61 protein-coding genes (2 of these 61 running past the window's edge) are annotated in these 56,714 nt (G+C 49.2%); 55 read left to right on the forward strand and 6 right to left on the reverse strand.

What is annotated here, in order from left to right; all coding sequences use genetic code 11:
• The 3 genes from BUQ98_RS01080 to flgA all read right to left on the reverse strand — a co-directional run.
• A protein-coding gene (locus BUQ98_RS01080; RefSeq protein ID WP_074212100.1) for a flagella synthesis protein FlgN crosses the window boundary here: on the reverse strand, positions 1–367 show its 5' portion. The gene continues 68 nt to the left of window position 1, outside the view; the window shows 367 of its 435 coding nt (coding positions 1–367); the start codon lies at positions 365–367; its stop codon lies beyond the left edge, outside the window.
• Positions 368–383: 16 nt separating this feature from the next.
• Positions 384–707, reverse strand: a complete 324-nt coding sequence (flgM, locus tag BUQ98_RS01085) for a flagellar biosynthesis anti-sigma factor FlgM (protein ID WP_074212101.1) — start codon at positions 705–707, stop codon at positions 384–386.
• 88 nt (positions 708–795) lie between these two features.
• Positions 796–1,488 carry a flagellar basal body P-ring formation chaperone FlgA gene (gene flgA / locus BUQ98_RS01090; protein ID WP_074212102.1) on the reverse strand — a complete coding sequence of 231 codons (693 nt, stop codon included), beginning with the start codon at positions 1,486–1,488 and terminating at the stop codon, positions 796–798.
• A 124-nt stretch (positions 1,489–1,612) separates the two neighbouring features.
• Here flgA and BUQ98_RS01095 point away from each other — a divergent pair, with 124 nt between their 5' ends.
• The 13 genes from BUQ98_RS01095 to flgL all read left to right on the forward strand — a co-directional run bounded on the left by BUQ98_RS01095 (position 1,613) and on the right by flgL (position 14,357).
• A complete protein-coding gene (locus tag BUQ98_RS01095; protein ID WP_074212103.1) occupies positions 1,613–2,536 on the forward strand; it encodes a chemotaxis protein CheV in 924 nt (307 codons plus the stop codon).
• Between the two features lie 26 nt (positions 2,537–2,562).
• Positions 2,563–3,390: a CheR family methyltransferase gene (locus BUQ98_RS01100; RefSeq protein WP_074212104.1), complete on the forward strand. Its 828-nt coding sequence runs from the start codon at positions 2,563–2,565 to the stop codon at positions 3,388–3,390.
• 186 nt (positions 3,391–3,576) lie between these two features.
• Positions 3,577–3,972, forward strand: a complete 396-nt coding sequence (flgB, locus tag BUQ98_RS01105; RefSeq protein ID WP_074212105.1) for a flagellar basal body rod protein FlgB — start codon at positions 3,577–3,579, stop codon at positions 3,970–3,972.
• 3 nt (positions 3,973–3,975) lie between these two features.
• Entirely contained in the window at positions 3,976–4,389 is a 414-nt protein-coding gene (flgC, locus tag BUQ98_RS01110; RefSeq protein WP_046074967.1) for a flagellar basal body rod protein FlgC, read from the forward strand.
• 14 nt (positions 4,390–4,403) lie between these two features.
• Entirely contained in the window at positions 4,404–5,147 is a 744-nt protein-coding gene (gene flgD / locus BUQ98_RS01115) for a flagellar hook assembly protein FlgD (protein WP_074212106.1), read from the forward strand.
• Positions 5,148–5,171: 24 nt separating this feature from the next.
• Complete coding sequence (gene flgE, locus BUQ98_RS01120) at positions 5,172–6,485, forward strand: flagellar hook protein FlgE (protein WP_074212107.1); 1,314 nt, start codon at positions 5,172–5,174, stop codon at positions 6,483–6,485.
• A gap of 170 nt (positions 6,486–6,655) precedes the next feature.
• Positions 6,656–7,405: a flagellar basal-body rod protein FlgF gene (flgF, locus tag BUQ98_RS01125; RefSeq protein WP_074212108.1), complete on the forward strand. Its 750-nt coding sequence runs from the start codon at positions 6,656–6,658 to the stop codon at positions 7,403–7,405.
• A 22-nt stretch (positions 7,406–7,427) separates the two neighbouring features.
• Positions 7,428–8,216, forward strand: a complete 789-nt coding sequence (gene flgG / locus BUQ98_RS01130) for a flagellar basal-body rod protein FlgG (RefSeq protein ID WP_074212109.1) — start codon at positions 7,428–7,430, stop codon at positions 8,214–8,216.
• 16 nt (positions 8,217–8,232) lie between these two features.
• A complete protein-coding gene (locus BUQ98_RS01135) occupies positions 8,233–9,030 on the forward strand; it encodes a flagellar basal body L-ring protein FlgH (RefSeq protein WP_175566270.1) in 798 nt (265 codons plus the stop codon).
• Between the two features lie 61 nt (positions 9,031–9,091).
• Positions 9,092–10,144: a flagellar basal body P-ring protein FlgI gene (locus BUQ98_RS01140; protein WP_371515109.1), complete on the forward strand. Its 1,053-nt coding sequence runs from the start codon at positions 9,092–9,094 to the stop codon at positions 10,142–10,144.
• Between the two features lie 9 nt (positions 10,145–10,153).
• A complete protein-coding gene (gene flgJ / locus BUQ98_RS01145) occupies positions 10,154–11,104 on the forward strand; it encodes a flagellar assembly peptidoglycan hydrolase FlgJ (protein WP_074212111.1) in 951 nt (316 codons plus the stop codon).
• A 169-nt stretch (positions 11,105–11,273) separates the two neighbouring features.
• A complete protein-coding gene (gene flgK / locus BUQ98_RS01150; protein ID WP_074212112.1) occupies positions 11,274–13,151 on the forward strand; it encodes a flagellar hook-associated protein FlgK in 1,878 nt (625 codons plus the stop codon).
• Between the two features lie 12 nt (positions 13,152–13,163).
• Positions 13,164–14,357, forward strand: coding sequence for a flagellar hook-associated protein FlgL (flgL, locus tag BUQ98_RS01155; RefSeq protein ID WP_074212113.1), 1,194 nt, complete (start codon positions 13,164–13,166; stop codon positions 14,355–14,357).
• A 98-nt stretch (positions 14,358–14,455) separates the two neighbouring features.
• Here the strand turns inward: flgL and BUQ98_RS01160 are convergent, their stop codons facing one another.
• Positions 14,456–16,558 carry a tetratricopeptide repeat protein gene (locus tag BUQ98_RS01160; RefSeq protein ID WP_074212114.1) on the reverse strand — a complete coding sequence of 701 codons (2,103 nt, stop codon included), beginning with the start codon at positions 16,556–16,558 and terminating at the stop codon, positions 14,456–14,458.
• Between the two features lie 447 nt (positions 16,559–17,005).
• On the opposite strand from BUQ98_RS01160, the gene BUQ98_RS01165 reads away from it, so the two are divergent.
• The 36 genes from BUQ98_RS01165 (at position 17,006) to BUQ98_RS01340 (ending at position 52,352) form a co-directional block, all read left to right on the forward strand.
• Entirely contained in the window at positions 17,006–18,148 is a 1,143-nt protein-coding gene (locus BUQ98_RS01165) for a flagellin (protein WP_074212115.1), read from the forward strand.
• 267 nt (positions 18,149–18,415) lie between these two features.
• Complete coding sequence (locus tag BUQ98_RS01170; RefSeq protein WP_074212116.1) at positions 18,416–19,540, forward strand: flagellin; 1,125 nt, start codon at positions 18,416–18,418, stop codon at positions 19,538–19,540.
• A gap of 54 nt (positions 19,541–19,594) precedes the next feature.
• A complete protein-coding gene (locus BUQ98_RS01175) occupies positions 19,595–20,023 on the forward strand; it encodes a flagellar protein FlaG (protein WP_074212117.1) in 429 nt (142 codons plus the stop codon).
• Between the two features lie 18 nt (positions 20,024–20,041).
• Entirely contained in the window at positions 20,042–21,400 is a 1,359-nt protein-coding gene (fliD, locus tag BUQ98_RS01180) for a flagellar filament capping protein FliD (RefSeq protein ID WP_074212118.1), read from the forward strand.
• Between the two features lie 2 nt (positions 21,401–21,402).
• Positions 21,403–21,705: a hypothetical protein gene (locus BUQ98_RS01185; protein WP_074212119.1), complete on the forward strand. Its 303-nt coding sequence runs from the start codon at positions 21,403–21,405 to the stop codon at positions 21,703–21,705.
• Positions 21,706–21,717: 12 nt separating this feature from the next.
• Positions 21,718–22,122 carry a flagellar export chaperone FliS gene (gene fliS, locus BUQ98_RS01190; protein WP_074212120.1) on the forward strand — a complete coding sequence of 135 codons (405 nt, stop codon included), beginning with the start codon at positions 21,718–21,720 and terminating at the stop codon, positions 22,120–22,122.
• Between the two features lie 163 nt (positions 22,123–22,285).
• The gene (locus BUQ98_RS01195; RefSeq protein WP_074212121.1) at positions 22,286–23,770 is read left to right on the forward strand and encodes a sigma-54 dependent transcriptional regulator; all 1,485 of its coding nucleotides are present in this window, start codon (positions 22,286–22,288) and stop codon (positions 23,768–23,770) included.
• Between the two features lie 138 nt (positions 23,771–23,908).
• Entirely contained in the window at positions 23,909–24,958 is a 1,050-nt protein-coding gene (locus tag BUQ98_RS01200; RefSeq protein ID WP_074212122.1) for a sensor histidine kinase, read from the forward strand.
• Positions 24,955–26,364 carry a sigma-54-dependent transcriptional regulator gene (locus BUQ98_RS01205; RefSeq protein ID WP_074212123.1) on the forward strand — a complete coding sequence of 470 codons (1,410 nt, stop codon included), beginning with the start codon at positions 24,955–24,957 and terminating at the stop codon, positions 26,362–26,364. Before BUQ98_RS01200 ends, BUQ98_RS01205 begins: the two co-directional genes overlap by 4 nt.
• A gap of 110 nt (positions 26,365–26,474) precedes the next feature.
• The gene (gene fliE, locus BUQ98_RS01210) at positions 26,475–26,786 is read left to right on the forward strand and encodes a flagellar hook-basal body complex protein FliE (RefSeq protein WP_074212124.1); all 312 of its coding nucleotides are present in this window, start codon (positions 26,475–26,477) and stop codon (positions 26,784–26,786) included.
• Between the two features lie 15 nt (positions 26,787–26,801).
• Positions 26,802–28,580 carry a flagellar basal-body MS-ring/collar protein FliF gene (fliF, locus tag BUQ98_RS01215; protein WP_074212125.1) on the forward strand — a complete coding sequence of 593 codons (1,779 nt, stop codon included), beginning with the start codon at positions 26,802–26,804 and terminating at the stop codon, positions 28,578–28,580.
• Entirely contained in the window at positions 28,570–29,625 is a 1,056-nt protein-coding gene (fliG, locus tag BUQ98_RS01220; RefSeq protein WP_074212126.1) for a flagellar motor switch protein FliG, read from the forward strand. Before fliF ends, fliG begins: the two co-directional genes overlap by 11 nt.
• Positions 29,626–29,657: 32 nt before the next feature.
• A complete protein-coding gene (locus BUQ98_RS01225; RefSeq protein WP_074212127.1) occupies positions 29,658–30,611 on the forward strand; it encodes a flagellar assembly protein FliH in 954 nt (317 codons plus the stop codon).
• Positions 30,608–31,927: a flagellar protein export ATPase FliI gene (gene fliI / locus BUQ98_RS01230; protein ID WP_074212128.1), complete on the forward strand. Its 1,320-nt coding sequence runs from the start codon at positions 30,608–30,610 to the stop codon at positions 31,925–31,927. The genes BUQ98_RS01225 and fliI overlap by 4 nt, the downstream gene beginning before the upstream one ends.
• A 3-nt stretch (positions 31,928–31,930) precedes the next feature.
• A complete protein-coding gene (fliJ, locus tag BUQ98_RS01235) occupies positions 31,931–32,380 on the forward strand; it encodes a flagellar export protein FliJ (protein WP_074212129.1) in 450 nt (149 codons plus the stop codon).
• A 97-nt stretch (positions 32,381–32,477) separates the two neighbouring features.
• Positions 32,478–34,061 carry a flagellar hook-length control protein FliK gene (locus BUQ98_RS01240; protein WP_074212130.1) on the forward strand — a complete coding sequence of 528 codons (1,584 nt, stop codon included), beginning with the start codon at positions 32,478–32,480 and terminating at the stop codon, positions 34,059–34,061.
• Positions 34,062–34,095: 34 nt separating this feature from the next.
• Positions 34,096–34,587 carry a flagellar basal body-associated protein FliL gene (gene fliL / locus BUQ98_RS01245; protein ID WP_074212131.1) on the forward strand — a complete coding sequence of 164 codons (492 nt, stop codon included), beginning with the start codon at positions 34,096–34,098 and terminating at the stop codon, positions 34,585–34,587.
• 8 nt (positions 34,588–34,595) lie between these two features.
• Positions 34,596–35,663 carry a flagellar motor switch protein FliM gene (gene fliM, locus BUQ98_RS01250; protein WP_074212132.1) on the forward strand — a complete coding sequence of 356 codons (1,068 nt, stop codon included), beginning with the start codon at positions 34,596–34,598 and terminating at the stop codon, positions 35,661–35,663.
• 29 nt (positions 35,664–35,692) lie between these two features.
• The gene (gene fliN / locus BUQ98_RS01255; RefSeq protein ID WP_074212133.1) at positions 35,693–36,091 is read left to right on the forward strand and encodes a flagellar motor switch protein FliN; all 399 of its coding nucleotides are present in this window, start codon (positions 35,693–35,695) and stop codon (positions 36,089–36,091) included.
• 8 nt (positions 36,092–36,099) lie between these two features.
• Positions 36,100–36,483: a flagellar biosynthetic protein FliO gene (gene fliO, locus BUQ98_RS01260; RefSeq protein ID WP_175566271.1), complete on the forward strand. Its 384-nt coding sequence runs from the start codon at positions 36,100–36,102 to the stop codon at positions 36,481–36,483.
• Positions 36,480–37,319, forward strand: a complete 840-nt coding sequence (gene fliP / locus BUQ98_RS01265) for a flagellar type III secretion system pore protein FliP (RefSeq protein WP_074212135.1) — start codon at positions 36,480–36,482, stop codon at positions 37,317–37,319. The genes fliO and fliP overlap by 4 nt, the downstream gene beginning before the upstream one ends.
• Positions 37,320–37,330: 11 nt before the next feature.
• On the forward strand, positions 37,331–37,600 hold the full coding sequence (gene fliQ, locus BUQ98_RS01270) for a flagellar biosynthesis protein FliQ (protein WP_021023068.1): 270 nt from the start codon (positions 37,331–37,333) through the stop codon (positions 37,598–37,600).
• Between the two features lie 11 nt (positions 37,601–37,611).
• A complete protein-coding gene (fliR, locus tag BUQ98_RS01275; protein WP_074212136.1) occupies positions 37,612–38,400 on the forward strand; it encodes a flagellar biosynthetic protein FliR in 789 nt (262 codons plus the stop codon).
• The gene (gene flhB / locus BUQ98_RS01280; RefSeq protein ID WP_074212137.1) at positions 38,400–39,536 is read left to right on the forward strand and encodes a flagellar biosynthesis protein FlhB; all 1,137 of its coding nucleotides are present in this window, start codon (positions 38,400–38,402) and stop codon (positions 39,534–39,536) included. Before fliR ends, flhB begins: the two co-directional genes overlap by 1 nt.
• A 138-nt stretch (positions 39,537–39,674) precedes the next feature.
• Positions 39,675–41,780, forward strand: a complete 2,106-nt coding sequence (gene flhA / locus BUQ98_RS01285) for a flagellar biosynthesis protein FlhA (RefSeq protein ID WP_074212138.1) — start codon at positions 39,675–39,677, stop codon at positions 41,778–41,780.
• 55 nt (positions 41,781–41,835) lie between these two features.
• Entirely contained in the window at positions 41,836–43,341 is a 1,506-nt protein-coding gene (gene flhF, locus BUQ98_RS01290) for a flagellar biosynthesis protein FlhF (RefSeq protein ID WP_371515102.1), read from the forward strand.
• Positions 43,334–44,221, forward strand: coding sequence for a MinD/ParA family protein (locus BUQ98_RS01295; RefSeq protein WP_074212140.1), 888 nt, complete (start codon positions 43,334–43,336; stop codon positions 44,219–44,221). Before flhF ends, BUQ98_RS01295 begins: the two co-directional genes overlap by 8 nt.
• On the forward strand, positions 44,214–44,939 hold the full coding sequence (locus BUQ98_RS01300; RefSeq protein WP_074212141.1) for an RNA polymerase sigma factor FliA: 726 nt from the start codon (positions 44,214–44,216) through the stop codon (positions 44,937–44,939). Before BUQ98_RS01295 ends, BUQ98_RS01300 begins: the two co-directional genes overlap by 8 nt.
• A 55-nt stretch (positions 44,940–44,994) precedes the next feature.
• Positions 44,995–45,363: a chemotaxis response regulator CheY gene (gene cheY, locus BUQ98_RS01305; protein WP_046074931.1), complete on the forward strand. Its 369-nt coding sequence runs from the start codon at positions 44,995–44,997 to the stop codon at positions 45,361–45,363.
• 30 nt (positions 45,364–45,393) lie between these two features.
• Complete coding sequence (locus BUQ98_RS01310) at positions 45,394–46,128, forward strand: protein phosphatase CheZ (RefSeq protein ID WP_074212142.1); 735 nt, start codon at positions 45,394–45,396, stop codon at positions 46,126–46,128.
• Between the two features lie 9 nt (positions 46,129–46,137).
• A complete protein-coding gene (locus BUQ98_RS01315; RefSeq protein ID WP_074212143.1) occupies positions 46,138–48,360 on the forward strand; it encodes a chemotaxis protein CheA in 2,223 nt (740 codons plus the stop codon).
• A gap of 18 nt (positions 48,361–48,378) precedes the next feature.
• On the forward strand, positions 48,379–49,515 hold the full coding sequence (locus tag BUQ98_RS01320) for a protein-glutamate methylesterase/protein-glutamine glutaminase (RefSeq protein ID WP_074212144.1): 1,137 nt from the start codon (positions 48,379–48,381) through the stop codon (positions 49,513–49,515).
• Between the two features lie 10 nt (positions 49,516–49,525).
• Positions 49,526–50,308, forward strand: coding sequence for a ParA family protein (locus BUQ98_RS01325; protein WP_074212145.1), 783 nt, complete (start codon positions 49,526–49,528; stop codon positions 50,306–50,308).
• On the forward strand, positions 50,295–51,395 hold the full coding sequence (locus BUQ98_RS01330) for a chemotaxis protein CheW (protein ID WP_074212146.1): 1,101 nt from the start codon (positions 50,295–50,297) through the stop codon (positions 51,393–51,395). Before BUQ98_RS01325 ends, BUQ98_RS01330 begins: the two co-directional genes overlap by 14 nt.
• A gap of 34 nt (positions 51,396–51,429) precedes the next feature.
• Positions 51,430–51,918, forward strand: a complete 489-nt coding sequence (locus BUQ98_RS01335) for a chemotaxis protein CheW (RefSeq protein WP_074212147.1) — start codon at positions 51,430–51,432, stop codon at positions 51,916–51,918.
• On the forward strand, positions 51,918–52,352 hold the full coding sequence (locus BUQ98_RS01340) for a DUF2802 domain-containing protein (RefSeq protein ID WP_074212148.1): 435 nt from the start codon (positions 51,918–51,920) through the stop codon (positions 52,350–52,352). The genes BUQ98_RS01335 and BUQ98_RS01340 overlap by 1 nt, the downstream gene beginning before the upstream one ends.
• Before the next feature lie 2 nt (positions 52,353–52,354).
• Here BUQ98_RS01340 and BUQ98_RS01345 read toward each other — a convergent pair whose 3' ends face one another.
• Together BUQ98_RS01345 and BUQ98_RS01350 are read right to left on the reverse strand one after the other, a co-directional pair.
• Positions 52,355–52,651, reverse strand: a complete 297-nt coding sequence (locus BUQ98_RS01345) for an EscU/YscU/HrcU family type III secretion system export apparatus switch protein (protein WP_074212149.1) — start codon at positions 52,649–52,651, stop codon at positions 52,355–52,357.
• 2 nt (positions 52,652–52,653) lie between these two features.
• Positions 52,654–53,463 carry a hypothetical protein gene (locus tag BUQ98_RS01350; RefSeq protein WP_074212150.1) on the reverse strand — a complete coding sequence of 270 codons (810 nt, stop codon included), beginning with the start codon at positions 53,461–53,463 and terminating at the stop codon, positions 52,654–52,656.
• A gap of 121 nt (positions 53,464–53,584) precedes the next feature.
• Here BUQ98_RS01350 and ccmA point away from each other — a divergent pair, with 121 nt between their 5' ends.
• The 6 genes in view from ccmA to BUQ98_RS01380 are tightly spaced (at most 28 nt apart) and all read left to right on the forward strand, a layout consistent with a single transcriptional unit that may run on beyond the window.
• Entirely contained in the window at positions 53,585–54,202 is a 618-nt protein-coding gene (gene ccmA / locus BUQ98_RS01355) for a cytochrome c biogenesis heme-transporting ATPase CcmA (protein ID WP_074212151.1), read from the forward strand.
• Positions 54,199–54,867 carry a heme exporter protein CcmB gene (gene ccmB / locus BUQ98_RS01360; RefSeq protein ID WP_074212152.1) on the forward strand — a complete coding sequence of 223 codons (669 nt, stop codon included), beginning with the start codon at positions 54,199–54,201 and terminating at the stop codon, positions 54,865–54,867. The genes ccmA and ccmB overlap by 4 nt, the downstream gene beginning before the upstream one ends.
• 28 nt (positions 54,868–54,895) lie before the next feature.
• Complete coding sequence (locus BUQ98_RS01365) at positions 54,896–55,633, forward strand: heme ABC transporter permease (RefSeq protein WP_074212153.1); 738 nt, start codon at positions 54,896–54,898, stop codon at positions 55,631–55,633.
• A complete protein-coding gene (ccmD, locus tag BUQ98_RS01370) occupies positions 55,633–55,839 on the forward strand; it encodes a heme exporter protein CcmD (RefSeq protein WP_074212154.1) in 207 nt (68 codons plus the stop codon). The genes BUQ98_RS01365 and ccmD overlap by 1 nt, the downstream gene beginning before the upstream one ends.
• A complete protein-coding gene (ccmE, locus tag BUQ98_RS01375) occupies positions 55,836–56,321 on the forward strand; it encodes a cytochrome c maturation protein CcmE (protein ID WP_074212155.1) in 486 nt (161 codons plus the stop codon). Before ccmD ends, ccmE begins: the two co-directional genes overlap by 4 nt.
• Positions 56,318–56,714: the beginning of a heme lyase CcmF/NrfE family subunit gene (locus BUQ98_RS01380; RefSeq protein ID WP_074212156.1), read on the forward strand. 1,577 nt of this gene lie beyond the right edge of the window; the window shows 397 of its 1,974 coding nt (coding positions 1–397); the start codon lies at positions 56,318–56,320; its stop codon lies beyond the right edge, outside the window. Before ccmE ends, BUQ98_RS01380 begins: the two co-directional genes overlap by 4 nt.

A 56,714-nucleotide genomic window follows, 5' to 3' on the forward strand; every position in this document is an offset into this window, starting at 1 on the left:
CTGATTTTCCGCCGCTTTCTTGGAATAAATTGCGCAAGCGGTGGATACTCAAACTGGCTCGCTGTAAAATAATCCCATTGGTTTCATTTTGCTGTTTACACGCAGACAAACAACGTTGGATCGCGCTGACGTGTTCGCGCAAGCTTTCGTCATGGTTGAGTGAGTCACGTTCTGGGTGGCGACTAATTTGCGCATCGTTGCGCTGAATTTCATTGATTAAAGTCTGTTTTTGTTTTGCCATGGCATCAATATCATCTGAGGCACGGCTCGCAATCACGTTGGCTTCTTGCTCAAGGAGGGTTTGGAGAGCCTGGACACACTCCCGCTGTTGCTCAATAAGCGTGGTTAAAGGTGCAGTAGGACTCATAACTACTCCTGTCAGCTTAGCTTTCGTTTAGATCGTTCTCAAAACGCATCATATTGGCAGCGAGTTTATCGGCATCCACTTTATAAGAGCCATTAGATATCGCTTGTTTAATTTGATCCACTTTAGCGCTATCAAAATACGGCTCAGCGGCCATTTTTTGATTCATCTTATCGATCACCTGGCTTTGTTGGCTCAGCGAGACAGCATCGTCTTGAGACTTAACGCTTTGCTGCTCACGTACTGTGCCGCTTTGTGTCTCTTGTGTTTTGGTTTGATTACTCGTATTTCGAGTTGTGGTCAGTGCTTGCTGATTACCACGTAATTGGTCAATACTCGCCATAACATCGCCTTACTGTCAGTCGCTTTTGAGTCCGTTGCTCAGCATATCGGCACACATAGGTGTTACTTTAGCCCTGAGACGTAAAAAGTCAGAAATTAACCGTTACTTCACCGACCGCTGAGATTGTAGCATCGACAATACGATTAGATTTATTGTTCTTTACTTTTATTTGCTCACCAAGAGCACCGTCACTTAATGCCGTACCTTTTGCAACAATGTTGAGTCCGTTTCCTTGCGCAGTGATCAAAACGTCATCATTTCGACACACGGCACAGACATCGTTACTGCTGATCGGCTCGCCAATCCCTACTGTCCGTTTGACTTTAGAGCCAATCAACCGAGCAGGTTGGGTATAGGTTTGGCCGCGTTGAAACCGACTATTTACCATTTGAATGGTTAGATCACTTGAAGCAAGAGCCATGCCACGATTTAGCGGTCGTCGCGCAACAACCGAGGGTGTCATGAGCTCAATTTTAACCGGAATATACACTTGCCAGTTGTCTCGATCACAAGACACCATAACCGTGACGGAGGTATTAACCTGTTGTCGACCTGGTACCTTTGTATCCAGCGCTATTGGACAGTCTGTTAAACGCATTCGAGAATCAAGGTTACCCGCAGCGATATTGAGTTCGCCGTTTTTTGGCACGGAAATAATTCCTGCAACATGTTGTTCCGCGGCATCTTGCACCGCTTCAATTTGACTTACTGTTGCAGCGGCTATACTTACGCTAAAGCCAGAAAGCAAAGTGACGATAAATAAACGCAATATCTTGGACATAGTTCCAAACCATCAGTAGCGGACAAAGAAGAAATTTTCCCTTCTTTCTCGAGAGTCATGTGATTAACCACTATGATTACCATGCTACTCTACAAAAAAAATGGGGCAATATGGAGTTTATCTTATGACAGGTGGTGTTCTTGATTCGGTCAACCAGCGCACGCAGTTGGTGGGGCAAAACCGTTTAGAGCTGTTGACTTTCCGCCTGATGAGAAAACAGCGCTTTGGCATTAATGTTTTTAAAGTCAAGGAAGTGTTGCAGTGCCCTCGACTCACAGCAATGGCGAATTTGCATCCTCTCGTTAAAGGGGTGGCCCATATCCGCGGTCAAACCGTCTCTGTCATTGATATGAGTCTAGCAACAGGCGGGCCAGCTATACCTGATCCAGAGAATCGCTTTGTGATCATTGCAGAGTTCAACCGTTCCATGCAGGGCTTTTTAGTTGGCTCGGTAGAGCGGATCGTCAATATGAACTGGGAAAAAATTCTGCCGCCGCCGCAAGGGACCGGACGGTCACATTACCTCACGGCAGTGACCGAAATTGATAATGAGCTGGTAGAAGTCCTCGATGTTGAGAAGATTCTCAATGAAATCGCGCCAGTGAATGAAGATGTCAGTGAAGAAGTCTTATCGAAACGTCAAGAAAGGGAAGAAAGTGCGCCGAGCCAAGTATTGGTGGCGGATGACTCCAGTGTCGCTCGACGTCAGGTTAAACGCGCGGTTGAAAGTGTCGGTTATGACGTTATTTTGGTGCAAGATGGTAAAGAAGCACTCGAAAAATTGAAAGAAATGGCCGCCGAAGGAAATATCTACAGCCAACTAGCCTTGGTGATCTCAGATATCGAAATGCCTGAAATGGACGGGTATACGCTTACCACAGAGATTAGAAAAGATTCGAGTCTTAAAGATCTTCATGTAGTATTACACTCATCCCTAAGTGGCGTATTTAACGAGGCCATGGTTCAACGTGTAGGAGCCAACTCGTTCATTGCTAAGTTCGATCCAGATGAATTGGGCTCTGCCGTCATTGAGGCGGTTAAGTCGTAACGCAACCAGAGCGATTGAGTTAATTAATGACAAATGTAGCAATCAGTGACCAAGAGTATCGGGATTTCTGTAAACACCTTGAAGCCAAGTGTGGGATCGTGCTCGGAGACAGTAAACAGTATTTGGTGCGTAGCCGTTTAAGTCCGCTCGTGAATAAATTTGGCTTGGCGTCATTGTCAGAATTGGTCAAGTCGGTGATCACTGGGCGAAATCGTGAACTGGCTGTCGCCGCCATTGATGCGATGACGACGAATGAAACCTTGTGGTTTCGTGATACCTATCCATATGAGGTATTAGCACACCGTCTGTTACCGGAGCTGGCGAAGTCACGAAAACCTATCAAAATATGGTCGTCAGCCAGTTCATCTGGACAAGAACCTTATTCGATTGCCATGACGGTCGCGGAGACACAGCAGCGTAAACCAGGGATGCTCGGAAGCGTGAGCATTACCGCGACCGATATTTCAACGTCGATGCTAGAGGCCTGCCGTCAGGGAATTTACGACAATTTGGCTCTCGGCCGTGGCTTGTCCCCTGAACGGCGACGTACCTTTTTTGAAGAGGCGGACGACGGGAAAATGCGGATAAAAGAGAACATCAAGCGGATGGTCACTTTCCGTCCGCAAAACTTGATGGAAAGTTACAGTTTGTTGGGGAAATTTGACATCATTTTTTGTCGTAATGTATTGATTTATTTCTCACCTGACATGAAAGCAAAAGTGCTCAACCAAATGGCGGGTGCGCTCAATCCGGGCGGTTACTTGATTCTCGGAGCATCAGAATCACTCACTGGCTTGACCGATAAATTTGAGATGATCCGCTGTAATCCGGGCATTATCTATAAGCTGAAGTGATCCTTTCTAAAGCGGCACATTGTTTGCCGCTTTTTTATAGGTAGGCATCGCGATCCATGTCGACTCACTATTCATGGTTACACTCGAACCCCGCATCCCACCTGACTCCAACATAAAAAACAGACCAAAATTGAAACTTGGCACCCTGTTTGCTTTATTTCATGTAGTAGAACTCGGAGGTTGTCCATGGCGATCACATTTGACAATGCATTAGGCGTGCATCAGCACACCGTCGGCGTAAGAGGTAAGCGGGCAGAAACGTTGTCTAGCAATATCGCTAATGCCAATACGCCAGGCTATAAGGCGCAAGACATTGACTTTCAGCGTGCCCTTAAGGCGGCAACATCCGGGGCAAATATTGGCCTAAGTCGCACCAATGAGCGGCACATTGCTGCCTCTACCCACGTGATGGGAGAGAAGAAGTACCGTATCCCAACACAGCCGGATACGGGAGATGGCAATACGGTTGATGAGCAACTAGAAAAGAATTTATTCATGCAGAATGCATTGGAATACCAAGCCTCACTTGATTTTCTTGGCTCTAAGTTCAAGAACATGAAGAAGGCATTGAATGGGAAATAATCGATGAGTTTGTTTAATATTTTTAACGTGTCGGGATCGGCGATGAGTGCCGAATCAGTACGATTGAACACCACATCAAGCAACCTGGCCAATGCCAATTCGGTGAGCAGCTCTGCTGAAGAAACTTATCGAGCCCGGCATCCGATTTTCTCTGCGGAGCTTAACCGCTTCAAGCAGCAGGGCGAGAGTGTGCCGGTTAATATTGACGGTATTGTGGAAAGCCAAAAACCATTACGTGCGGAATATAACCCAGATCATCCGATGTCGAATGAAGAGGGTTATATCTTTAAACCGAACGTCAATGTAATGGAAGAAATGGCGAACATGATTTCTGCATCGCGGGCCTACCAAACCAATGTACAGGTGGCCGATGCGAGTAAACAAATGCTGATGCGTACGCTTCAGATGGGGCAGTAATGTAGGAGGCGAAGATGGCCGGAATCGACGGTACAGGTTCGAGTAACGGACTGTCCTACATTGACCAGCTAAAGGCGCAGCAAGAGAAAAAACTGCAAGAGAGCCAGGATACAACAACGGGTAAACAGGCACTCGAACAGGAAGATTTCCTCTCTCTGCTCACCAAGCAGCTGTCACAACAGGATCCGTTCAAGCCTGTCGATAATGACAAGATGATCTCACAGATGGCGTCTTTTGCCACGGTAGAAGGGATCGGCAAGATGAACAATCAGTTTGATTCGTTCAATGAGTCGATTACGTCTAACCAAGCATTGCAAGCGTCATCCTTGGTCGGACGTGATGTCCTTGTGCCTGGCTCTACAGGTGTTAAAGGAGAGGCGGGTGGCGTCGCGGGGATGGTGAAATTACCGCGTGCGCTCGATAACGTCAGTGTTCGGGTTGAAAACGAGCAAGGACAACTGCTGAGAACATTCAGTATGGGCGCCAAGCCACCCGGTGATCACCGCGTGGAATGGGATGGGCTAGATGATAGTGGCAATCCCATGCCGGAAGGCACCTATAAGCTCAAAGTCAGCGGTATGGTTGATGGCAAAACACAAGAGTTCGATGTGTCGACCTATGCCAATGTAAACAGTGTCTTGCTGGGGAATGGCGATGGCAACGTGATGCTCAATCTTGCCGGCTTCTCCTCACCGTTTAAGCTTGCTGAAGTGCTAGAGGTCGGTAACGCCGACGTCGGAAATGTGACGAAAGGCTAACCGATTTATTAGGAGTGAAAAGCCATGGGTTTTAATATTGCGTTAAGTGGCCTTGGTGCGGCCCAGAAAGACATGAACACCACCAGTAACAACATCTCTAACGCCAATACGTATGGCTTTAAGGAATCACGTGCTGAGTTTGGTGATGTCTACTCAACCTCAATCTTCTCCAATTCGAAGACCACTAACGGTACCGGTGTACAGACGTCGACCGTGGCGCAGCAGTTCCACGAAGGCTCGAGTATCTACACCAATAACCCGCTCGATTTGCGGATTAGCGGTAATGGCTTTTTCGGTGTGTCAAATGACAAGCTGCAAACCAATGATTATCACCTAACGCGAAACGGTGCCTTCCACCTTGATAAAAATAACGACATTATCAACTCTGAAGGCCAGTACTTACTGGGTTATAATGTCGACCCTGATACCCAGCAGGTTTCTTCTTATGAGCCCCAATCTCTGAATGTGCCGGATCAATTTGGTCAGCCTCGTGCGTCACAAAATGTGGATATTGGTTTGAACTTGCCAGCTGGTGGAGCAGAGAAAGATCCCGCGCAGTTTAATTTTGAAGACCCAGAAACCTACAACAAGCAAACCTCTGCAACGGTGTATGACTCGCTCGGTCAGCCTTACAAGCTATCGACCTATTATGTCAAGGGCAACGATCCTGCCACCCCAAACAGTTGGTCGGTTTACTACACCATGACAGATCCTGAAGGTGAGAAGCCGGTGAATATCCAAGGGGGGAATTCAACCAATGCAGCGGGGCAGGTGGGTCACACTGTCGACTTTAACTCTGATGGCTCGGTGAACAGTATCAATGGCGGTAACCCGATAGTGACCGATGCACTGGGGCCAGCAGGCGCTGGATTGGAAATGAATGGTGCTAACGGTGACCAGCAGCTCACGCTCAATTTTGATAATCCGACCCAGTATGCGGCCCCTTTTGAGATGCGTAAATTCACCGATGATGGTGCAACCACCGGCTATCTCACTAAGGTCGATATTGATCCTAAAGGCACCATCATGGCGACATACAGTAATGGTGAAAATGTAGCATTAGGACGGGTTGGTATGGTGCGTGTTGCCAACCAGCAAGGCTTGGCACAGGTTGGTAATACTCAGTGGGATATCACCCAAGATTCAGGTGACCCCATCTTTGGTGAAGCGATGCAAGGGGCATTTGGCCAAGTCAAAAGCGGGACGATTGAGCAATCAAACATTGATATGACCCAGGAACTCGTCGACTTGATCACGGCGCAGCGTAACTTCCAGGCGAACTCGCGCGCCTTGGAAGTGAGCAACCAGATGCAACAAAACATCCTACAGATCCGTTAGAGACGATAGGTCTTGCCGCCGGCTGAGATGGCGGCAAGGCTTTTCCATTTTTTTACCATCCTCTTTTCTTCCTTGGCTTTTTTATTCCTATCCTTTTGAAAAATAACGCACTAAATTAGTGGCACGCTCTTTGCTTTGTTCTATGTAGAACGATTGTGGAGGCAACCAATATGGATCGCGCGTTATACCTCGCCATGAGTGGCGCAAAGCAAGATATGCAGGCAATGCAGTTGCGCGCCAACAATCTGGCTAATGTCAGCACCACGGGATTCCGAGCTGATCTCGAGCAGTCTCGATCGATGCAAGCATACGGAGAGGGCTTGCCAAGCCGAGTCTTTAACATGACCGAGCGACCCGGGTATAGCTTCCAACAAGGTTCAACAATCACGACGGGCCGTAATCTCGATGTTGCCGTTCAAGGCGACGGTTGGATGTCTGTGTTGGATAGTCAAGGGCAAGAAGGTTACACCCGAGCGGGCCACCTTAAAGTGGACCAAACCGGGTTACTGCAAAATAGTAACGGTAACCTCATACTTGGCGAAAACGGCGGGCCGATCTTTATCCCATTACCGGCCGCGAAGATAGAAGTGGGTAAAGACGGGGGGGTCTCTGTACTCCCCCAAGGTGCGCCAGCTGACGCGATGGAAGTGGTAGATAGAATCAAACTGGTTCGCCCAGATAACCAAGATCTCTTCAAAGACAAAGACGGCGTGTTTAAACCGAAAGAACTAGGCACCGTATTTCCGGCTGATGCAGGGGTGACACTACAAACGGGTGCGTTAGAAGGCAGTAATGTCAATGCTGTCGGTGAGATGACAGGGCTAATTGACTTGCAACGTCATTTTGAAATGCAAGTGAAGTTAATGAAAACCGCAGAAAAAATGGACGAGTCGTCAGCATCGCTATTACGGCTTGGCTAAGGTTTATTAAGAGGAAGTAATTATGCATCCAGCATTATGGGTCAGTAAAACCGGACTTGATGCGCAGCAGACCAATATTTCGACCATTTCGAATAACTTAGCCAACGCATCAACCATCGGCTTTAAAAAATCGCGTGCGGTGTTCGAAGATCTTTTCTATCAAAACATTAATCAGCCGGGTGGTCAGTCTTCTCAGAATACGGAGTTGCCGAGTGGTTTGATGCTGGGGGCCGGCTCAAAGGTGGTTGCCACGCAACGCGTACATACCAACGGTAATGTACAAACCACAGACAACGCGCTCGATATGATGATCGAAGGGGATGGCTTTTTCCAAGTACTGCTCCCCGATGGCAACATTGGTTATCAGCGTAATGGTCAATTTACCTTGAATGACGAAGGGACGATCGTTACCTCGGGCTCAGGGTATACGTTAGAGCCTGAGATCACGGTGCCTGAGGACGCAGTACAAATAACCGTGGGGACCGATGGTGAAGTCTCTGTACGGTTACGTGGCCAGCAAGAAAACCAAGTGCTGGGCCAACTCACGACGGTTGATTTTATTAACCCAGGCGGCTTGGAGCCTGTTGGCCAGAATATTTACTTGCCAACAGGAGCAAGTGGCGACCCGCAAGAAGGGGTGCCAGGACTCGATGGGTTTGGTGAAGTGAAACAATCCATGCTTGAGACCTCGAACGTGAACGTCACTGAAGAGCTGGTTAACATGATTGAGGCACAACGTGTTTATGAGATGAACTCTAAAGTGATCTCATCCGTTGACCAAATGCTCAGCTATGTGAATCAACAGCTGTAAGTCAGGTAAGGAGGCAATGATGGCGATACAACGCGTATTAATTTCGAGCCTTTTCCTTGCGACCTTGCTGGGGCTGGGCGGCTGTTCATTGCCGGGGCAACAAGACACTGGCAGTGATCTTGACCAAGCCACCTCGACCACTGATGCGGTAGAAGGGGATACCACGCCGGACAGTGAAGGGTTGATTGGTTTATTACGTCAACGTGAAGACCCAAAAGCAGACGATCCGGCTTGGTCACCGATTCAGCCGCAACAACCGCCCGAGCATTACGCCACGGCGACAGGCTCCTTATTCAACGTTAATGACCAGCGCGACCTGTACGATGGCTCAAAACCACGTGGTTTAGGTGACATTGTTACCGTGATGCTGGAAGAAAACACCCAAGCGCAAAAGAGTGCGAGCTCTGATCTGGCCAAATCGAATGATCTGAGTATGGATCCCTTATCGCTAGGCGGAGAGGAGATCACCATTGGTGAGCGTACGCTATCGTACGAAGTAAGCAACGATAACTCGGTCACCGGTTCCACCTCTGCGGATCAAAGCAATAGCTTACAAGGCTCTATTTCTGTTCAGGTGGTGGATGTGCTCGCGAATGGCAACCTGATGGTACGTGGCGAAAAGTGGTTAACCTTGAACTCAGGGGATGAATATATCCGCCTAAGTGGCACGATCCGTCCCGCTGATATTGGTTCGGACAACACCATTGCCTCGACACGCATTTCCAACGCAAGAATTCAGTATTCAGGTACGGGCGAGCGACAAGATACCCAAGAGCAAGGCTGGTTGGCACGATTCTTTAATGTCACCTTGTAGCCCTATAATGTGACGGAGAGTTGACGTGAAAAAGTGGTTATTATCGATAGTCTTGCTGGTTATGGCCACGCCAAGTCTCGCGGCTCGAATAAAAGATGTTTCGGAAGTGGCTGGGGTGCGCAGTAACACCTTAACAGGATATGGCTTGGTCGTCGGTTTGCCAGGCACAGGGGAGAGCACGCCCTTTACTGATCAAAGCTTTAAATCGATGCTAGAGAACTTTGGCATACAACTTCCTCCCGATATCAACCCGCAAGCGGCAAACATTGCCGCGGTAGCCGTGACGGCTGATCTACCGGCGTTTGCTAAACAAGGTCAAAAACTTGACGTTACCGTTTCTTCGATTGGTTCTGCTGAGAGCTTACGGGGAGGAACGTTACTTCAAACCTTTCTGAAAGGGTTGGACGGTAACGTGTATGCAACCGCACAAGGTAATTTGATTGTAGGTGGCTTTAGCGCCACGGGGGCCGACGGCTCTCAGTTGGTCGGGAACACGCCCACAGTGGGTCGAATTACCAATGGCGCATCGGTCGAACGTGAAGTCCCTAACCCTTTTGGGCGTGGCGACCACTTAACATTTAACCTTTTCCAGTCCGACTTTACGACGGCTCAGCGCATGGCAGATGCAATTAATCGCTTTTTAGGGCCATCGACGGCCTCAGCTATGGATGCCACTTCTATCCGTGTCAGAGCACCGCGTGATGTGAGTCAGCGTGTAGCATTTTTATCGACAGTCGAGAATATTGAATTCCAACCGGGTGATGCAGCAGCCAAAATTATCGTTAATTCTCGTACAGGAACGATCGTCGTTGGGCAAAATGTGCGCCTTCGCCCCGCGGCTATCACACATGGCGGAATGACAGTGTCGATCCAAGAGGATTTTAATGTCGATCAACCTAACCCATTTGGCGGTGGCGAAGCCGTGGTCACGCCAGATACCGAGATCAATGTTGAAGAAGAAGAGGGACGAATGTTTCACTTCAAACCCGGCGTGACATTAGATGACTTGGTGCGTGCGGTTAATGGGGTTGGCGCTGCGCCGTCCGATCTGATGGCGATTCTACAAGCGCTGAAACAAGCCGGGGCCATCGATGGCCAACTGATAGTGATATAGGTCAACGCAATGAAATCTCCTGTTGATAGCCAATTTGTACACGATATAAGTCAGCTTGATTCGTTACGTCGCCAAGCGGTAAAAGGCGGAGAAGGCGATGAGAAAGCGGCATTACGTTCCGCGGCAGAACAATTTGAATCGTTATTTACGCAGATGCTGTTTAAGTCGATGCGGGATGCTAATGAAGCGTTCGAATCTGATTTGATCGATGATCGAACCTCCAAGTTCTACGAGCAAATGGCAGACGAGCAGATGGCGAGTGAACTCAGCCGAGAGGGATCACTTGGCTTGGCGGATATGATTGTTGAACAACTAGGCCGTGCACAAGGTGATAATAAATCTGATTTAGAAAATGCGGCCCGGGCGTCAGCGCAATCACTTCCCCTTGATCAAATCCGAAGTAGAGAGGCGGCAGAAAAAGCAATTGCGGCATTGGACAGTCAGTCTATCGCTCCCCCGAGAGTGGATCGCTCTCCTGTACAGCGTGGTGAAAACTTTGACTCTCCCGCATCATTTGTCGATACCTTAGCCCCACATGCACGTCGTGCGGCCCGTGCGTTGGGCACCGATCCGGCAATTATTCTTGCCCAAGCGGCGCTAGAAACGGGATGGGGACAAAAGGTTATCGCCAATGCCCGTGACAACAGTCACAACTTGTTTAATATTAAGGCTGATCAACGTTGGGGGGGCGATAAAGTTGCCACACAAACGCTTGAAGTGTATGACGGGATCCCGGTTAAAGAAACGGCAAGCTTTCGCTCTTACCCCTCCTATCAAGACAGTTTTGATGATTTCGTCTCATTTTTGCGTGATAACCCGCGCTATGAGCAAGCCTTATCGCAATCAGCCCAACCTGAACGGTTCATTCGTGAGCTTCATCAGGCGGGGTATGCCACCGATCCGGAATACGCTGATAAAGTGATCCGCGTCCTTGACCAAGTGCGTGGCATGATGGATTAAGATAGCGGCAGGCAAGGGCTTGCCGTTTTGCTTTTTTATCTCCTTGAAGATTGTTTTTTATCTTTTAAGTATATGATTTAATTTAATATTAAACTAAAACCCCTCCTTGGCTTAATTTTTGCTTAATTCCTAATATCTCGTTTTAATTGCCGGGTTATTTGGAGGCACAATGGGCTTGGACCTGCTTTCCCTTGGGTCGCAAGGCGTACTGACTGCGCAGCGACAGCTGAATACAACAGGTCACAATATCTCAAACGTGAATACGGAGGGGTATAGCCGCCAGTCGGTTGAGCAAAAAACCAATGATGCCCAATTCTGGGGTGGCAATAATTACGGCACCGGTGTCCATGCTGCCGCCATCCGCCGCAACTACGATAAGTTTGCCGTAAATGAGCTTAACGTCTCGACCTCTAACCTCTCTCATGCCGCTGCTCGTAACGATCAGCTTGGACGGCTTGACGATATGATGGCGCATTCCGCCAAAAAAATTCCCGAGAATATGAACGAGTTCTACGGTGCGGTTAAAGGCCTGGCAGATAGCCCGAGTGATATGGGCGCACGTAAAGTCGTATTAGAAAAAGCGGGGATGGTCGCTGCAGGCATGAATGATGTCTATGGTGTGCTGCAGCAGCAGTCGATTGACACGTCTTCGCAAATTGATGCGACGGTTAAGCGTATGAATGATATCGGTCAAGAGCTGGTGGATGTGCATAAAGCGATACTGAAAACGCCCGCTGAAGCGAATGACCTGCTCGATCGCCATGACAAGCTAATCCGTGAGTTATCAGAATACACCCAGGTGAGTGTGAATGCCCGTGAGGACGGGTTGTTTAATGTCATCATCGGCAGTGGTCATATGCTCGTCTCGGGCATGAACAGCAGTGAGCTGACGACATTGCCGGGAAATCCGGATCACCAAGAACGCCAATTGGCACTCGTTGAAGGTAAGAGTGTAAAAGCCATCTCGAACAGCGATATTCGCGGTAAGTTAGGGGCTCTATTCGAATACCGAGACGATACCCTGGGCCAAGCCCGTGATGAGTTAGGCCGCATGGCGATTGGTTTTTCTGGTGCGTTAAATGACTTACAAGAGCAAGGTTTTGATCTTAATGGTGAAGTCGGAAAAAATATTTTTACCGACTTTAACAATGAACGAATTGCTCGTTCACGAGTGATCAAAAGCGGGGAGTCCGGTGCCGATCTCAAGGTCTATATTGATGATCTGCAGCAGCTTAAACGTGGTGATTACCAACTCAAGTTTGATGGTGCTCAATATACGCTGACATCGCCGGATGGAAAGCAATCTACCGTAACGCCGAGTGGCACGCCTCCGAGTTTTAATGTCGACGGTATGCGCGTGCAAGTGGACGCAGGGCTCGCTGCCAATGAGCGCGTATTAATCCGTCCCGCGCGTTCAGCTGCTGGGCAAATGCGAGCCATCATGGATGATCCCGCCGACATCGCGGCACAAAGCTATGTCAGTGCCAGCTCGGTGAGCAATGGTGAGGGAGATGTCCGTGTGCTGCAAAGCGGTGCGCAAAAAGAGTTTCAAGTTCGTCTCTCGCCCGATGGCAGCCAATTTGCAGTAACTGATCCTCAGGGGCAAGTCTTGGTGGCGCCGCAAGCTTACCCACCGGGTGGGCCTGTTGATGTTAATGGCACCATCATTGATATCAATGATAAAGCAGTCTCCGATGATGTGCTGGCCATTAGCCTTATCCCCGCTGACGGTGACAATAGTAACCTAATCCGCATGCAAGAGTTGCAAACCAAGAAATTAATGGATAATGGCCGTTCCACGGTGCTTGATGTTTATGAAGGTCTGAGTACCGATCTTGGGGTTCAAAAAGCCTCTTATGAACGGTTACAAGATGTGAGTATGGTTGAACATGATGCAGCGGAAAGCCGCGTCGCGGAAGTCTCAGGGGTTAACTTGGATGAAGAGGCAGCAAACATGATGAAATTCCAACGTGCGTATATGGCGGCTTCACGTATCATGACCGCGGCCAATGAAACCTTTGATTCACTGCTCAACGCAACGCGATAAGGGTCGTTCAGTATGATTAGTCGTATTGCCAGTTTCCATAATTATCAATCCGTCTCAAATGACATCATGCGCCAAAATGTCAAGGTGCAGGATAACCAAGAGCAGATGGCAACCGGAAAACGTGTGATAACGTCCGGCGATGATCCTGTCTCTTCGATCTATATTCAAAACTTTCGCCAGCAAGATGAACAGATTGACCAATTTATAGACTCAATCACCTTGGCGCGAAACCGGCAAACGCGCGAAGAGATCGCGATCGATGAATCAGAGCAGATCATGGATGGTGCAAAGCGCAAAGTGATGGCGATGATTAATGGTTCATTGTCAGTGGACGATCGCACTGCACACCGTCAAGATTTGCAAGGTATGTTCGATAATTTTATGAATTTGGTGAATACCAAAGATGAATCGGGCAATTTTTTATTTTCGGGGACTCAAACCAGTACACAGCCTTTTTACCGTGATAGCCAGGGTAATGTCCGTTATGCCGGCGACAGTTACTATCGCACCTCACGGGTCGCGCCAGCGGTTGAAGTGCCGACTTCCGATCCGGGCGATAAGATGTTTATGGAAATAGATAACCCCTTTGGTGATTATCAGCCGGAATATGACTTAGAAGACGGCTCACTCCTTTTGCTGGCCAAAGCGGAAAATAGCAATGATGCGGATAATGCGAGCTACTCGGTGTCGTTTGATGTCAATGCCAGTGGCGATACCACGTACTCATTGACTCAAGATGGTACAGAGGTCAGTGCCGGTCTATACGATCCGCAAACGGGCATTGAATGGAATACACTGAAAATGACCTTTGAAGGGGAGATGGAGCCAGGCGATACCATTACGCTCGCGAGGCAAGACTCCTTCAGTATTTTTGATTCATTTAAAAATGGTGCCGCTTTATCTTATGCGGATATCGACGATGCTTCAGCCACCGCTGAGCTTCATCAAGTGACAGAACAGTTTTCTGCTGCTTTTAAGCACTTGAACAAGGCGCGGTCAGAGGTGGGGACTCGCTTAACGACGCTCGACCGACAAGAGAGTATGCACAAAGACTTTAAGCTAGTGCTTAATCGCTCACTGGGCACCATGGAAGATTTGGATTATACCCAGGCAGCGATAGATATGAACGAAGACATGCTCGCACTACAAGCTTCCCAGCAGGCATTTGCTAAGACCAAAGATCTCTCACTGTTTAATTATATCTAACCCAAAGGTTAGGTGTTGGGTGACGGCAAGATGCCTGAGATAAATAAAAACGGGGCCGTGTCAGCGGCCCCGTTTTTATTGCTCTGGCCCATTCTTTTTTATCGGCAGAGATCGTCAACCATACGGTGTGCCATAGCCTCAAGCAGTGGCTGCTTGTCTTTGAGCATGGGCGGATAACTAAATGCATATTCGGCGTAACCCGGCATTGCATCGGGCGTTTGCATATTACTATTCTGATGGCCGGCAAAGAACACATAGCATGGGGTACCGACAGCAACGGTCAGTCTGTGTACTGCTGTGCCCGCGGTAAACACACCAGACAATTGTTTGATCGCATGCGCAGTACCCATAAAATCATTTTTTAGATCAAGTCCGGGTAAGGATACAATTTCAACGCCCGTCTGTTTCTTGATTTTGCTGAGTTCTTTCTCACTCTCACCATATTGCAAATTGACAAACTGGGCTCCAGGGCAAAGCTGGCGCACGGTATTTATCCAACCAGCCAACTCATCGCCCACCAAGTAGTGAATATTACGGGTGGCCGCGGCGAGGCCACTTCGCCAGCACACACCGAACACGGGACCTTGCTGATGTAGTTTGGCTAACGATGCTGTCCAAGGCGCATCGGTGGCGGTATTAGGGGCAATGTAGGTTTGCTGATAAAGATGGCGCTTAAAGTGTTGGAAGCACAAACCTGCCAACGATCCGCCGGCAATCCAACTATCAATATCAGCAAGGACATGCTCAGGCACTAAAATGTCTTTTCCGTCGGCGCGAGAAATCGGCACAATGTCCGTACTCGGAAAAGCGTGGCGCAATACAGGCTCCAGACGAGGGTCACAGCCTACATATACCTTACGAGCACGCTCAACGACCATGGCGACGTTGTGAAAATAGGAGAGCTCATCCCCCACACCTTGTTCAGGCATGATTAGCACGGCATCGGTCTGCGGTCGAGATAAGTCCCAGCGAGGCAAGTTGCCGTGATATTTGAGGCGTCGGCCGCATTCAATACCTGCTTCATTCGCGTGATAGAATTTCTCCCATGCCATTTGCGTGCGATAGACAAACGCCAGATTAAACTGCAGCGCCTGATCATCCGGCTGAGCGGCTAATAACGCCTCTAAACGGTGCTGTGCTTGGTCAATATTCCCCATATACCAATCAAGCTCGCCCAGTTGCGCATTTAACGTATTGGCTTGCTTGTCACTGACATGATCGAGGGCCTGTAAGTGGATCTGGTAGCAATCGGTTAATTTATCTTGGGTAAATTGATGGTGCTGCTTGAGCAGTTCGAAGGTGGCACGGGCATAAGCATAATGTAACTCACCGCGCTCAGGCTCATCACGCAAACACTGTTTGGCCAATTTGCTTGCTTCTAACCAGTTTGCTTCATTGAGGTATACCACCAGTAGCTGACGCAAAAATGCCGTGTCTTGTGTTTGCTTGTAAGTGGTTAAACAGCGCTGGCGCGCGCTAGCATACTCACCCAGTCCGGCTTCTGCGCGGATGAGTAACAGTTGCCAAACAGGATGCGCCTGTGCTTTGTCACTGCCACGTAGTAGCAGTTGTTGTGCTTTGCCGAACGCTTTCTGATCCAATGCTTGTTGTGCCAATGCCATCAGCGCAGGTGGGTAATCCGGCTCCAGCGTGAGTATGGTTTGGTAAAGTTGTTCCGCCTGCTCTGTGTGCCCGTCGGCGACCAAATTGGCTGCGACTGAGAGGGTTTTGTTTATTTCCTCGGCGAGCCCTTGATTTTTTAGCTGGTGGAGCTCGTCGCGTAGAGCATGTGTTCGGCGGCTTTCACCTTGCAGGCCCAGTTTGGCCGTCAACTGCTCTCGTAGATTAAGAATGTCTTGATTGGTGGGGGCTGCGGCAAATAATGATTCGACAATCTCTAATGCGGCTTTGTTGTGCCCTTGCTGCGTGAGCAATTGTGCTTTGTCAAATAAGAGGGAGAGATCATCGGGGGCGTGTTCAAGAGCATGTTCAAGGTGACGCATCGCTTGAGGATATAGACCCTCTTCAGCATCCAGTACCGCGAGAACCTGCCGGACTTGAACCGTGTTTGGCGCATGGTTCAGTATTTCTTCAAAGACTTGCCGTGCATCTGCCTTGTTTCCTTCCTGGTAAAGACGAATGCCAAGCTGGAACGCGTCATCCAGCGTCATATTTGTTTGACCGTCATTGTCGTGCGTCATCAGTTACATCGTCCTGTTTTTCGTGATTGCCTCGCTGTGATGTCAGGGACTGGCGAGCCTCTATGATCTCAAACATTAGCAAAAAATATGCCTCTCGTCCGAATGTTCACGAGGTTGGCCGCTTATTTGCAAGTCTCCTTGTGTACAAGAGAGGCAAACCTAAAGGCGAGGCGTTGCCGCCACCTTGCCGCTTGGTACAGAAAAACGGCAGCCTTTATGGTCTAAATGGCTTCTCCTATTCGACGAATTACAATTAAAGCTGTTGATTTTAAAGTAATTATAAAAGTTGGCATGCATATTGTATTTGATGAATCAAGCGGCCAGATTTTGAACGGGCTGATACTGAAACTGATTAACAAGCTGTTCCCGCAGCACCGCCATTTATACAGTGCAACACGTCGCGGGTAGGCTGTTTCGCAAAGCAAGCGAAAGTCAAAGGAGAGCAAAATGGGTGTAACAGTTAACACCAACGTGTCTGCGATGACTGCGCAGCGTTACCTGAATAAAGCGACCGATGAGTTGAATAATTCAATGGAACGTCTGTCGTCAGGTAGCCGAATTAACAGTGCTAAAGACGACGCGGCGGGTTTGCAGATTTCTAATCGATTGGTTGCCCAGACACGAGGCTTGGATGTGGCAATGCGAAATGCCAATGATGGTATTTCGATTGCGCAAACTGCTGAAGGGGCAATGCAAGAATCGACTAATATTTTGCAGCGTATGCGAGATCTTTCCTTGCAGTCTGCAAATGGTGCCAACGGTAAATCTGAGCGTGTGGCTATCCAAGAAGAGGTAGAAGCCCTTAAGGATGAGCTTAACCGGATTGCTGAAACCACGGCTTTCGGTGGACGTCGACTCCTTAACGGTTCGTTTGGCGAAGCATCTTTCCAAATTGGTGCCGATGCCGGTGAAGCGATCATCATGGGACTCTCGAGTATCCGTGCTGATGATTTCCGTATGGGCGGGGTCGAATTTACAGGCACCCAACCCAAATCGGCAGGATGGCAGGTTGACCCAGCGGCAGCAACGTTGCAGCTACAGTTCACGACCAAAGATGGACAAAATGTGAGCATGGCGATCGCAGCGAAAGCGGGTGATGATGTCGAAGAATTGGCCAGTTACATCAATGGTCAGTCTGGCGAAATGTTAACCGCATCGGTTGACGAAGAAGGCCAACTTCAAGTCTTTATGGAAGAAAATAAAGTTGAAGGTGCGGTTACCTTTGGGGGCGGGCTGGCAACATCATTGGGCTTGGTCTCTGGCAACGGTGACTTAGTGACGGCCGCAGATCTGGATGTATCGGATGTCGGCGGTGCACAAATGGCGATAGGGGTGATTGACTCAGCGATGCGTTATATCGATAGTCAACGGGCTGATTTGGGTGCGAAGCAAAACCGCCTCAGCCACACCATTAGCAACCTGTCGAACATTCAGGAAAACGTTTCTGCTTCGAATAGCCGGATCCGAGATACAGATTTTGCTCGTGAAACTACAGCAATGACTAAAGGACAGATCCTGCAGCAGGCTGGCACTTCAATGCTGGCGCAAGCGAAACAGATGCCGCAAGCGGCATTGAATCTTCTACAATAATTCTCGCCATCTCAGCACACGAAAAGCGGCAATCAATTGCCGCTTTTTTTATGCCATTTTTTCTCAAAATCCCGCTAAAGATATTTCTCCTTTGGGCGTTAACCTTCATAGCGCCTTACAGCACTGGTGTGAAAACACCGACAAGCACAGGTAAAAAAAAGCTAAAGCTTTCCTATCGTGCGCCGCTAAATGGGTTGTGAATAATTTTACACTGGTTTTCCCTGGTCAGCTGGGCGAAGCCGGACCTAGAACCAAAGGAGAATAGTTATGGCTATTACTGTTAACACTAACGTCCCTGCGATGACTGCTCAGCGCTTTTTGAATAACTCAACAGATGCGCTGAACAATTCAATGGAGCGTTTATCATCCGGTTCTCGCATCAACAGTGCTAAAGATGACGCGGCAGGCCTTCAGATTTCTAACCGTTTGATGGCTCAAAGCAGTGGCTTAGGTGTCGCAGTACGAAACGCGAATGACGGCATCTCAATGGCGCAAACCGCTGAAGGTGCGATGGAAGAGTCAAGCAACATCTTGCAACGTATGCGTGACTTGTCACTGCAATCGGCTAACGGTGCTAACGGTGACTCTGAGCGTGGCGCAATCCAAGAAGAGGTTGTCGCGTTGCAAGATGAGTTGAACCGTATTGCAGAAACCACCTCGTTCGGTGGCGCGAAGCTACTTAACGGCTCATTTGGTACGCGTTCATTCCAAGTCGGTTCGGATGCCGGTGAAGCGGTGATGATGGAGTTTAAAAACATCCGTGCTGACCACAGTGAAATGGGTGGCGCAAGCTTTACGGCTGCCAATGGTAAATCAGCAGGGTGGACAGCCACTGCAGGTGCAACCATGGCAATTAACATCACCAATGCGGATGGCACCTCAACGTCGATCAACGTAGCGGCGAAAGGCGGTGATGACATTGAGGAAATTGCGACCTACATTAATGGTCAGTCGCAAGACAAATTGAGTGCCTCTGTCACTGAAGACGGTGAGTTACAAATTGTCACAGCCTCTGGTTCTGATGCCACCTTTACAGGGGCGTTGGCTACATCGCTAGCCATGGGTACCAAAGTCGATGAAACCATTAAAGATGTGGATGTATCTTCGATGGGTGGCGCTCAAAAAGCGGTAGGTATGATTGATAATGCGATGCAGTTTATTGATTCTCACCGTGCTGAACTGGGTGCTAAGCAAAACCGCTTGAGTCATACGATTGCGAACTTGGATAACGTTAACGAGAATGTGTCGGCCTCTAACAGCCGGATCCGTGATGTTGACTTTGCCAAGGAAACCACCAACTTGACCAAGTCGCAGATTCTGCAGCAATCTGGTACGTCTATCCTGGCGCAAGCCAAGCAGGCACCGCAAGCCGCATTGAGCTTGCTCGGTTAACCATTCACGAGCGGCGGTTAAACACCGCCGCTACGTTATGGGAGGTGAATAGCAATGGACATTTCATCCGTTTCAAATTCATCCCTGCTGCACTCAACCCACTCTGATGGCACAAAGATTGCTAAAGATGTAAGAGTTGGAAGAACCCAACCCGATCCGGTTAGCCAGCACCAGCAGGCAGAGCGTCGAGAGGCGAGAGAATCAATGCAGCAACGGCGTGTTGAACAGTCACAGCGCATTGAGGACAATCGTCAGCTACAACGTAAGCAACTGGAAAGATTGGTCGAGCGGCTGGATGAGTTTATGTCCGACTTTAATAAAGGGCTCGCATTTCGTTTGGATGAAGACACAGGACGTAGCATCGTTACCGTTTATGAGATGAACAGTGGCGACATTATCCGTCAAATTCCAGAACAAGAGATGTTAGAACTTGCTAAGCAATTGTCGCAACACGCGCGAGGGCTTGTCAGAGAACAGGTATAACGAGGTGAGAGAGTCGTTATGAGTGTAAAACCAGCAGGCATGGGCGGTGGCATGGATATCAATGCCATGGTCACCAAAATCGTGGATGCTGAACGTGCACCCAAGCAAGAGCGGATTATTAAACGCACTAATGACGTTGAAACCGACATTAGTGCGTTTGGTCGCTTAAAAGATTCTCTCGCGACACTTAAAACCCAAATGTATGATTTTCGTCGTAACGAAGGCTTTTCGGCGAGAACGACCTCAGTGAGTCACCCCGACGTACTCAGTGCGACAGCAACACCGGACGCCATCCCTGGACGTTATCAGATTGATGTACAGCAACTTGCGGGGGCTCATAAGCTCGTATCGCCAGGCGTTGATCCTGATGCCTCGTTAGGGACGGGCAAACTGACGATTACCATGGGCAATCGTACCAGTGTGATCGATGTCCCTCAGGGCAAAGATAGCCTAGCCGATATTGTCCGAGCGATAAACAGCGATCCGAAAAACCCCGGCGTACAAGCTTCTCTCATACAAGATGATAGTGGCGCACGCATGGTGCTTAATGGCAACCAAACGGGGGCAGATAACCGCGTTGAGGTTAATGTCGATGCGCAAGTAGGTAGTGCGCTCCATCAGTTAGGCTTCAAAGCAGGGCAAGCTAATAACGGCATGACCCAAATGCAGGCAGCACAAGACGCTAAAATACTGATTGATGGTATTGCGTCGGTGTCCAGTACAACCAATACATTTGATAATGCCATCGAAGGTGTCTCGTTAGAAGTAGACCAAACCAGCAATAAGCCACTTTCACTGGCGGTGGAGCACGACCGAGAATCGGTACGCTCAACGATTACGTCATTTGTTGATAATTACAATGCGTTCTTCCGTGTCTCTCAAGCAGTTAGCCAATATGATCCCGAAACGCAACAAGGTGGTCCTTTGGCGGGCGAAAGTGTGATACGTACCGCAACCAGTCGGTTACGTAACTTATTTTCATCCCCGATAGAGAAAGCGCCTGAAGGGATGAAAACACTGAGTGAGCTCGGGGTAACGACCACCATGGATGGTCGTTTAGAAATCGATAATAAAGTGTTAGATCGCCAGCTGCGTCAAAACTTTAACGCACTGGAAGGGTTTTTTGGTGGCAATGATGGCTTTGCGCGTCAATTAGAGCAGGTGGTCAATGGGTTCACCGGCGCGGGTGGGGCGATCAGTAACCGTGAAAGCTCACTGTCAGAGCAAAAGCTGAGATTACGTGATGATCAGCGTGAATTAGATAGACGTATGGAAAGCTTAGAGTCGCGTACTATGCAACGTTTTTCTGCGATGGAAGAGGCGACATCGCAAATGCGTTCTCAGTTACAAGCCATGCAAAATATGATGCCAGGTTAATTATGGCAATAATGTCTGAATGGCTAACGGCATTGGAAGATATTGATGCGCTGATCGCGCAATATTTGACCGATGGTGATGTTGATTCAGAAAAATTGGCTCAACAATTGCATGACAGACAAGCGTTACTTGACCAGATTGCTGCATCGCCACAAAGGCCAAATAATCAGCAATGGTCAGAGGCGCTAGCACGAACAGAAACGCTCATTGATGCCCTTGAAGGGCATAAAGCCGATGCTGCCAAGCGCTTATTACAGCAGCGCAAGGGTAAGCAATCTGTGCAGCTGTATAAGAAATTTCAATAGGTGAGGAAGACTATGAGAGGCTCACTACAGGCCTATAAGAAGGTCTCTGTTGACAGTCAGTTAAGCGCCGCGTCGCCTCATAAGGTTATTCAGATGCTGATGGCCGGGGCTATTGAACGTTTAATTCAGGGCAAAGCCGCCATGGCACAAGGCGACTTATCCGTCAAAGGTGAGCGGTTAGGTAAAGCGCTAGATATCATTATTAATCTGCGTGCATGTCTATCAATGGATGATGGCGGTGATATTGCTGATAACCTAGACGCCATTTATGACTTTATGATTCGCCAGGTGAGTACCGCGAATTTGGAAAACAAACCGGAACCCATCGATGATGTGATTGAGTTATTACGAGAGATAAAATCCGCTTGGGACCAGATTCCAACCGAATACCATAATATGACCCAAGCGACCAGCTAAACTGCCTACCAAACCACTGACATGGCACAGGAGTCACAGGTTTACTGTGTCTCCGGTTGCCTTATGCGCGTTCTCTATTACAATGTCTTGATTAAAATTGAGATTGTTGTTGCTTACGAGCGACACAATAATAAAAAGTTATCAGGGCAGACGTATCTCACACATGCAAGATTTAGCAAAGATCCTTGTTATCGATGACGATGACCAGTTTCGTCACGATCTCGGCGTGATACTCGACTTTATCGGCGAGCGTTACGCGCTTCACGCGACGACGGATGTCAGTGATGCACTTTGGGAGCAAAACTGGGGCGCATGTTTTCTCGGCCACGTCCGCTCGACAGCACGACTTGAAAAAGTCCTTGAGCAGCTTGCGACCTATCATCACGTCCCTGTGATTGCGATTCGACGCCACGACCGTGAATTGTCTGGGTTGCCTAATTATGTGGGTGAGCTGGGCTTGCCCTTGAATTACCCGCAACTGTTTGATGCCTTGCATCATTGTCGCGAATTTTCAGGGAAGCAGGTTTTTAGTATTCCTCAGTTGTCCGGAGACAACACCGCCTTCCACAACATGGTTGGGAAGAGTGATGCTATAGAGCATGTACGTCATTTAATTGATCAGGTGGCGACAACTGAAGCCAGTGTCCTTATTTTAGGTGAATCCGGAACCGGTAAGGAAGTGGTCGCGCGCCATATTCATCATGCCTCGTCACGCACGTCTGGGCCCTTTGTACCCGTTAACTGCGGGGCTATCCCTGGTGAGTTACTAGAAAGTGAACTGTTCGGCCATGAAAAAGGGGCATTCACAGGCGCCATTTCAGCAAGAAAAGGGCGATTTGAGCTAGCGGAAGGTGGCACGCTGTTTTTGGATGAAATCGGTGATATGCCGATGCCCATGCAGGTCAAACTGTTACGCGTGCTGCAAGAGCGTACATTTGAACGCGTGGGAGGTAACAAAAGTATTCGTGCTAATGTTCGTGTTGTCGCAGCGACCCACCGTACGCTAGAAACCATGATCAAAGAAGGCGAGTTCCGAGAAGACTTGTATTATCGACTCAATGTCTTTCCCATCGAAATGCCAGCGTTACGTGAGCGCATTGACGATATCCCCTTACTGATCCACGAACTGATGTCTCGCCTTGACAGTGAGAGTTGTGGCCGAATTCATATATCACCACGTGCAATTAACTCACTGATGGAGCATGAATGGCCGGGTAATGTCCGTGAATTGGCCAACCTTATCGAGCGCTTGGTGATCCTTTATCCTGGGCAAATGGTGGACGTCAATCATCTTCCGGGGAAGTACCGCTACAGTGATATTCCTGAATTTCAACCGGAAGCTTACGCGGTAGAAGACACCGAGATGGCAGAGCGCGACGCCCTCACCGCGATGTTTAATGAGCCTGATGAGCCCATATTTGAAGAAAGCATGCCTGGTTTTGCCGATATGCCGAGCTTTTCGAGTTTGCCACCTGAAGGAGTCAACCTTAAAGAGACCCTTGCAGAGGTTGAAGTTGATCTGATCAAGCAGGCTCTTGAGGCACAATCAGGGGTAGTTGCTAGAGCGGCAGACATGCTCAGTATGCGACGTACGACCTTGGTGGAAAAGATGCGAAAGTACGGATTGAATAAGGAAGAGTTGATATAAATCCCCGAGGCGTCAAAAAGCGGAGTCAAAAAAATGACTTCGCTTTTTTATCTTCAACCTTCTGATAATACTGGCTATTTTTATGGCATAATCCCTGCTTAAGTGAGTGAAACCTTGATTGAAGCGTGTGTTACCTAAATGGAAACCCAATCCTCGCCACTGGGATCAGTGGATCAACAAGTTACTCGGTATAAGCAAGTCCTTGATGTCATGCCGGCAGGCGTTATCTTGCTTGATGCCAACGGGCGTGTTGCTGAGGCAAATCCTGAGGCGCATCGATTACTGGGAGAGCCGCTGACGCAACAGCGTTGGTTTGATGTGATACAGCGTGACTTTTCGCCGCGCGATGATGATGGGCACGAAGTATCACTGAAAGATGGTCGTCGAGTGAAGCTTGCGACCTCCGCATCTGACTCCGGGCAGCTTATTTTGATCACCGACATGACCGAAACCCGGCTATTGCAGTCTCGGGTCAGTGATTTACAGCGGTTATCGTCGTTAGGGAAAATGGTGGCATCACTGGCGCACCAAGTACGCACCCCCTTATCCAGTGCGATTCTGTATGCCTCTAATCTCGGTGCTCCCAATCTGAATAATACGACAAGACAACGTTTTCAATTTAAATTATTAGACCGTTTGCATGATTTAGAAAAACAAGTCAATGACATGCTGTTATTCGCCAAAGGCGGTGATAATAAAGTGGTTAAAGTATTCAGTGTCGAGCAATTATTCAATGAATTTGAACCGATGGTCGATGCGGTCATTCAAGGTCACGATGTTGATTTTGCCATTAATAGCGATAATGAGGGATTGACCTTACTGGGGAACCCGAATGCACTGGCCAGTGCGTTGAGTAATCTCGTTGTTAATGCCGTTCAGGTGGCGGGGAAAGGTTGCCAAGTGGTCGTCGACTCGCGTCGGCAAGGCGATAACCTCTTGCTCTCGGTGGCCGATAATGGACCAGGTATTGCCCCTGAATTACAAGCTAAAGTCCTAGAGCCTTTTTTTACCACGCGACAGCAAGGGACAGGCCTTGGCCTCGCCGTTGTTCAAATGGTGTGTCATGCCCATGAAGGGAAACTCACCTTACAATCTGAGCCTGGAAAAGGGGCCTGTTTTACACTGTGTTTGCCGCTCGCTAATAGCTCCTCGGCAGATCATGGTGAGTGCGTAGGAGAAACACAATGAGCCAAACAACAGTGCTAATTGTTGAAGATGATGAAGGGTTGCGCGAAGCACTTGTCGATACTTTAGCATTAGCTGGATATCATTGGCGGGAAGCAGACAGTGCTGAGCAAGCCTTGATCACGCTTAAATCGGAGGCGATCGATATTGTCGTCTCAGATGTGCAAATGGCAGGTATGGACGGGCTTGCACTCTTGCGTTCGATTAAAACGCATTTGCCGAATTTACCTGTGTTGTTAATGACAGCATACGCCAATATTGAGGATGCGGTTGCAGCGATGAAAGAAGGCGCTATTGACTACATGGCAAAGCCCTTTGCGCCTGAAGTGCTACTCAATATGGTTAGCCGATACGCACCAGTAAAAACGGACGATTCTGATGCCATCGCTGAAGACCCTAAAAGTATTGCATTATTAGCCCTAGCAGATAAAGTCGCGAATACTGACGCTAATGTGATGATCTTGGGCCCGTCGGGGTCGGGGAAAGAGGTGATGGCGCGCTATATCCATGACCACTCATCACGCGCCAATGCGACGTTTGTCGCGATTAATTGTGCTGCGATACCGGAAAACATGCTGGAAGCGACCTTGTTCGGTTATGAAAAAGGCGCGTTCACCGGGGCTGTGCAGGCCTGTCCCGGGAAATTTGAGCAGGCGCAAGGCGGCACTATTTTGCTCGATGAAATTAGCGAGATGGATTTAGGCTTACAAGCCAAGCTCTTGCGCGTGTTACAAGAGCGTGAAGTTGAGCGTTTAGGGGGCAGAAAAAGCATCCAGCTTGATCTGCGGGTACTCGCGACCAGTAACCGTGATTTAAAAGATTACGTTGCTCAAGGGCATTTTCGGGAAGATCTCTATTACCGTTTAAATGTATTCCCCATTATATGGCCAGCGCTCAGTGATCGACCCGGTGATATTATTCCACTGGCGCATTACTTGTTGTCACGGCATTGTCAAAAGCAAGGTTTGCCTTGCCCAACGTTGCAGGCCAATGCGGAGCAAAAACTATTAGCTTACGCTTGGCCGGGGAATGTGAGAGAGCTAGACAACGTGATGCAACGTGCGTTGATCTTGGCAACGCAATCGCATATTCAAGCCAATGATATTTTGCTTGAAGGGCAAGATTGGCAAGATGCGTCTAGCTTGCAACATAAAGTGATGAATACCGATGTTAACGAGCAGACGTCTGCTGATACATCAGTGCTACCGACTGAGGTTATTGATCAGCAGGGCAACGGTGCCGGATTGGGCCATGAATTACGAGACCAAGAGTTTTCAATCATTCTAGACACGATTCGTGCCTGTGAAGGACGGCGTAAAGATGTGGCTGAGCGGCTGGGGATCAGCCCCAGAACGTTGCGTTATAAACTGGCGAAAATGCGTGATGCAGGTATCGACATCCCCCAGTAAGCGATCAGGTTTGCAGGCCTTTGCTAAAGTGGTCTCAAAGTTGCAAACATAAAGATGTCTGATAAAAATCTGACTCAATTGACAAAATTTTGACACAGGAAGGACCGACGATGAAAGCCAACGCCCTAACGCAAGAGATGCAAGCCATGGCGGTTGCCGCGAAAAATGTGTCTCAACCCGCCACAGGACAGCAAGTCAGCCAAGAATTTGGCGATATGCTCTCCAGTGCGATCAATCATGTTAATGGGTTACAAAAGGCATCGGGTGAACTCGCGACGCGCTTTGATGAAGGCGATCGTAACGTGAGCTTATCGGATGTGATGATCGCTCGTAACAAATCCAGTGTGGCATTTGATGCTACGGTTCAAACGCGCAACAAGTTAGTTGAAGCGTATAAAGAATTAATGAACATGCCTGTTTAATTTAGGAATTAATCAGTGGCTGATGAAGAGAATCAAAATACCGATCTAGCGGTCTCAGATGGCGCAGCAGCATTGCCATCGGCCGATGCAGCGTTAGACGCAGAGCAAAACGCGCAAGATCTGGATGCATCAGAGCAGTCGGCGTCGTCTAATTCGATATTTGGCGATCTCGATATGGCACGTCAGCTTATCTTGGTGTTAGCGGTCGCGATCTGTGTCGCGCTGATCATGATGCTTTTTTTCTGGGTTCAAGAGCCTGAAATGCGGCCACTGGGAACGTATGAAACAGAAGAGCTGATCCCCGTTCTGGACCATCTTGATCAAAGCAAGGTTGATTACCAGCTGGATGGCAATACCGTCCGTGTCCCCTCAAGTGACTACTCCTCCATCCGTCTCGGGCTGACGCGAGCGGGCTTAAATACTGCCACGGCTGAGGGCGATGACATCTTGCTCAATGATATGGGTTTTGGCGTGTCGCAAAAGCTGGAGACAGAACGCTTAAAACTGAGCCGAGAGCGCCAGCTGGCAGCAGCGATTGAAGAAGTACGGCAAGTACGAAAAGCCAGAGTGCTGCTAGCTATGCCCAAGCAGAGTGTTTTTGTCCGTCATAATCAAGAAGCATCCGCGACTGTCTTTTTGACCCTCGGCGGCAGTAATACCCTAGGGCAAGAGGAAGTCGATTCGATTGTTGATATGGTCGCCTCTGCGGTGCCATCACTGAAACCGACTCGAGTCACCGTGACTGATCAACATGGGCGTTTGCTTAATTCGGGGAGTGAAGACCCTGCCTCTGCGGCGCGACGCAAAGAGTATGAATTAGAGCGTAAGCAAGAGCGCCAACTGCGTGAAAAAATCGATTCTATTTTGATCCCAGTATTGGGGTTAGGCAACTACACCTCTCAAGTGGATGTTGCACTTGATTTCAGCTCATTAGAAGAAACGCAAAGACAGTATAACCCGAACACACCCGCCACACGGAGTGAGTATACCCGTGAAGATTACAATGGCTCAGATCGTGTGGCGGGGATCCCCGGGGCACTGAGTAACCAACCGCCTGCAGATGCCTCCATCCCTGAAGATATTCAGGACCTAAAAAATGGTGCCGATGGCACAGGCTCGGTGAGCCGAGAAGCAACGCGCAACTTTGAATTAGATACCACCATTCGCCACCGACGTGCACAGTCCGGGGTCATTGATCGCCAAACTGTTTCGGTGGCGGTAAATTTCAAGCAAAGTATCGACCCTGAAAGCGGCGATGTGGTTAAACAGCCTTTATCAGACGATGAACTGACAAAAATCCGTCGTCTATTGATGGGCGGGGTGGGTTTTAGCGAGCAGCGTGGCGATGTGCTTGAAGTGATTGCGGTTCCCTTTGTGGAGCCAGAGCAAGAAATGGCGCAAGATATCCCTATCTGGGAGCATCCAAACTTTAATGACTGGGTACGTTGGTTAGCGGCAGCCTTAGTCATCATCGTTATTATAGTGGTCTTGGTTCGCCCAGCGATGAAAAAACTGTTGTATCCAAATATCGATGAAGATGGCAACACTGTTGGCCCCAATGGTGAAATTCTTGGTCCAGACGGTTTACCTATCACCCCAGAAGGGGACGATGTTGGCTTAATCGGCTCTGAGCTTGATGGCTCGAGTAATTTTGCAATGTCTGCATCGGATGTGGAGTTGCCGAATTTACACAAAGACGCAGATTTATTGAAAGCGGTACGGGCATTGGTCGCGAACGAGCCAGACTTGGCCGCACAAGCAGTGAAAAATTGGGTGACCGAAGATGGCAAATGAAGTCGCAACCACCGGCGGTGAAGAGCAGGCAGGCTCAAATTTTGATATCAACTCTTTAAGTGGAATTGAGAAAGCAGCCATTTTGCTACTCAGTTTAAGTGAACAAGATGCGGCGAGTATTATTCGTCATCTTGAGCCTAAGCAGGTGCAGAGGGTGGGATCGGCGATGACATCAATGACCGATCTCAACTCCGATAAGGTCGCCGCGGTGCATCGCGCTTTCTTGGAGGAGATTCAAAAATATACTTCCATCGGCATGGGTAGTGAAGACTTTGTACGTAATGCCTTGGTCGCAGCATTGGGTGAGGATAAAGCGACTAACCTCGTCGATCAGATCCTGATGGGAAGTGGTTCGAAAGGTCTAGACTCACTGAAATGGATGGATCCTCGTCAAGTCGCCAGTATCATTATTAATGAGCACCCTCAGATTCAAACTATTGTATTGTCGTATTTAGATCCTGAGCACTCGGCTGAGATTCTTTCCCAGTTTGTTGAACGAGATCGACTTGATTTGATGATGCGGATTGCCAATCTTGAAGAAGTTCAACCTGCCGCCTTGCACGAACTCAATGAGATCATGGAGAAGCAATTTGCGGGTCAAGCGGGCGCTCAAGCTGCCAAGATTGGTGGCTTGAAAGCGGCAGCCGAAATCATGAACTATATGGACAACAGTGTTGAAGGCGTGTTGATGGACTCCATTCGCGATCAAGACGAAGAGATGGCATCGCAAATCCAAGATCTGATGTTCGTATTTGACAACTTGATCGATGTGGATGATCGAGGTATTCAGACGCTACTGCGTGATGTGCCACAAGAAGTGTTACAAAAAGCCCTCAAGGGGGCAGAAGACAATCTGCGCGAGAAAATTTATCGCAATATGTCCAAACGTGCGGCGGAAATGCTGCAAGATGATATTGAAGCCATGGGTCCCGTTCGAGTCTCAGATGTGGAGGGGGCTCAAAAAGAAATCCTCTCTGTTGCGCGTCGCCTTGCTGATGCTGGAGAGCTTATGCTCACCGGTGGTGGTGGTGATGAATTCGTGTAAGCCGTTCCCTTTAGGGTAGAGGTCATCCATCAATGAGTCTAGATAAACGCCGTGGCTATATTCGTGCAGATCAAGCTGACGCAGAAGCTATTGATCGTTGGGCACTGCCGCCCTATGACGAGCGAGAAAACCTGCCCAGAGACACCGCGCTTAATTATGATCCTAGCTGGGAGCCAGAGGCAGACGTCGAGCCGGAAGAGAGTGAACCGGCACCAGAGCCGCTCACCGCTGATGCTTTAGAGGCCATTCGTCAACAAGGCTATGACGAAGGTTACGAGGAAGGTAAACAACTGGGTCACCGTGAAGGGCTGGACGCTGGTCTCGAAGAAGGGCACGAAAAGGGCCATGAAGAGGGGAAAAAGGCGGGCTTTGAGCAAGGTGTTGCAGAAGGCAAAGCCTTGATTGAAGAGCGTTGTCAGCACCTTGATACGATTCTTAACCAGTTGAGCCACCCTCTTGAAAAGCTGGACTTAGATGTAGAGCAGCAATTATTGATCATGGTACAAGCGCTGACCAAATCGTTGACGGGGGTTGAGTTAGAAACCAACCCTCAGGTGATTTTACAGACATTACGAGCATCGATTGCAGCGTTGCCAGTGGCCGATCATCCGGTGACTGCGGCATTGCACCCCGACGACTATGCCATTGTTAGCGATGCTTATGATGAGGAGATGTTGTCATCGCGTGATTGGACATTGCAATCTGAACCTGCGTTATCCCGGGGTGATGTGCATGTCAAAGCGAAAGATTCGGTGGTTGATTATCAATATAATGAGCGAGTCGATGCCTTACTACGCGATTTCCAAGGGCAGAACCAGTCACGTCAATCCACGTCAAAGGGGCAATCAGGACCAGAGCCCGTTGATCCTGGCTCTCACTTCACGCCAAGCGCTGATGACAAGAAAACATCGGCCGAGCAGCTAAATACCGATGAACAGGGCGATAATCGCTCCCCGTCATCAACGGATGACGAAGAATCATCATGAGCCAGCTTGCTGAGCGTCTAAAGCAGTGTCAACTAGACAACTTGGCCCCCAAACCAGTTGCGTCTGGTAAGCTGGTGCGCATGGTTGGCTTAACGCTTGAAGCCATTGGCTGCCGCGCACCGATAGGCTCGGTCTGCTCCGTTGAGACGTTAAGCGGCACTATCGAAGCTGAGGTAGTGGGATTTTCCGGGGAATTATTATACTTGATGCCGAATGAGCAGGTCTCTGGTGTTTTACCGGGAGCCCGAGTTACCCCATTATCAGAGCGCAGCCAACTCTCCGTGGGCATGGAACTTCTTGGGCGTGTTATCGACGGTATGGGCAACCCTTTAGATGGTAAAGGGGCGATTTATACCGATAAACAAGCCAGTTTAGAGGGAACACCGATTAACCCATTATCAAGACAGCCGATTAGAGAGCCGCTCGATGTGGGGATTAAAGCCATTAATGGTCTATTAACGGTCGGTAAAGGGCAGCGGATAGGTTTGTTTGCTGGCTCTGGTGTGGGTAAATCAGTGACTCTCGGCATGATGACACGTGGTACGACCGCTCAAGTCGTGGTTGTAGGGTTGATCGGCGAGCGTGGTCGTGAGGTAAAAGAGTTTATCGATGACATATTGGGAGACGAAGGGCGAGCGCGTGCCGTTGTCGTGGCTGCTCCTGCCGATTCTTCGCCACTCGTGCGGCTCAAAGGTTGCCAGACTGCCCTGACTATCGCAGAGTACTTTCGAGACTTGGGGCTGGATGTACTTTTGTTAATGGACTCGTTAACACGCTTTGCTCAAGCGCAGCGTGAAATTGCGTTATCAGTGGGCGAACCACCTGCCACAAAAGGCTATCCTCCTTCGGTATTTGCACGCCTACCATCTCTTGTCGAGCGGGCAGGTAATGGCGCCGCGGGGCAAGGTTCGATTACCGCCTTTTTTACCGTATTGACAGAAGGTGACGATTTACAAGATCCGATCGCGGATGCTGCGCGGGCTATTCTTGATGGGCACATCGTACTGTCTCGTGAATTGGCCGATGGTGGGCATTATCCAGCAATCGATGTTGAGCGCTCTGTGAGCCGTGTCATGCCGAACATTACCAGTGATGAGCAAATTCTAATGTCTAAGGCGGTGCGGCAAGTCTTGTCCGTTTGTCGGAAAAACCAAGACTTGGTATCGATTGGCGCGTATAAGCCAGGCAGTGATGCTGCGGTTGATCAGGCTTTTAGTTTGAAGCCTAAGTTGGAGAATTATTTACAACAGGGCATGAAGGAAGTCGTTCCTTTTGATATGTGTATCAATATGTTGCGTTCCACGTTGCAGGGATAATTTATGGCTGATCATGCACTTCGCTTATTGTTAGAGAAAGCCCAAGATGATGAGAAGCAGGCGCAGCTTACCGTCAGTGCCGCTCAGCAATCACTGGATGATTATTACCGCCAACTTCAGCAAATTGAGCAATATCGGCTTGAATATTGCCGACAAATGTCAGAACGCGGGCAGTCAGGTCTCTCCGCAAGTGCCTTTGGTCACTTAAATAAGTTTATTGTTCAACTGGACGAAACACTCGCCAAACAACGCGATGCAGAACAGCAATTTAAAGATCACTTAGCGCAATGCCGCGAAACCTGGCAACAAACGCGTCAACATCGGCAATCCCTTGAGTGGTTAATTGAAAAGCGAGATCGTGAAGAAGCAGAGCGTGCTCGCTACCAAGAACAGCGACAAATGGATGAAATGGCAGCGATTATCGCACGTCGTCGTCCCTCTCCTTTCTCGTAACGCTAAAATGGCGCGATAATTGCTTTGTCATTACCGACATGCCAGCTCACTGAGGCTCGGCTCAAGGGGATAACCATAAGGTAATGATGAGAATCGTATGACGCAGTCTACTCTGACGCTTTCCAACCTCTCGACCCAAACTCCCCCCGCGCCCAATGAGGGAACGCCAGGGGAAGTTAAAGGTGAAAAAAACACAGGTTTTTTAGCTGCTTTGCGCCAGTCAATGGATGGTAAAGGTGAGCAAGGTGACGTGCCGATTAAACTGACCCAAGATGGTAAAACATTACTGGTAGATGGTCAGGCGATTGATGCGGAGGCAATGCTCGCTGACGGTATGTTTAGTGAAGCTGAAATGGCAAAAATTGCCGATATGACGGCAATGGAAGAAAGTCAGTCACTCCTCATGCGCTTGAACCAGGCGGCAGAGATGTTAAAAGGCAAATCCTTGCCTGCCGATGCGGAGTCAACAGCGTTATCCGCTGCTGGATTAACAATGTTGCAAGCGGACAGAGAGGAAAAGGGACGTGCTGATACGTCGATTGATCACGATGCATTGCTTGCTGAGTTGTCTAAGTCATTGCCTGATGAGGTGTCCGCAGAGAAAGTCTTAGAACAGCTGTCGCCGGAGCAACTTGCTGCCCTTGTCGCCCAAGTGAAAGCTGAGCAATCAAGTCATCCCAGTCAGGGGAGTGGGGGGGCTTTAGAACAACGCCCTGGCCATGCTATCGCGCTAGAAACAAACGGTGAAGGACAGGCAAAAAACAAAGCGTTAGAGTCGGAGGGAGCCGCGATAAAATGGGCGACCACTAAGGCCCAACAAGACAACGATAATGCCGCCGCTATCAGTAAAGACAAAGATATCATGGCTAAAGACATGCTCTCAAAGGAAGGCGCAACAACGTTAAAAGGCAGTGAGCTTACTGATAAACTGCGCCATACTGCTATTCACTCTGATGCCAAACAAGGTGCAAATGCTAACCCTAATGCGGCTTCACTCCTGGCTGAACAACGAGGTCAGCCGAACAGTCTTAATAAAGCCGCACTAAAAGCGATGGCCGAGCAAGCGACCCAAGCAGACGCACTGGCGGGCAGTAGTGCATCTAGCGCGGGAGAAGGCGGGACAAGAACTGAAAGTTTAGTACAGCAATTAGCCAGCCGTTTAGGTGGTGCATCGGCACAAGCAACGACGTCACGACAAGACACTCAAGCGGCACAGAACGCACAAGCGCCTCTCCCTTTAGGACAAACACCGACAGAAGCCGGCGCTGCACTGAATGAGCGTATCAATGTCATGTTGTCAAAAAACCTCAAGCAGGTTGATATTCGACTTGATCCGCCAGAGTTGGGGCGAATGCAGATAAAACTGGGAATGAATAATGATCAAGCTACAGTGCACATTACGGTGGCTAACCAGCAGGCTCGTGATGCCGTTGAACAGGCCATGCCACGTCTTCGTGATATGCTGCAGCAGCAAGGTTTACAGTTAGCCCAAGGTTCGGTTCAACAGCAAGATAGCGGTGCTCAGCAAATGGCATCAGGTCAGCAAAACGATGCTGGATCAGGACACACGGGAGGCTCATCATTAGGCTCTAAGGCTGGGGATGATACCGATGAGGCTATGTTAGCCAGTCAAACGTTACACGTTTCACATAGTGATCGCGCGGTTGATTACTATGCTTAAACTGACGAATCAATGATGAGGAGTATGAACAGCTATGGCAGATGATAACGCAACCTCAGATCAAGGTGGGAGCAAGAAAAAGCTCATCATTATCATTGTGGCCGCTGTGATATTGCTTTTAGTGGCGGGCGGGGCTGCATTCTTTTTTCTCTCTGGTGATGATAATAGCCAAGACGACATCGTCTTGCAGGAGGAGAATAATTCGCTTCCGGCTATCTATGTCACCTTGCCTCAGCCGTTTGTGTTTAACGTGACCAGTGATGATCAGCAGCGTCTGGTACAGGTGAACACACAATTACTCGTGCGTGGCAACGAAATGGAAACGCTGGCCAAAGAAAACTTACCACTCATTGAGCATGCGCTGCTCAATACGTTTGGCGCTGCCACTGTTGAGCAATTGCGAACACCGCAAGGTCAGCTCGAAATTCGGCGTCAATCAGCAGAGAATGTGCGAGCGGCCTTAATTAAAGTAACGGGTGAACCTGTGATAGAGCGGGTTCTCTTCACTGGGTTTGTGATGCAATAGGTGATGACGTGACCGACTTACTCAGCCAAGACGAAATTGATGCGCTTTTACACGGTGTTGACGACGTTGAAGATGATAACGAACCGGAGGTTTCAGAAGACGGTACGGTCTCTTTTGATTTCTCGTCACAAGATAGGATTGTGCGTGGGCGTATGCCGACGCTTGAGCTTATCAACGAGCGCTTTGCCCGGCATATGCGTATTAGTTTGTTTAATATGCTACGTAAAACCGCTGAAGTGTCGATAAACGGCGTGCAAATGATGAAATTCGGCGAGTATCAAAACACCTTGTATGTACCGACGAGTTTGAACATGGTGCGATTTCGTCCCCTGAAAGGAACCAGTCTTATCACCATGGAAGCCCGGCTGGTCTTTATTTTGGTTGAAAACTTCTTTGGCGGAGATGGTCGGTTTCACGCTCGTATCGAAGGGCGTGAATTCACACCGACCGAGCGGCGTGTTATCCAGATGCTCCTCAAGCTGATGTTTGAGGATTACAAAGATGCTTGGGCCCCGGTGATGGAAGTGGCCTTTGAATACCTTGATTCAGAAGTTAACCCTGCGATGGCAAACATCGTCAGTCCCTCCGAGGTGATTGTTGTGAGCTCATTCCACATTGAGTTGGATGGGGGGGGCGGCGACATTCATATGGTCATGCCGTATTCGATGCTCGAGCCCATTCGCGAGCTGCTCGATGCTGGTGTACAAAGTGATAAAATGGATACCGATGTGCGCTGGAGTAAAGCGCTACGGGATGAAATATTGGATGTGAATGTTGAATTAGGTGCAAAGTTATTGGATGTTACCCTGTCTCTGCGTGACCTTATGGAGTTGCAAAAAGGGGATGTTATTCCTGTGGATATGCCAGATGCGTGTACGGTTTTTATTGAAGACTTACCGACTTATCGGGCTAAAATGGGGCAGTCTAATGATAAGCTTGCATTGAAAATTGTTGAGAAACTTAAACGGCCGGATATGGCGAAGTCCGATATTTCGCTATTGCAGGATAAACCTGAGCTACTCGATGATCTCGAGGAAGACTTGCCTATCGACGGCAAACAAGGCAGAGCTCAGTGATCACGATCAGTAAACAAGGGTGAAACGTCATGGATCAAAATGATGTAGATGATGATTGGGCGGCAGCCCTAGCTGAACAAACCGATGCCGAGGGCTCAGATGATGTACAAGCTGCGCCATTGGAAGAGCTAAACGACGACAGTGAGCAGCAGATCGGTGCGGATGAACAGCGTAAACTGGATGCAATTCTAGATATACCGGTGACCATTTCGATGGAAGTGGGACACACCCAAATCAATATCCGTAACTTGCTGCAACTTAACCAAGGCTCGGTAGTCGAGTTAGATCGACTAGCAGGTGAATCGCTTGATGTGTTGGTCAATGGTACCTTGATTGCGCACGGTGAAGTGGTTGTGGTCAACGATAAATTCGGTATCCGTCTAACGGATGTGATTAGTCAAACTGAGCGAATTAAGAAGCTGCGATAAGGATGACGGTGAACCGACGCGTTTGGGGAATACTACTGTTGCCGGTGCCTGCTTGGGCGGCGGCACCAGACGTTAGTATCGTGACAATGCTATTGTCATTAGGCTTGGTATTGGCGCTCATTTTTGGGTTGGCTTGGCTGCTCCGGCGGCTAAAGTTACCTGGCTTAGCCAACCAACCTGGTGGGATCAAGATAGTCAGTCAATTAGCGGTGGGTCAAAAAGAGCGTATTTTGGTGGTCGATATTCATGGTGAGCAACTGGTGGTGGGGGTCACTCCGTCCAATATTCAGTTGTTAAAAACACTCGATAACCCGCTCCCAACGGCGACGTCAGTAGCGGCTCCCAATTCTCGCTTTGCCACTCAACTTAGCCAACTGTTGAATCGAAAATGACGAAACGAACTTTACTGGCAACCTGGATCTTGGTCGCGGCAACGTTATTTACCTCTTTTGCATTTGCCGAGCAAGAAGCCACCCCATCCCAAGAACGTATCACGACCGAGTCGATTAACGAGGGCGGTGAAGCGGTTCGTTTAGAGACTCAACGGAACACCGGGGGAGGGATCCCTGCCGTTACCATGCAAGTGAATCCCGATGGTAGTGAAGACTACTCGGTGACATTGCAAATTTTGGCGTTGATGACGGCGCTGGGTTTTTTGCCCGCGGTCGTCATTTTAATGACGTCTTTTACGCGGATAGTGGTAGTCATGTCCATACTGCGTCAAGCGATGGGGCTGCAGCAAACGCCATCCAACCAGGTGATTATTGGTATCTCCATGTTTTTGACGTTGTTTATTATGTCGCCTGTGATCGACCGAATGAACACCGAGGCGATTCAGCCTTACATTAATGAGCAGGTCACAGCCCGTGAGGCTTTTGATCGTGTTCAGGTTCCTTTACGAGAGTTTATGCTCCGACAAACGCGTGTCAAAGATTTGGAAACCTTCGTCAATATGTCAGGGGCGCAAGTGGATGAGCCTGAGCAGGTACCGATGACAGTCCTGATCCCTGCATTTGTCACATCAGAACTTAAAACGGCCTTCCAAATCGGATTTATGCTGTTCTTGCCATTTTTGGTTATTGATTTGGTGGTTGCGTCCGTATTGATGGCGATGGGTATGATGATGCTGTCACCCATGATCGTGTCATTACCGTTTAAATTGATGCTTTTTGTCTTGGTTGACGGGTGGAACCTCATACTTTCTACCTTAGCAGCCAGTTTCGGCTAAAGGAGGCAGCGGTGGCCCCAGAAGCGTTTGTTGAACTTTTCCAAGATGCCCTCTACCTGGTTCTGCTGCTCGTTTCCGCGATCGTTGTTCCAGGCTTATTAGTCGGCTTGATTGTCGCTGTCTTCCAGGCGGCGACCTCCATCAACGAGCAAACACTCAGTTTTCTTCCCCGTTTGATTGCCACTTTTATCGCACTGATGTTTTTTGGTCATTGGATGACGAGGATGTTGATGGAATATTTCTATCGCTTGATTGATCACATTCCCACCATCTTGTACTGACGGGAAGGCGTATGGAATATCCTGCCTCGGTAATTTTATCCTGGATGGCCAACTACTTTTGGCCGTTTACGCGTATCTCTTCAATGATGATGGCGATGACCTTTTTTGGTGCCCGTTTTGTGCCTGTTCGGGTCCGTTTATACCTTTCCCTTGCGATTACGTTTGCAGTGATGCCGGCATTACCTGCGGTGCCAGCACGCATCGAGTTAGTGTCATTCGAAGGGTTTACGATACTCGCTCAGCAAGTGGTGATTGGCGTGGCAATGGGGCTAGTTACCCAATTTATTACCCAAACCTTTGTGATACTTGGGCAGATATTGGGGATGCAATCCAGTTTGGGGTTTGCGTCAATGGTTGATCCGGCCAATGGTCAAAATACGCCGTTGTTAGGGCAGTTTTACCTTTTTTTGGCGGTGATGTTATTTCTCTCCACTGATGGGCATTTGAAAATGCTTAACCTGGTGGTGATGAGTTTTGATACGCTACCGATCGGGGAGATGATTGGCGCGGCTGACTACCGTGGCTTAGCGGGATGGTTCGGAATAATGTTCCAGGTCGCACTGAGCATTTCACTGGCAGGCGTGATCGCACTGCTGGTGGTTAATTTATCGTTTGGTGTGATGACACGCGCTGCCCCACAGCTCAATATCTTCTCACTTGGCTTCGCATTTGCATTGTTGATGGGGTTACTGATCAGTTGGTATCTGCTGTTCGGTATGTTGACGCATTACAACAATCATTGGCAAACGGGGCTCAATCAAATTTGCTCCTTGATTCGAATAAATTGTGAGCTTAACTAATGGCAGAGAGCGACGGTCAGGAAAGAACAGAAGACGCCACCCCCCGAAGGCAGGAGCAGGCGCGGGAAAAGGGCCAAGTACCGCGCTCAAGAGAACTGGCTTCTGTTGCCGTATTGGTGGTGGGCGCGATCAGCTTGATGTGGTTTGGCCAGGCTCTGGGCGAAGCCTTAATGGCATTGATGACGCGTTTATTTACTCTTTCGCGCGCAGAGATCTTCGATAGTTCAGAGTTGATGCTCGTCATTGTGGGCGAACTGCTGCATCTTATTTTGCCTCTTGGATTGATTTTGACTGTCTTGTTCGTCTCGGGTCTCATTGGCGCGGCAGGCTTAGGCGGAGTCAGTTTTTCCTGGGAGGCTGCGCGACCGAAGTTGTCAAAAATGAGTCCTATCTCTGGTTTCAAGCGCATGTTTGGTACCCAAGGCTTGGTTGAGCTTTTAAAATCGATTCTGAAAGTATTGCTGGTAAGTGGCGTGGCGGCTTACTTGGTCTATATCAATTTGGAAGAGTTTTTTGAACTCACCATTGATACCTTTCCTAGCAACTTGTATCACGCTCTCGATATATTACTGAATTTTGTGTTGTTGGTGTGCTGTTCGCTATTGCTGGTGGTGGTGATTGATGTGCCATTCCAGATCTGGCAGCACAACGAGCAATTGAAAATGACCAAACAAGAGGTCAAAGACGAGCACAAAGAAACCGAGGGTAGCCCAGAAGTGAAAGGGCGGATCCGCATGTTGCAACGAGAAATGGCACAACGCCGTATGATGGCCGACGTGCCTCAGGCGGATGTAGTGGTGACCAACCCGGAGCATTATTCGGTCGCACTGCGTTATAACAGTGATATGGACAGTGCCCCTGTCGTGATAGCCAAAGGGTCTGATTTCACGGCATTGAAGATCCGTGAGATTGCGGCTGAATACGATATTGCCATTGTGCCGGCGCCACCACTTGCTCGTGCACTGTATTTTAGTACTGAGCTTGAGCAACAGATCCCCGATGGTCTCTTTACGGCCGTTGCACAGGTACTGGCATATGTCTTTCAGCTTAAGCAATACAAAAAAGGGCGGGGTCGGCGACCCACACGTCCCGAAGATGTTTACTTACCCATCCCCACGGATCTGCAACGCGACTAGCGAGGCCGCATCGCCTGTGCCAAAAAGCTGACACATCATCCGTTTTTTCTGGCGTAAAAATTGCTTCCTTTGCATTCCCGTTTTGTTTGCGCGAGGCGAATGGCCTGCGTTCACCGATCATGGATGTAAACGCTCAACATGTTAAAAGCCAACTGGCGATTGCCATTTTCTGACAAGGTGCCTTACCACCGGCTAGGGGCGATGCCGGCTATCGGCGCCCCTGCGCTGGTATTAGCCACCTTGGCGATGGTGGTACTTCCTGTACCACCAATGCTTCTCGATTTGATGTTTTCGTTTAACATCGCTTTATCGCTAATTGTTTTGCTAGTCACCATTTATACACGTCGTCCGTTAGAGTTTGCAGCCTTTCCTGCCGTGTTGTTGATCGCAACGTTAATGCGGCTTGCGCTAAATGTGGCCTCTACTCGAGTGGTATTACTCTATGGTCACGAAGGCCCCGATGCTGCTGGTCAGGTGATCGGCGCATTTGGTTCGGTGGTGATTGGTGGTAACTATGCGGTCGGCTTGGTGGTTTTCCTGATTTTGATGATCATTAACTTCATGGTCGTCACCAAAGGTGCAGGCCGGATTTCCGAGGTGACCGCCCGTTTCACCTTGGATGCGCTCCCGGGAAAACAAATGGCGATTGATGCTGATTTGAACGCCGGCCTGATTGATCAAGAGCAAGCTCGTTCCCGCCGACAAGAAGTGACGCAAGAAGCCGACTTCTACGGCTCAATGGATGGTGCGTCCAAGTTTGTAAAAGGTGATGCAATCGCCGGCATTTTGATTTTGTTTATCAATATTGTTGGCGGGCTTTCCATAGGGATGGCACAGCACGGTTTGGGCTTTTCGGAAGCGCTTGAGGTCTATACCTTATTAACCATCGGTGATGGCCTGGTCGCACAAATCCCATCGCTGCTGTTGTCCATTGGTGCCGCTATTATGGTGACGCGCCAAAATACCGAAGAGGACATGGGTCAACAGGTGGTTTTCCAGCTGTTTGATAACCCTCGCGCGCTGATGATTGCTACTGGTATTCTCTCCGTGATGGGGGTTGTACCGGGCATGCCTCACATACCTTTTTTGTTTTTAGCGCTGATGTGCGGAGGGTTGGCATATTGGAAGTACCAGCAATATCAAAAAGCACAACAAGCACCTGAGCAGAGCGATCTGCCTGAAGCTGCGCCAGCCAAACCTAAAGAGCTGTCATGGGACGATGTTCAGCCTGTTGATGTGATCGGTTTAGAGGTTGGGTATCGCTTGATCGCCATGGTTGATAGAGACCAAGGCGGGGAGTTATTGGATAGAGTTAAAGGGGTGCGTAAAAAATTATCACAAGACTTTGGCTTTTTGATCCCACCGGTACATATCCGCGATAACCTTGAACTGCCTCCGCACAATTATCGCATCACATTGATGGGGGTCGCTGTTGGCGAGGCGGAAGTCCATCCTCAGCATGAACTCGCCATCAACCCCGGACAGGTGTTTGGTCCCATTGATGGAGAGCCTACTCGAGATCCTGCTTTTGGTTTAGAAGCCGTCTGGATAGAACCTAGCCAACGTGAACATGCACAAGCCTTAGGTTATACGGTGGTCGATTCGGCGACGGTATTGGCAACACATCTTAGTCAGATGTTGACCAACAATGCTGAACGGTTACTGGGTCACGAGGAAGCGCAGAATCTGATTGATATGCTGGGTAAACAAGTCCCTCGTTTGGTGGAAGGCCTTATTCCTGATCAAATCCCGCTGAGTGTCTTGGTGAAAGTGCTACAAAACCTGCTGAGTGAAGCCATCCCTATTCGCGATATTCGCACTATCGTGCAAACCATGGCGGAGTACACAGGAAAGAGTCAAGATCCCGACATATTAACGGCAGCGACGCGTATTGCGCTTCGTCGCTTAATCGTCCAAGAAATCAATGGTAGTGCTCCTGAGTTACCGGTTATCACGCTTGTTCCTGAACTGGAACAGATGTTGCATAAAACTATGCAGGCATCGGGGGGGGAATCAACAGGCATCGAACCCGGTCTCGCTGAACGGCTACAGTCTTCGTTGGCTGACGCGACGCAGCAGCAAGAATTGCAGGGCGAGCCTGCGGTATTACTGACGTCTGGTGTGCTGAGGGCTACGTTAGCGAAATTCGTCAAGAATACGATACCGACATTACGAGTGTTGTCTTATCAAGAAGTGCCTGATGAGAAACAGATTCGCATCGTCAACGCAGTTGGCAACAATTAACATCGTTTATGAGTAGGGCAGTGCTTTGAAAATAAAACGTTTTTTTGCAAAAGATATGAGAGCTGCGCTGAGCCAAGTAAAAGAAGAACTGGGCGCAGACGCAGTGATTATGTCTAACAAAAAAGTGACGGGAGGCGTGGAAATCGTCGCGGCAGTTGATGCAGAAACTGAACCAATGCCTGATAAGCCCGCCCCGAAGGCCCAACAGCAGTCTGCGCAGGCTTATTCCCAGGCACACCGCCAACTCGCTGACGATCAAGTTCAACTGCGTCAACGCCAGCAAAGTGGCACGCGTCAGGGGGGACATTCTAAACGTCCACCACGTTTCTCAGCGATGCTTGACGAGTATCGCGATCGCTCTCAGCAGGCAGAGCCAGAAACAGAAGCGGACTCTTTGACCGCGTTGTTGCAACGTCAGCAACAGCCATCGGGAAAAGGATCCTCCTCTTCGTCCAATGGAGAGCGCTCATCGGCGCTGGGGCGTGGGTATGAACCGCGCCGCCAGTTGAAAAGTAACGGTCGTTCAGGGTGGCAAGATGCAGCACCGAAACCCGGCACGGCGAATACTAGACCTCAACTTGATCCGTCTCGTTTTGAAGGCCGTCAGTCACAAGCTTCTGAGAAAGAAATTGATGCCATGCGTCAAGAAATGGCCTCGATTAGAAGCTTACTCGAGCATCAGTTATCTGGGTTGATGTGGCAAGAAGTCGAGCGTCGAGAGCCTTTACGTGCGATGTTAATCAAGCGTCTAGAGCGTATGGGGCTATCTTCCGAGTTGGCTGATCAATTAGCGTGTTACATCCCAGAAGAGACGCCGCCTAACGAGGCCTGGCAAGCATTGCTGGATCTAGTGGCAGACCAAGTGATCACTGTGGATGAAAATATGCTGGAAACCGGTGGTGTGATTGCTTTGCTTGGCCCGACAGGAGTCGGAAAGACGACCACGATTGCCAAGTTAGCCGCTCGTGCCGCGATGGAGTTTGGTCCTGAAGACATTGCACTGGTGACGACTGACACTTTTCGAATCGGAGCACATGAGCAGCTTGCCACTTATGGCCGGATCCTTGGCTGCCCTGTGAAAGTGGCTAAAGATGCGGATGAACTTGCCGATATCCTCTATCAACTACGTCATAGACGCTTGATATTGTTAGATACCGCCGGCATGGGACAGCGTGATCTTCGCTTGTCCGAGCAGCTTGATACCTTGATGCAAAACAGCGGTTCACATATTCGTAGCCTGCTGGTACTACCGGCGACCTCACAACGTCGCGTGCTGCAAGAAACCATCGAACATTTTCGCCGTATCCCGTTATCGGGATGTGTACTGACCAAATTGGATGAATCGCTCAGCCTCGGTGAGCTGTTGTGTGTCACCATCGAAAATGCCCTGCCTGTTGCCTATTTAGCTGACGGGCAACGTGTGCCGGAAGACATCCGCCAAGCGACAGGACAATTCCTGGTAGGAAAAGCCAGTGAGATGTTGGAATCGGGTGCGGATCAGCACAATCACTTCTGGAACAGTGATGTCCCAGAATCGAATGGGGCGGACTTTTATGATTGAGACAACCATGCAAGATCAAGCAAGCGGCCTCCGCCGTTTAACCAACCCGTCACGCACCAAGGTGATTACCGTAACTGGCGGTAAAGGTGGCGTAGGAAAGACTAATGTCACGCTAGGGATGGCCGCGTCCATGGCTCGCCAAGGTAAAAAAGTCATGGTACTGGATGCCGATCTTGGCCTCGCGAATGTGGATGTATTACTCGGCTTGCGGGCGGGTAAAAACCTGTCTCATGTCCTTCAAGGAGCCTGTGATCTCAAAGATATTATTCTGGAAGGTCCACATGGTATGAAAATCGTCCCCGCCTCGTCCGGCCTTCAAGGTATGACTGAGCTAACACCGGCACAACATGCTGGTTTAATTCGTGCTTTTGGTACACTCGAAGAAGAGGTTGATGTACTCTTAGTGGACACTGCCGCAGGGATCTCAGATATGGTACTGAGCTTCTCGCGAGCGGCTCAAGATGTCGTTATCGTGGTCTGTGATGAGCCGACATCGATAACCGATGCGTACGCGTTGATTAAAGTGCTCAGCCGTGAACACGGGGTCACACGCTTCAAAGTCGTTGCAAATATGGTCAGAAGCTACCGTGAAGGGCGAGACTTGTTCACAAAATTAACGCGAGTTACTGAAAGGTTTCTCAATGCTAATCTAGAATTAGTAGCATGTGTTCCCGTTGACGAAAGGGTAAGACAAGCAGTGAGAAAACAAAAAGTTGTCATTGACGCATTTCCTCGCTCGCCCGCATCATTGGCGATGAATGCGCTGGCGAATAAAGCACTGACATGGCCAGTGCCACGAAATCCGGGAGGCCATCTGGAGTTTTTTGTTGAGCGATTGCTTGTCAAAAATGATGACGCAGGAGAGTTAATTCGTGAATAAAGCGCTCACGTATAGCCGCACAGGGGCAGATCGCCAAGCGGTACTTGAGCGTTATTCGAGTTTGGTCAAGCGCATCGCGCATCACTTGATGGGGCGCTTGCCACCGAGTGTTCAAGTAGAAGATTTGATCCAAGCTGGCATGATTGGCCTTCTTGAGGCGCAACAAAATTATGACCCTTCAAAAGGGGCGAGTTTTGAAACTTATGCGGGTATTCGTATTCGCGGTGCTATGCTGGATGATATGCGCCGCGGAGATTGGGTTCCACGGTCTGTCCACAAGGCGAGTCGAACGATCAGTGATGCCATTGCATCGTTAGAAAAGACCTTGGGTCGAGACCCAACCGATGTGGAGGTGGCAAATAAGCTTGATATGAGCTTGGATCAATACCATCAAGCGCTTAACGATGTAAACTGTGGGCGATTGATCGGTATGGACGATTTGGGTGTCTCTGAAGATGCATTCACAACAGAGCGCCACCGTTACGACAATACTCCCTTTCAGGGTGTTGCTGAAGACAATTTCAAAGCCGCATTAGCGGGCGCGATCAAAAGTCTTCCTGAAAGAGAGGCGCTGGTGCTATCTCTTTATTATGATGAGGAATTAAACCTCAAAGAGATAGGAGCAGTCATAGGGGTCAGTGAATCCCGAGTCTGTCAGATTCAAAGTCAGGCTACGCAACGTTTGAGAGCCAAGCTATCCGCTTGGCATAGTGAGTAAGTAACTGTTTCGACAATAAAACGAGACCTCACCGGAGGCAACCTTGGATAAAAACATGAAAATTCTCGTTGTTGATGATTTTTCAACAATGCGCCGTATCGTAAAGAATCTTCTTCGTGACTTAGGTTTCAACAATACCGTTGAAGCGGATGACGGCTTAACTGCGCTGCCAATCCTCAAAAAAGGCGGTATTGATTTTGTCGTGACCGATTGGAATATGCCTGGTATGCAGGGAATTGATCTGCTCAAAGAGATCCGTAAAGACGGTGATCTAAAGCACCTGCCTGTATTGATGATCACTGCCGAAGCGAAACGCGAGCAAATTGTAGAAGCCGCGCAAGCTGGCGTGAACGGTTACATTGTTAAACCTTTTACTGCCGCTACGTTGAAAGAAAAGCTCGATAAAATTTTCGAGCGTATGTAACTCACTAAGCGCACAGTAGAAGGAACCGCCATGATCAATCTGGACCAAGCGAAACAATTGGTCGCGTATCTTGAAAGTGGAGAGCAAGATAACGCTAACACGCTTCTGACCGAGATAGCGAAAGAAGCGCGCGACCCACTATTTAATGAAGTGGGAAAGCTGACCCGCCAATTACACGATTCCATTGCTGATTTTCGTTTGGATCCCAGAGTGAGTGATTTGGCGAATGTTGATATCCCTGATGCGCGTGATCGGCTGACCTACGTGATGGAAAAAACGGAATTGGCCGCCAATAAGACCATGGATTCGGTAGAACGAACCATGCCGATCGCGAGTGAGTTGCAAGAGAATCTACAAGCAGTTCGGCCAAATTGGAACGGTCTGATGCGCGGTGAGATCGCCTTAGATGAGTTCAAATCTTTATGTCACAACATCGATGAATTATTGACGCAAGTCGAGGGGGGCGCGACGGAACTTCACGCCCACCTAACGGAAATTCTGATGGCACAAGATTTCCAAGACTTAACCGGTCAAGTGATTCGACGCGTCATTGAATTGGTGCAAGAGGTTGAACAACAACTGGTAGAAATATTAACCGCCTTTGGCATGGATAGCGCTGAGAGAGAGTCTGCGTCGCTAACGAAATCAGAGGATACCACCGATAAGTCAGCCCCAGAGGGGCCGGTAATTCATCCTGAAGAGCGTGATGACGTTGTTCATAACCAAGATGATGTTGACGACTTATTATCGAGTTTGGGTTTTTAGAGGTGCGCTATGAGCTTTGAGATGGATGAAGAAATCCTTCAGGACTTTTTGATTGAAGCAGGAGAGATCCTCGAGCAGATGTCTGAGCAGCTGGTCGATTTGGAACGTGCCCCTGATGACGCTGACTTGCTGAATAGTATCTTCCGCGGCTTTCACACAGTGAAAGGGGGCGCGGGGTTTCTTGGCCTCAATGCCTTAGTTGATACGTGTCACGGTGCTGAAAACGTCTTTGATAACTTGCGTAATCATGGACGAGAGGTGACTTCAGATGTAATGGATACCATTTTGCAGGCGTTGGACACGGTCAATGCTCAGTTTTCAGCGGTGCAAAATAACGAAGAACCCGTACCTGCCGATGGTGCGCTCCTCGAGGCCTTACACCGTTATGCGAAGCCTGCGAGTGAAGATGAAGAAACGCCCGTAGAACCAGAGCCAGAACCAGAGCCAGAGCCGGCTTCAGAGTCAGAACCTGAAAGCGATGTGTCTGGACAAGATACTGGCGCGATAAGCGGTGAGTCAGTTGATGAAATAACACAAGATGAATTTGATAAGCTGCTCGACCAGCTCCATGGTAAAGGGAAAGCCCCAACGGAGTTAGAGGACCAAGCGGCCGAAAAGCCAGAGGTTGTAGAAAGCACTGAAGCGGATAGTGGCGATATCACCGATGATGAATTCGAGAAGCTGTTAGATGATCTGCATGGTTCAGGCAACGGTCCAGCGGCTACGCAACCATCGGCTGTAGAGCCTGCGCCTAGTAACTCTCCGTCAGAGACGTCAGCATCTTCCGGTGGTGATGATTTTATCGATGATGATGAATTTGAAAAGCTACTGGATGACCTCCACGGTAAAGGGAAAGGGCCGGCCATTGAAGCGGAAAAGGCGAAAGCGGATGCCGATAAGGTCGATGCTCAAGCCAAGCCTCAGCCTAAATCTGAACCTGCCGCCCCGGCTAAAAAAGCGAGCAAGCCAGCACCGGCCAAAGCGAGTACGCCCAACAGTGCTGGGGCTGGAGGGAAAGCCCCTGCGACAACAGAAAAAGCGCCTGAAAAGAAACCACCTGCTGCACCACAGCAGGAGCAAACCGTCCGTGTAAATACATCAACGCTTGATGGCATCATGAACATGGTTGGTGAGCTTGTATTGGTGCGTAACCGACTCGTCAGTCTTGGTCAAAGTAGCAATGATGAGAGCATGGCGAAAGCGGTAACTAATTTGGATGTGGTGACCGCGGATCTACAAGGCGCGGTAATGAAAACGCGCATGCAGCCTATCAAAAAAGTATTTGGTCGTTTTCCCCGAGTGGTGCGCGATTTATCGCGTAGCTTGAAAAAAGAAATTGTCCTTGAGATGCAAGGGGAAGAAACCGACCTTGATAAAAACTTGGTCGAAGCGTTAGCTGACCCTATGGTCCACTTGGTGCGTAACTCTGTTGACCATGGTATCGAAATGCCGGATGAGCGAGAAAAAGCCGGTAAGCCACGGGTCGGGACGATCACCTTGAAAGCGTCTCAGGAAGGGGATCATATACTCCTGACCATTGCCGATGACGGTGGTGGTATGGATGCTGAGAAATTAAAGAGTATCGCGGTTGAACGTGGGGTCATGGATGCTGAAGCGGCCGCTCGCTTGACGAACAGCGAAGCGTATAACCTGATTTTTGCACCAGGGTTCTCGACGAAAACCGAAGTGTCTGATATTTCCGGCCGTGGGGTGGGGATGGATGTGGTTAAAACCGGCATCACCAAGCTAAACGGGTCGGTTAATATCGATTCTGAGTTGGGTCGAGGCACGGTGTTAGAGATTAAAGTGCCGTTGACGCTGGCGATACTGCCAACCTTGATGGTTGGTATTGGAAGCAACCCATTTGCCTTCCCGCTTTCTAATGTGAGTGAAATTATCAGCTTAGATATGTCCCGAACTAACACGGTGGATGGGCAGCTCACTTTGATCGTCCGGGATAAAGCAATCCCATTGTTCTTCCTGCAAGACTGGCTATGTAAAGGGTCAACCGATATCGATAAAACCAAAGGACATGTGGTGATTGTGCAAATTGCTCACCAACGTATCGCCTTTGTCGTGGACACCCTATTTGGTCAAGAGGAAGTGGTCATCAAGCCACTTGACGAATTACTTCAGGGTACGCCAGGTATGGCAGGCGCAACGATTACCAGTGATGGCCATATTGCGTTAATCCTCGATGTGCCCAACCTGTTGAAACATTACGCAGGTTAATTTGATAAAAGGACGCCCATGGCAGTAAAAGTATTGGTGGTAGATGACTCCAGCTTCTTCCGTCGCCGTGTTAGTGAAATCATCAATGCCGATCCGAGAATGGAGGTCATTGATAGTGCAGTGAATGGCAAAGAGGCGGTTGAAAAAACCGCTCAACTTAAGCCAGACGTCATCACTATGGATGTTGAAATGCCAGTGTTAGATGGTATTTCTGCGGTGCGCCAGATAATGGCGCAAACGCCAACTCCAATTTTGATGTTTTCATCATTGACGCATGATGGCGCAAAAGCGACCTTAGACGCGCTCGAAGCCGGGGCATTAGACTTCCTTCCGAAAAAGTTTGAAGACATCGCCCGAAACCGTGACGAGGCGACGAGCTTACTTCAACAGCGAGTGCTTGAGATTGCGCGTAAGCGTCCTGTTCTCCGTCGTGCCACGCGTCCTTCTCCGGAAGCGGCTTCTGGGAACGTTGCCTCACCTGCTGGTGGTGTGCGTGCACCTGCTCGTTCAGCATTAAAGCCAGCAACGGGTACGACGACGCCATCGAAAGCCCCCGCACGATTTTCAGCGACGGGGAAGCGTTACCAATTAATGGCTATCGGGACCTCAACGGGTGGCCCTGTTGCTTTGCAAAAGGTACTCACCAAGCTGCCGGCGAATTTTCCGCTACCTATTATATTGATCCAGCACATGCCGGCTACCTTTACTGCCGCATTTGCTCAGCGTCTTAATGGCCTCAGTAAAATTACGGTTGTTGAGGCAAAAGATGGTGATGTACTTAAACCGGGTCACGCCTACCTGGCGCCAGGTGGGATGCAAATGATGCTGGATGGCCGACCGAATGCCGCACGGCTGAAAATTCTCGATGGCGGCGAGCGAATGAATTACAAACCTTGTGTGGATGTGACATTTGGTTCAGCCGCGAAAGTCTATGGTGATAAAGTTCTATCCATGGTGCTGACGGGGATGGGGGCCGATGGTCGAGAAGGGGCTCGTATGCTTAAAAGTGCAGGTGCGACTATTTGGGCGCAAGATGAAGATAGCTGCGTTGTTTATGGCATGCCACAAGCCGTTGCAAAAGCAGGAATCTCATCGGAAGACTTGCCGCTTGATCGGATCGCAGAACGCATACTGGTTGAGCTGAATTTAAAATAAGGAGCGGGGCTTGATAGTCTGGAGTATCGCCAATCAAAAGGGCGGTGTTGGTAAGACAACAACCACGGTGACATTAGCAGGATTGATTAGCGAGCGTAAGAAACGTGTTCTGCTAGTGGATACGGATCCGCACGCCTCACTATCCACGTACTTAAATTTCGATTCGGAGCACCTTCCGGCCAGTTTGTTTGATTTGTTTCAGTTACAAACCGTTAATGAAGACACGGTAAAACCACTCATTGTTAAGACACAGTTTGAAAATATGGATTTGATTCCAGCGCATATGTCGTTGGCGACGCTTGATAGAGTGATGGGCAACCGTGGCGGTATGGGGCTGGTATTAAAAAAAGCCCTAGATGCACTTGCGGATGATTACGACTACGTGCTGATCGATTGCCCACCGATACTGGGGGTAATGATGGTGAATGCGTTAGCAGCGAGTCATCGGGTACTGATCCCTGTACAAACTGAGTTCTTGGCGATGAAAGGACTGGAGCGAATGATGCGTACGTTGCAAATTATGCAAAAATCTCGTAGCTCCAACTTTAAACTGACCATTATTCCTACAATGTACGATAAGCGAACACGTGCTTCGCTGGAGACACTGCAAGAGTTGAAAATTCGCTATAGTGATCAAGTATGGGCCTCGGCAGTGCCGATTGACACCAAGTTCAGAGATGCAAGTCTAAAACATATGCCTGCATCCTTCTATGCAAAAAATTGCCGTGGTGTCTTCGCTTATAAAACGCTATTAACCTATTTGGAGCGACTGGAACAGGATGAACAAGCATAACACCCTCTCCAGTGGTCAGGCGCTTGATGACTATTTTGAAGCCTTACTGGATGACTTCGGTGACAGTTCGGAAAGCGTTGAACAATCAGCTTCGCCCGATCTCGGCTCGACGCGGGTGTCGTCTGCATCGCTGATCGATAGCAATTCACCAACAAAACCGCGGTTGCAGCCCAAGCCTATCGTTGCGCCAGCGACGCCTGATCCTGTGGTTTACGCCGAGCCTGAACGCGATCTCGCTGAGGTTGAGCGCTTATTGGCTCAACTCAAGGTGGATGAAGAAGCAGAGCTTGAAGCGCAAGCCGAGACAAAAGAAGAGTTTGTCACTAAAGAAGAGTTTGTTACTGAAGATGACGTTGATCTCAAGACCGATGTCGATAGCATGGCGGACTGGGGTCTCGATGTTCAAGACGATATAGCGGTGGAAGAGGCTAACCCCGCGGCTGAAGCTGTTTTTGAGACCGAGGCGCAAGTTGAGCCACCCATGGAAGATGCTGACGTTAGTACTTCGGCGCCCGATTTAGACGCGCATGTTGAAGAAACTATCGAGATTGACGACGAGCAGCAAACCGATGTGAAGGTCGAGCCTGAAACGCAAGCGGGCGAAGAGATCCCCCCGACTCAGTGGGAAAATACTGAAACTGAGGCGGAATTTCAGGTATTATTTTTCGAAAGTATGGGCGTTACCTATGCGGTACCGCTCGCAGAGCTAGGCGGTATTCATCAACTTGGCGAGTGTAATCGTTTGATCGGTCGTCCAGATTGGTATCTAGGGTTACAGACAGAAAAGCAGCAACAGCTTGATGTTGTCGATACGGCCCGCTGGGTGATGCCAGAAAAACTGGCAGATAATCAGCATAGGGACGACTATAATTATATTGTGATACTGGGCGATAGCAAATGGGGGCTGGCATGTGACCAGCTTTTAGGCACACAAGCGCTCAGTGGGAAAGCGGTTCGCTGGCGAAAACAATCAGGGAAGCGGCCATGGCTAGCGGGCATGGTAAAAGAGAAAATGTGTGCTCTGATCCATGTTCAAGCATTTATTGCTATGTTAAATCAGGGGATTGACGCCAAAGCGATGGCGTAATAACTAGTTACACAGCGCGTAAAGAGGAAAATCAATGTCTCAGGTAGCTGAAATTAAAAAAGAAGGCGTCAATGACGAGGTGTTGCAGTGGGTTACTTTTCAGCTTGAAGAAGAAACCTACGGCATTAATGTAATGCAGGTGCGTGAGGTATTGCGTTATACCGAAATCGCCCCGGTACCAGGCGCCCCTGACTATGTCTTAGGTATCATTAATCTACGTGGTAATGTGGTGACAGTGATAGACACGCGTTCTCGCTTTGGTTTAGCGTCTACTGATGTGACCGACAATACTCGCGTGATCGTTATTGAAGCTGAAACCCAAGTTATCGGTATTATGGTCGATAGCGTCGCAGAAGTGGTATATCTAAAAACATCAGAGATTGATACCACACCAAGCGTCGGCACTGAAGAAAGCGCTAAATTTATCCAAGGTGTGAGTAACCGCAATGGGGAGCTACTTATCTTGGTTGATCTCAACAAACTCTTGACCGATGAAGAGTGGAATGAGATGGCAATGCTGTAATGATTGAGCTTCTGTTGACTTGGTCGCCTGTTGCTGTGACGGTGGTGTTTGCCATCGTCGCTTTGTGGCGTCTTCGCGCGGAAAAGCGTGCTAGGCTACGGCTAGAAAACAAGCTTCAAGCGATGGAAACAGTGCTCAAAAGTGCGCGCCAACGCCATGACAGCCTTGCTAAGCAGTTTAATGAATTACGAGCTGGCAGTATGGGGATGGGGAAAAAGTTAGCGGATTTATCCTCCAGCGTTGATGAGTTACTGGATAAACACGTAGAGCTTGAAATGCAAGATTCGGGGAGTCGCTTGTATAGCCGCGCCAGTAAAATGGTTGAGCTTGGCGCTGATGTGGATGAGCTCATGCAAGAATGTGATCTGCCTAAAGCCGAGGCCGAGCTATTACTTAACCTCCGTAAACGCCAAGCGGCCAACCAGCAGCGTTAGGCTCAAACTTGGGTATCAATCGATTTATGTCCCTGCCAGCCTGGTGGGGTTTTCCCTTCTAAAACCCATGCGTAAGCAATAAGCTCGGCAATGACTTGATAGAGAATCGGTGGGATTTCATCTCCTGTTTCAAGTCGTTCAAGCCATGCGAGTAAATAAGCGTCTTCATGGATTAAGCATCCTTGTTCACTCAATGCGTTAATCAACTCATGCGCTAGCCGATCGGTCGCTTTCGCTTTCACTGTTGGCGTATTATAGCCATCGTATCCCAGTGCCATGGCGCGCTTTTCATCTTTCATTGCTAAACCCTCACAGAAATGCTGGTGCCCGATGACACATTCGTCGTGTTTGGTGCTGTATCGTCTATCTTGTCACTGATGGTGATATTCAAAGCAATCGCTTGATTTGCCAGCCGCTCGTTGAGCCAATCAATGGTTTGGTGAATACGTTTCTGCAATGAGGTCGTTGGCGCGGTTAAGGTGAGCTCTCTATCACTCTCTGATAAGTCAATATCTGCGCGGATGAACTGCGAGCCAACCGGTAAATACAGCCTAACTTGCCAGCGAAGAGACGATGTGGCGGCGGATGGACCTTGCTCTCCCTGTTTACGCGCATTCACCCGAATGGGAGGGAGCTGGGGATCGGAAAAGGGGAGAACCCATTGCCATTCGCCGGGCCGCGATGATTCTGCTACCCGCTGCTCAGCCATTAAGCGTAGCGCACCCTTAATCCCCTCACCGTCGGATTGCGGTACTAACCATTGGCGTAGCAGAGTTGCGAGTAACTTATCAGCGGGCCGTTGCGATAACCAGTCTGCGATTTTGTCTGGGTGTGGACTTTTCTGCGTAGCCCCCATAGGCAGAGTCCAAAGTGAGAGTAACGATTGCATCAGTGCCTGTGTCGTCGCAGGTTGTTGATTCATGGTGGCATTAAGTGCGGGCAGCAGATGCAACTGTGCTAATACGCCAGATAGCGAGGCTGAGGTCTGTGGTGTTAATAAGGTAAATTGTGCCTGAGTTAGGGCTCGGCCATCTATCTGATTAAGCGGTGGCGTCGCCAGCAATGCTGGCTTTCCTATCCATTGTTGTAAATTCGTTGGCCCAATCTTCATGGTTTCTCACAATTATTTACGCGAGTCACACTTTGCAACCCTATGGTAACTAACAGTCATTTTGACCATTGTGGTACTATGCGTCCACTTTTGTAACACAAAGCAGGATGCAACATTTGTCATGTTGGAAGTGAAACAGCTTAGCTGTGTTCGGGATGATCGAGTGTTGTTTGATGCGCTGACATTCTCTCTGTCTCCGGGGGAGCTCGTTCAAATTGAAGGTCCGAACGGGGCAGGTAAAACCACGTTATTACGTATCATCGCTGGCTTGGGGTTAGCTGATCGTGGCGAGGTCTGTTGGCAGCAACAGGTGATCACCCAACAGCGCGATGCCTTTTATCGCGATCTACTCTTTTTGGGGCATACCACAGGGGTGAAGCGCGAACTCACTGCGTTTGAAAATCTCTCTCACTCTATGCAGATGCATGGTCATTATGCGCATGACGCTATTTGGCATGCATTGGCGAAGGTCGGATTAGCGGGGCGCGAAGATATTCCCGCTGGGCAGTTATCCGCAGGTCAAAACCGACGAGTCGCTCTCGCACGTTTATGGCTGAGTGATCGTCGTCTGTGGATTTTAGATGAGCCGTTGACTGCAATAGATAAACAAGGCGTCAAGGTACTGGAAGCGGTGTTTGAGCGACATGTGAAGCAAGGCGGCATTGTGTTGTTTACCACACACCAAGATATGTTTATTGATCACCCTTTGCTTCGTCGTATTCGTTTGGGGGCGCAATGATCCAAGCCATGTGGTTGACGGTTCGTCGAGAGCTTAAGGTCGCCTTTCGTCAGCCCGCAGATAGCCTGAACCCATTATGGTTCTTTATTATCGCGATCACCTTATTTCCGTTAGGGATAGGACCAGAGCCTCAATTATTACAGAAAATTGCCCCAGGTGTGATCTGGGTGGCGGCGTTGCTATCCGCTTTATTGTCATTAGAACGGCTTTTTCGCGACGATTACCTTGATGGTTCGTTGGAGCAAATGATGCTGATGCCAGTGCCCTTGCCTTTACTCGTGATAGCGAAAGTGATCGCCCACTGGTTATTAACGGGATTGCCTTTGTTACTCGTCAGCCCGGTACTAGCGCTGTTGCTGTCATTGGATGGGGCCAGCTATCAAGCCGTGGTGCTGACCTTATTACTCGGTACGCCGACACTAAGCTTTGTCGGTGCGATAGGCGTGGCGCTGACCGTTGGTTTACGTAAAGGGGGAGTGTTGTTGAGCTTGTTGATCCTCCCTCTTTATATCCCTGTACTGATTTTTGCTACCTCGGCGATTGATATGGCGGCATTCGGTGCAGACATCAGTGGTCAGCTGGCCATTCTTGGTGCCATGCTGGTGGGGTCGGTCACACTGGCCCCCTTTGCTATCGCCGCCGCGTTACGTGTGAGCGTGAACTAATAATTAATCAGGAAGTAGAGCAATTGTCATGTGGAAGTGGCTTCACCCTTACGCAAAGCCTGAAGTAAGTTACCGTCTCTGTGGGACACTGATCCCATGGTTTGCCGTGCTTGCTGGGCTTAGCTTAGTCGTTGGAAATATTTGGGGGCTGGCGTTCGCGCCCGCGGATTATCAACAAGGCGATAGTTTTCGCATTATCTACATTCATGTCCCCGCCGCGATTTGGTCGATGGGGGCGTATATGTCGATGGCGATTGCCGCTTTCGTTGGTCGTGTGTGGCAAATGAAAATGGCTGATTGGGCCGTTGGAGCGATCGCACCTGTCGGCGCTGTGTTTACCTTTATTGCCCTCGTGACCGGTGCCATTTGGGGTAAGCCAATGTGGGGCGCTTGGTGGGTATGGGATGCCCGGCTCACATCTGAGCTGATTTTGCTATTCCTTTACATCGGTGTGATCGCACTTTATAACGCGTTCGACGATGCCCGAACTGCCTCGCAAGCTGCGGGGATCTTGGCAATGGTAGGTGTGATTAACCTCCCGATCATTCATTTCTCTGTCGAGTGGTGGAACACCCTGCATCAAGGGGCTTCGATCACCAAATTCGCTCGGCCGTCTATTGATCCGGGTATGCTCTGGCCACTATTGGTCTGCCTGCTCGGTTTCGCCTGTTTTTTTATCACACTCACATTAATGGGATTACGTAATCAAATTTTGTTACGGGAATCTCACCGGCCTTGGGTACGTGCGTTGGCGGAGGATCAATGATGTATTTTGAGAGTTTTAGTGCATTTTGGGCAATGGGGGGGTATGCCGGTTATGTCTGGAGTGCTTTTGGTATCACGGCCGCCACAATGGTTGCGCTAAGTATTGTTTATCACCGTACGCACAAGCAACGCCTGCTAGCCGTCAAACAACAAATCATGCGTGAGCAGCGAATAAAAGAGGCACAAGCATTGGAGAATACGTTATGACGCCCCGACGTAAGAAACGATTGTGGATTACCTTAGCTTTGCTATTGGGTGTCTCCACTACTGTAGGGTTGGTTATTTATGCCCTCAACCAAAATATGGACCTGTTCTATACCCCAACAGAGATTGTGCAAGGCAAGCCCGATGGAAGTAAGCCTACGGTTGGTCAGCGCCTACGCATTGGCGGTATGGTGGTGGAGGGCTCGGTTGATCGAGACCAAGAGTCTTTGCTTATTCAGTTTGATGTTGCGGATGTGGGGCCAGCTGTTACCGTCACCTATGAAGGGATATTGCCCGATCTTTTCCGCGAAGGGCAAGGGATCGTTGCGCAAGGGGTTTTGGTTGATTCACGCACGGTCAGAGCGAGTGAAGTATTAGCAAAACACGATGAAGAATACATGCCACCAGAAATTGCCGAGGCGATGGAAAAAAATCATCAGCCGCTTGAATACACCGAAGAGCAAAAGCAAGGTAGTCAGTTATGATTGTTGAGCTCGGGCACTATGCGTTAATTCTCGCGCTAGGACTGGCGCTGCTTTTAAGTTTTTATCCTCTCTATGGTGCAAGCAAAGGGCATGAAGGAATGATGAAAATGGCACGCCCTCTCTCCGTGGGTATGTTTGCCATGCTGCTTTTTTCTTTTTTTGCGCTCAGTTGGGCTTTTTATACCAACGATTTTACTGTTGCCTATGTGGCGAGTAACTCTAACAGTGCCTTGCCTTGGTATTACCGACTGACTGCGGTGTGGGGCGCGCATGAAGGATCGCTGTTACTTTGGGTTCTGATTCAAGCCTTATGGACAGTTGCGGTTGCTTTATTCAGCCGTGGCATGCCACTTTCATCGGTGGCGCGAGTGCTCGCTGTCATGGGGATGATTT

The sequence above is a fragment of the Salinivibrio sp. ES.052 genome (genome assembly GCF_900141775.1).
GTDB lineage: Bacteria > Pseudomonadota > Gammaproteobacteria > Enterobacterales > Vibrionaceae > Salinivibrio.

What these genes read in the sequence shown, in the direction of transcription:
- BUQ98_RS01195 (WP_074212121.1), top strand. Translation starts at nt 22,286, where the DNA reads ATGCAAGATTTAGCAAAGATCCTTGTTATCGATGACGATGACCAGTTT.
- flgD (WP_074212106.1), top strand. Translation starts at nt 4,404, where the DNA reads ATGGCCGGAATCGACGGTACAGGTTCGAGTAACGGACTGTCCTACATT.
- flgC (WP_046074967.1), top strand. Translation starts at nt 3,976, where the DNA reads ATGAGTTTGTTTAATATTTTTAACGTGTCGGGATCGGCGATGAGTGCC.
- BUQ98_RS01200 (WP_074212122.1), top strand. Translation starts at nt 23,909, where the DNA reads ATGGAAACCCAATCCTCGCCACTGGGATCAGTGGATCAACAAGTTACT.
- fliI (WP_074212128.1), top strand. Translation starts at nt 30,608, where the DNA reads ATGAGCCAGCTTGCTGAGCGTCTAAAGCAGTGTCAACTAGACAACTTG.
- BUQ98_RS01175 (WP_074212117.1), top strand. Translation starts at nt 19,595, where the DNA reads ATGGACATTTCATCCGTTTCAAATTCATCCCTGCTGCACTCAACCCAC.
- BUQ98_RS01345 (WP_074212149.1), bottom strand. Translation starts at nt 52,651, where the DNA reads ATGAAAGATGAAAAGCGCGCCATGGCACTGGGATACGATGGCTATAAT.
- BUQ98_RS01350 (WP_074212150.1), bottom strand. Translation starts at nt 53,463, where the DNA reads ATGAAGATTGGGCCAACGAATTTACAACAATGGATAGGAAAGCCAGCA.
- flgA (WP_074212102.1), bottom strand. Translation starts at nt 1,488, where the DNA reads ATGTCCAAGATATTGCGTTTATTTATCGTCACTTTGCTTTCTGGCTTT.
- ccmA (WP_074212151.1), top strand. Translation starts at nt 53,585, where the DNA reads ATGTTGGAAGTGAAACAGCTTAGCTGTGTTCGGGATGATCGAGTGTTG.
- BUQ98_RS01225 (WP_074212127.1), top strand. Translation starts at nt 29,658, where the DNA reads ATGAGTCTAGATAAACGCCGTGGCTATATTCGTGCAGATCAAGCTGAC.
- ccmE (WP_074212155.1), top strand. Translation starts at nt 55,836, where the DNA reads ATGACGCCCCGACGTAAGAAACGATTGTGGATTACCTTAGCTTTGCTA.
- BUQ98_RS01310 (WP_074212142.1), top strand. Translation starts at nt 45,394, where the DNA reads ATGATCAATCTGGACCAAGCGAAACAATTGGTCGCGTATCTTGAAAGT.
- flgF (WP_074212108.1), top strand. Translation starts at nt 6,656, where the DNA reads ATGGATCGCGCGTTATACCTCGCCATGAGTGGCGCAAAGCAAGATATG.
- flgG (WP_074212109.1), top strand. Translation starts at nt 7,428, where the DNA reads ATGCATCCAGCATTATGGGTCAGTAAAACCGGACTTGATGCGCAGCAG.
- fliE (WP_074212124.1), top strand. Translation starts at nt 26,475, where the DNA reads ATGAAAGCCAACGCCCTAACGCAAGAGATGCAAGCCATGGCGGTTGCC.
- cheY (WP_046074931.1), top strand. Translation starts at nt 44,995, where the DNA reads ATGAAAATTCTCGTTGTTGATGATTTTTCAACAATGCGCCGTATCGTA.
- BUQ98_RS01315 (WP_074212143.1), top strand. Translation starts at nt 46,138, where the DNA reads ATGAGCTTTGAGATGGATGAAGAAATCCTTCAGGACTTTTTGATTGAA.
- flgL (WP_074212113.1), top strand. Translation starts at nt 13,164, where the DNA reads ATGATTAGTCGTATTGCCAGTTTCCATAATTATCAATCCGTCTCAAAT.
- flhB (WP_074212137.1), top strand. Translation starts at nt 38,400, where the DNA reads ATGGCAGAGAGCGACGGTCAGGAAAGAACAGAAGACGCCACCCCCCGA.
- fliJ (WP_074212129.1), top strand. Translation starts at nt 31,931, where the DNA reads ATGGCTGATCATGCACTTCGCTTATTGTTAGAGAAAGCCCAAGATGAT.
- BUQ98_RS01140 (WP_371515109.1), top strand. Translation starts at nt 9,092, where the DNA reads ATGGCCACGCCAAGTCTCGCGGCTCGAATAAAAGATGTTTCGGAAGTG.
- fliP (WP_074212135.1), top strand. Translation starts at nt 36,480, where the DNA reads ATGACGAAACGAACTTTACTGGCAACCTGGATCTTGGTCGCGGCAACG.
- BUQ98_RS01240 (WP_074212130.1), top strand. Translation starts at nt 32,478, where the DNA reads ATGACGCAGTCTACTCTGACGCTTTCCAACCTCTCGACCCAAACTCCC.
- fliG (WP_074212126.1), top strand. Translation starts at nt 28,570, where the DNA reads ATGGCAAATGAAGTCGCAACCACCGGCGGTGAAGAGCAGGCAGGCTCA.
- flgM (WP_074212101.1), bottom strand. Translation starts at nt 707, where the DNA reads ATGGCGAGTATTGACCAATTACGTGGTAATCAGCAAGCACTGACCACA.
- BUQ98_RS01330 (WP_074212146.1), top strand. Translation starts at nt 50,295, where the DNA reads ATGAACAAGCATAACACCCTCTCCAGTGGTCAGGCGCTTGATGACTAT.
- fliR (WP_074212136.1), top strand. Translation starts at nt 37,612, where the DNA reads ATGGAATATCCTGCCTCGGTAATTTTATCCTGGATGGCCAACTACTTT.
- flgJ (WP_074212111.1), top strand. Translation starts at nt 10,154, where the DNA reads ATGAAATCTCCTGTTGATAGCCAATTTGTACACGATATAAGTCAGCTT.
- fliD (WP_074212118.1), top strand. Translation starts at nt 20,042, where the DNA reads ATGAGTGTAAAACCAGCAGGCATGGGCGGTGGCATGGATATCAATGCC.
- flgB (WP_074212105.1), top strand. Translation starts at nt 3,577, where the DNA reads ATGGCGATCACATTTGACAATGCATTAGGCGTGCATCAGCACACCGTC.
- BUQ98_RS01095 (WP_074212103.1), top strand. Translation starts at nt 1,613, where the DNA reads ATGACAGGTGGTGTTCTTGATTCGGTCAACCAGCGCACGCAGTTGGTG.
- flhA (WP_074212138.1), top strand. Translation starts at nt 39,675, where the DNA reads ATGTTAAAAGCCAACTGGCGATTGCCATTTTCTGACAAGGTGCCTTAC.
- BUQ98_RS01335 (WP_074212147.1), top strand. Translation starts at nt 51,430, where the DNA reads ATGTCTCAGGTAGCTGAAATTAAAAAAGAAGGCGTCAATGACGAGGTG.
- BUQ98_RS01185 (WP_074212119.1), top strand. Translation starts at nt 21,403, where the DNA reads ATGGCAATAATGTCTGAATGGCTAACGGCATTGGAAGATATTGATGCG.
- BUQ98_RS01365 (WP_074212153.1), top strand. Translation starts at nt 54,896, where the DNA reads ATGTGGAAGTGGCTTCACCCTTACGCAAAGCCTGAAGTAAGTTACCGT.
- flgE (WP_074212107.1), top strand. Translation starts at nt 5,172, where the DNA reads ATGGGTTTTAATATTGCGTTAAGTGGCCTTGGTGCGGCCCAGAAAGAC.
- BUQ98_RS01320 (WP_074212144.1), top strand. Translation starts at nt 48,379, where the DNA reads ATGGCAGTAAAAGTATTGGTGGTAGATGACTCCAGCTTCTTCCGTCGC.
- fliL (WP_074212131.1), top strand. Translation starts at nt 34,096, where the DNA reads ATGGCAGATGATAACGCAACCTCAGATCAAGGTGGGAGCAAGAAAAAG.
- BUQ98_RS01160 (WP_074212114.1), bottom strand. Translation starts at nt 16,558, where the DNA reads ATGACGCACGACAATGACGGTCAAACAAATATGACGCTGGATGACGCG.
- BUQ98_RS01340 (WP_074212148.1), top strand. Translation starts at nt 51,918, where the DNA reads ATGATTGAGCTTCTGTTGACTTGGTCGCCTGTTGCTGTGACGGTGGTG.
- BUQ98_RS01165 (WP_074212115.1), top strand. Translation starts at nt 17,006, where the DNA reads ATGGGTGTAACAGTTAACACCAACGTGTCTGCGATGACTGCGCAGCGT.
- BUQ98_RS01205 (WP_074212123.1), top strand. Translation starts at nt 24,955, where the DNA reads ATGAGCCAAACAACAGTGCTAATTGTTGAAGATGATGAAGGGTTGCGC.
- flgK (WP_074212112.1), top strand. Translation starts at nt 11,274, where the DNA reads ATGGGCTTGGACCTGCTTTCCCTTGGGTCGCAAGGCGTACTGACTGCG.
- fliN (WP_074212133.1), top strand. Translation starts at nt 35,693, where the DNA reads ATGGATCAAAATGATGTAGATGATGATTGGGCGGCAGCCCTAGCTGAA.
- ccmD (WP_074212154.1), top strand. Translation starts at nt 55,633, where the DNA reads ATGTATTTTGAGAGTTTTAGTGCATTTTGGGCAATGGGGGGGTATGCC.
- BUQ98_RS01100 (WP_074212104.1), top strand. Translation starts at nt 2,563, where the DNA reads ATGACAAATGTAGCAATCAGTGACCAAGAGTATCGGGATTTCTGTAAA.
- flhF (WP_371515102.1), top strand. Translation starts at nt 41,836, where the DNA reads ATGAGAGCTGCGCTGAGCCAAGTAAAAGAAGAACTGGGCGCAGACGCA.
- ccmB (WP_074212152.1), top strand. Translation starts at nt 54,199, where the DNA reads ATGATCCAAGCCATGTGGTTGACGGTTCGTCGAGAGCTTAAGGTCGCC.
- BUQ98_RS01295 (WP_074212140.1), top strand. Translation starts at nt 43,334, where the DNA reads ATGATTGAGACAACCATGCAAGATCAAGCAAGCGGCCTCCGCCGTTTA.
- BUQ98_RS01170 (WP_074212116.1), top strand. Translation starts at nt 18,416, where the DNA reads ATGGCTATTACTGTTAACACTAACGTCCCTGCGATGACTGCTCAGCGC.
- BUQ98_RS01135 (WP_175566270.1), top strand. Translation starts at nt 8,233, where the DNA reads ATGATGGCGATACAACGCGTATTAATTTCGAGCCTTTTCCTTGCGACC.
- fliS (WP_074212120.1), top strand. Translation starts at nt 21,718, where the DNA reads ATGAGAGGCTCACTACAGGCCTATAAGAAGGTCTCTGTTGACAGTCAG.